55 protein-coding genes and 3 pseudogenes (1 of these 58 only partly in view) are annotated in these 56,118 nt (G+C 67.0%); 18 read left to right on the plus strand and 40 right to left on the minus strand.

Going from position 1 to position 56,118, the window contains the following annotated elements:
- The 5 genes from ACT3S6_RS09690 to ACT3S6_RS09710 form a co-directional block, all read right to left on the minus strand.
- Positions 1–825: aminotransferase class I/II-fold pyridoxal phosphate-dependent enzyme (locus ACT3S6_RS09690; protein WP_444554761.1), on the minus strand; the 825-nt coding region annotated here is incomplete at its 3' end.
- Entirely contained in the window at positions 822–1,661 is an 840-nt protein-coding gene (locus ACT3S6_RS09695; RefSeq protein WP_444554762.1) for an oxygenase MpaB family protein, read from the minus strand. The genes ACT3S6_RS09695 and ACT3S6_RS09690, both read right to left, overlap by 4 nt.
- A gap of 81 nt (positions 1,662–1,742) precedes the next feature.
- Entirely contained in the window at positions 1,743–3,005 is a 1,263-nt protein-coding gene (gene rlmN / locus ACT3S6_RS09700; RefSeq protein ID WP_444554763.1) for a 23S rRNA (adenine(2503)-C(2))-methyltransferase RlmN, read from the minus strand.
- A gap of 38 nt (positions 3,006–3,043) precedes the next feature.
- The gene (locus tag ACT3S6_RS09705; protein WP_444554764.1) at positions 3,044–3,742 is read right to left on the minus strand and encodes a DedA family protein; all 699 of its coding nucleotides are present in this window, start codon (positions 3,740–3,742) and stop codon (positions 3,044–3,046) included.
- 101 nt (positions 3,743–3,843) lie between these two features.
- Positions 3,844–4,368, minus strand: coding sequence for a universal stress protein (locus ACT3S6_RS09710; protein ID WP_444554765.1), 525 nt, complete (start codon positions 4,366–4,368; stop codon positions 3,844–3,846).
- Positions 4,369–4,492: 124 nt separating this feature from the next.
- Here ACT3S6_RS09710 and ACT3S6_RS09715 point away from each other — a divergent pair, with 124 nt between their 5' ends.
- The gene (locus tag ACT3S6_RS09715) at positions 4,493–4,921 is read left to right on the plus strand and encodes a pyrimidine dimer DNA glycosylase/endonuclease V (protein WP_444554766.1); all 429 of its coding nucleotides are present in this window, start codon (positions 4,493–4,495) and stop codon (positions 4,919–4,921) included.
- Positions 4,922–5,028: 107 nt separating this feature from the next.
- Here ACT3S6_RS09715 and ACT3S6_RS09720 read toward each other — a convergent pair whose 3' ends face one another.
- The 10 genes from ACT3S6_RS09720 to ACT3S6_RS09765 form a co-directional block, all read right to left on the minus strand.
- Positions 5,029–5,430, minus strand: coding sequence for an ectoine synthase (locus ACT3S6_RS09720; RefSeq protein ID WP_444554767.1), 402 nt, complete (start codon positions 5,428–5,430; stop codon positions 5,029–5,031).
- A 60-nt stretch (positions 5,431–5,490) separates the two neighbouring features.
- Complete coding sequence (ectB, locus tag ACT3S6_RS09725; protein WP_444554768.1) at positions 5,491–6,759, minus strand: diaminobutyrate--2-oxoglutarate transaminase; 1,269 nt, start codon at positions 6,757–6,759, stop codon at positions 5,491–5,493.
- Positions 6,760–6,849: 90 nt separating this feature from the next.
- The gene (gene ectA, locus ACT3S6_RS09730) at positions 6,850–7,398 is read right to left on the minus strand and encodes a diaminobutyrate acetyltransferase (RefSeq protein WP_444554769.1); all 549 of its coding nucleotides are present in this window, start codon (positions 7,396–7,398) and stop codon (positions 6,850–6,852) included.
- A gap of 169 nt (positions 7,399–7,567) precedes the next feature.
- Complete coding sequence (locus ACT3S6_RS09735) at positions 7,568–8,779, minus strand: hypothetical protein (protein WP_086996669.1); 1,212 nt, start codon at positions 8,777–8,779, stop codon at positions 7,568–7,570.
- 121 nt (positions 8,780–8,900) lie between these two features.
- Positions 8,901–9,293: a VOC family protein gene (locus ACT3S6_RS09740; RefSeq protein ID WP_086996672.1), complete on the minus strand. Its 393-nt coding sequence runs from the start codon at positions 9,291–9,293 to the stop codon at positions 8,901–8,903.
- Between the two features lie 305 nt (positions 9,294–9,598).
- Positions 9,599–10,003 carry a DUF779 domain-containing protein gene (locus tag ACT3S6_RS09745; protein WP_086996675.1) on the minus strand — a complete coding sequence of 135 codons (405 nt, stop codon included), beginning with the start codon at positions 10,001–10,003 and terminating at the stop codon, positions 9,599–9,601.
- Between the two features lie 101 nt (positions 10,004–10,104).
- Positions 10,105–11,139, minus strand: coding sequence for an alcohol dehydrogenase AdhP (adhP, locus tag ACT3S6_RS09750; RefSeq protein WP_086996678.1), 1,035 nt, complete (start codon positions 11,137–11,139; stop codon positions 10,105–10,107).
- Between the two features lie 88 nt (positions 11,140–11,227).
- Positions 11,228–12,751, minus strand: coding sequence for an acetaldehyde dehydrogenase ExaC (gene exaC / locus ACT3S6_RS09755; RefSeq protein ID WP_444554770.1), 1,524 nt, complete (start codon positions 12,749–12,751; stop codon positions 11,228–11,230).
- A gap of 141 nt (positions 12,752–12,892) precedes the next feature.
- Entirely contained in the window at positions 12,893–14,209 is a 1,317-nt protein-coding gene (locus ACT3S6_RS09760) for a GAF domain-containing protein (RefSeq protein ID WP_444554771.1), read from the minus strand.
- 145 nt (positions 14,210–14,354) lie between these two features.
- A complete protein-coding gene (locus ACT3S6_RS09765) occupies positions 14,355–14,837 on the minus strand; it encodes a MarR family winged helix-turn-helix transcriptional regulator (protein WP_444554772.1) in 483 nt (160 codons plus the stop codon).
- Positions 14,838–14,949: 112 nt separating this feature from the next.
- On the opposite strand from ACT3S6_RS09765, the gene ACT3S6_RS09770 reads away from it, so the two are divergent.
- The 3 genes and pseudogenes from ACT3S6_RS09770 (at position 14,950) to ACT3S6_RS09780 (ending at position 16,847) form a co-directional block, all read left to right on the plus strand.
- The gene (locus ACT3S6_RS09770; RefSeq protein ID WP_444554773.1) at positions 14,950–15,738 is read left to right on the plus strand and encodes an MFS transporter; all 789 of its coding nucleotides are present in this window, start codon (positions 14,950–14,952) and stop codon (positions 15,736–15,738) included.
- 4 nt (positions 15,739–15,742) lie between these two features.
- A pseudogene (locus tag ACT3S6_RS09775) lies at positions 15,743–16,558 on the plus strand (MFS transporter); the annotation flags it as partial.
- Complete coding sequence (locus ACT3S6_RS09780) at positions 16,548–16,847, plus strand: DUF4193 family protein (RefSeq protein ID WP_444554774.1); 300 nt, start codon at positions 16,548–16,550, stop codon at positions 16,845–16,847. The pseudogene ACT3S6_RS09775 and the gene ACT3S6_RS09780, both read left to right, overlap by 11 nt.
- Positions 16,848–16,908: 61 nt before the next feature.
- On the opposite strand, the gene ACT3S6_RS09785 is transcribed toward ACT3S6_RS09780, so the two are convergent.
- Positions 16,909–17,076 (minus strand): hypothetical protein, encoded by a 168-nt coding sequence (locus ACT3S6_RS09785; protein ID WP_444554775.1) that lies wholly within the window; start codon positions 17,074–17,076, stop codon positions 16,909–16,911.
- Between the two features lie 83 nt (positions 17,077–17,159).
- A complete protein-coding gene (locus tag ACT3S6_RS09790; protein WP_444554776.1) occupies positions 17,160–18,308 on the minus strand; it encodes a lipid II:glycine glycyltransferase FemX in 1,149 nt (382 codons plus the stop codon).
- 165 nt (positions 18,309–18,473) lie between these two features.
- Between ACT3S6_RS09790 and ACT3S6_RS09795 the strand changes: the two genes are divergently transcribed.
- The 8 genes from ACT3S6_RS09795 (at position 18,474) to ACT3S6_RS09830 (ending at position 27,166) form a co-directional block, all read left to right on the plus strand.
- Positions 18,474–18,815 carry a metal-sensitive transcriptional regulator gene (locus ACT3S6_RS09795; RefSeq protein WP_444554777.1) on the plus strand — a complete coding sequence of 114 codons (342 nt, stop codon included), beginning with the start codon at positions 18,474–18,476 and terminating at the stop codon, positions 18,813–18,815.
- A gap of 19 nt (positions 18,816–18,834) precedes the next feature.
- A complete protein-coding gene (locus ACT3S6_RS09800; RefSeq protein ID WP_444554778.1) occupies positions 18,835–19,056 on the plus strand; it encodes a heavy-metal-associated domain-containing protein in 222 nt (73 codons plus the stop codon).
- Positions 19,057–19,080: 24 nt separating this feature from the next.
- Positions 19,081–21,342 carry a heavy metal translocating P-type ATPase gene (locus ACT3S6_RS09805; RefSeq protein ID WP_444554779.1) on the plus strand — a complete coding sequence of 754 codons (2,262 nt, stop codon included), beginning with the start codon at positions 19,081–19,083 and terminating at the stop codon, positions 21,340–21,342.
- Between the two features lie 112 nt (positions 21,343–21,454).
- Entirely contained in the window at positions 21,455–21,961 is a 507-nt protein-coding gene (locus tag ACT3S6_RS09810; protein WP_444554780.1) for a MarR family winged helix-turn-helix transcriptional regulator, read from the plus strand.
- Positions 21,958–23,634: an MDR family MFS transporter gene (locus ACT3S6_RS09815; protein WP_444554781.1), complete on the plus strand. Its 1,677-nt coding sequence runs from the start codon at positions 21,958–21,960 to the stop codon at positions 23,632–23,634. Before ACT3S6_RS09810 ends, ACT3S6_RS09815 begins: the two co-directional genes overlap by 4 nt.
- Before the next feature lie 25 nt (positions 23,635–23,659).
- Positions 23,660–24,598 (plus strand): NADP-dependent oxidoreductase, encoded by a 939-nt coding sequence (locus ACT3S6_RS09820; RefSeq protein WP_444554782.1) that lies wholly within the window; start codon positions 23,660–23,662, stop codon positions 24,596–24,598.
- Positions 24,599–24,769: 171 nt separating this feature from the next.
- Positions 24,770–26,797 (plus strand): choline BCCT transporter BetT, encoded by a 2,028-nt coding sequence (gene betT, locus ACT3S6_RS09825; RefSeq protein WP_444554783.1) that lies wholly within the window; start codon positions 24,770–24,772, stop codon positions 26,795–26,797.
- Positions 26,798–26,980: 183 nt separating this feature from the next.
- Entirely contained in the window at positions 26,981–27,166 is a 186-nt protein-coding gene (locus tag ACT3S6_RS09830; protein ID WP_444554784.1) for a hypothetical protein, read from the plus strand.
- 12 nt (positions 27,167–27,178) lie between these two features.
- Here ACT3S6_RS09830 and ACT3S6_RS09835 read toward each other — a convergent pair whose 3' ends face one another.
- From ACT3S6_RS09835 to ACT3S6_RS09845, 3 genes are all read right to left on the minus strand, one after another.
- Positions 27,179–27,397, minus strand: a complete 219-nt coding sequence (locus ACT3S6_RS09835; RefSeq protein ID WP_444554785.1) for a hypothetical protein — start codon at positions 27,395–27,397, stop codon at positions 27,179–27,181.
- Positions 27,398–27,590: 193 nt separating this feature from the next.
- Positions 27,591–28,427 carry a phosphosulfolactate synthase gene (locus ACT3S6_RS09840; RefSeq protein ID WP_444554786.1) on the minus strand — a complete coding sequence of 279 codons (837 nt, stop codon included), beginning with the start codon at positions 28,425–28,427 and terminating at the stop codon, positions 27,591–27,593.
- The gene (locus tag ACT3S6_RS09845) at positions 28,424–29,845 is read right to left on the minus strand and encodes an MmgE/PrpD family protein (protein WP_444554787.1); all 1,422 of its coding nucleotides are present in this window, start codon (positions 29,843–29,845) and stop codon (positions 28,424–28,426) included. Before ACT3S6_RS09845 ends, ACT3S6_RS09840 begins: the two co-directional genes overlap by 4 nt.
- Before the next feature lie 337 nt (positions 29,846–30,182).
- On the opposite strand from ACT3S6_RS09845, the gene ilvA reads away from it, so the two are divergent.
- A complete protein-coding gene (ilvA, locus tag ACT3S6_RS09850) occupies positions 30,183–31,436 on the plus strand; it encodes a threonine ammonia-lyase (RefSeq protein WP_444554788.1) in 1,254 nt (417 codons plus the stop codon).
- Positions 31,437–31,441: 5 nt separating this feature from the next.
- On the opposite strand, the gene ACT3S6_RS09855 is transcribed toward ilvA, so the two are convergent.
- From ACT3S6_RS09855 to ACT3S6_RS09865, 3 genes are all read right to left on the minus strand, one after another.
- Positions 31,442–32,203 (minus strand): IclR family transcriptional regulator, encoded by a 762-nt coding sequence (locus ACT3S6_RS09855; RefSeq protein ID WP_444554789.1) that lies wholly within the window; start codon positions 32,201–32,203, stop codon positions 31,442–31,444.
- Positions 32,204–32,295: 92 nt separating this feature from the next.
- Positions 32,296–33,516: a glycine cleavage T C-terminal barrel domain-containing protein gene (locus tag ACT3S6_RS09860; RefSeq protein WP_444554790.1), complete on the minus strand. Its 1,221-nt coding sequence runs from the start codon at positions 33,514–33,516 to the stop codon at positions 32,296–32,298.
- A gap of 188 nt (positions 33,517–33,704) precedes the next feature.
- Positions 33,705–34,649 carry an EamA family transporter gene (locus tag ACT3S6_RS09865; protein ID WP_444554791.1) on the minus strand — a complete coding sequence of 315 codons (945 nt, stop codon included), beginning with the start codon at positions 34,647–34,649 and terminating at the stop codon, positions 33,705–33,707.
- A 131-nt stretch (positions 34,650–34,780) separates the two neighbouring features.
- On the opposite strand from ACT3S6_RS09865, the gene ACT3S6_RS09870 reads away from it, so the two are divergent.
- A complete protein-coding gene (locus ACT3S6_RS09870; protein WP_444554792.1) occupies positions 34,781–35,329 on the plus strand; it encodes a CGNR zinc finger domain-containing protein in 549 nt (182 codons plus the stop codon).
- A 52-nt stretch (positions 35,330–35,381) separates the two neighbouring features.
- Positions 35,382–35,714, plus strand: coding sequence for a hypothetical protein (locus ACT3S6_RS09875; RefSeq protein ID WP_444554793.1), 333 nt, complete (start codon positions 35,382–35,384; stop codon positions 35,712–35,714).
- A 10-nt stretch (positions 35,715–35,724) separates the two neighbouring features.
- Here the strand turns inward: ACT3S6_RS09875 and ACT3S6_RS09880 are convergent, their stop codons facing one another.
- The 16 genes from ACT3S6_RS09880 to ACT3S6_RS09955 all read right to left on the minus strand — a co-directional run bounded on the left by ACT3S6_RS09880 (position 35,725) and on the right by ACT3S6_RS09955 (position 52,665).
- Positions 35,725–36,030, minus strand: coding sequence for a hypothetical protein (locus ACT3S6_RS09880; RefSeq protein ID WP_444554794.1), 306 nt, complete (start codon positions 36,028–36,030; stop codon positions 35,725–35,727).
- A 37-nt stretch (positions 36,031–36,067) separates the two neighbouring features.
- Positions 36,068–36,634: a DUF308 domain-containing protein gene (locus ACT3S6_RS09885; protein WP_444554795.1), complete on the minus strand. Its 567-nt coding sequence runs from the start codon at positions 36,632–36,634 to the stop codon at positions 36,068–36,070.
- A gap of 81 nt (positions 36,635–36,715) precedes the next feature.
- Positions 36,716–38,098 carry an MATE family efflux transporter gene (locus tag ACT3S6_RS09890; RefSeq protein ID WP_444554796.1) on the minus strand — a complete coding sequence of 461 codons (1,383 nt, stop codon included), beginning with the start codon at positions 38,096–38,098 and terminating at the stop codon, positions 36,716–36,718.
- Positions 38,091–39,335, minus strand: coding sequence for an MFS transporter (locus ACT3S6_RS09895; RefSeq protein WP_444554797.1), 1,245 nt, complete (start codon positions 39,333–39,335; stop codon positions 38,091–38,093). The genes ACT3S6_RS09890 and ACT3S6_RS09895 overlap by 8 nt, the downstream gene beginning before the upstream one ends.
- On the minus strand, positions 39,332–40,111 hold the full coding sequence (locus ACT3S6_RS09900) for a lysostaphin resistance A-like protein (RefSeq protein ID WP_444554798.1): 780 nt from the start codon (positions 40,109–40,111) through the stop codon (positions 39,332–39,334). Before ACT3S6_RS09900 ends, ACT3S6_RS09895 begins: the two co-directional genes overlap by 4 nt.
- 46 nt (positions 40,112–40,157) lie before the next feature.
- Positions 40,158–40,949 carry a DeoR/GlpR family DNA-binding transcription regulator gene (locus tag ACT3S6_RS09905; RefSeq protein ID WP_444554799.1) on the minus strand — a complete coding sequence of 264 codons (792 nt, stop codon included), beginning with the start codon at positions 40,947–40,949 and terminating at the stop codon, positions 40,158–40,160.
- A 7-nt stretch (positions 40,950–40,956) separates the two neighbouring features.
- Entirely contained in the window at positions 40,957–41,814 is an 858-nt protein-coding gene (locus tag ACT3S6_RS09910; RefSeq protein WP_444554800.1) for a carbohydrate ABC transporter permease, read from the minus strand.
- 3 nt (positions 41,815–41,817) lie between these two features.
- A complete protein-coding gene (locus ACT3S6_RS09915) occupies positions 41,818–42,777 on the minus strand; it encodes a carbohydrate ABC transporter permease (RefSeq protein ID WP_444554801.1) in 960 nt (319 codons plus the stop codon).
- A 124-nt stretch (positions 42,778–42,901) separates the two neighbouring features.
- Positions 42,902–44,155, minus strand: a complete 1,254-nt coding sequence (locus tag ACT3S6_RS09920; protein ID WP_444554802.1) for an extracellular solute-binding protein — start codon at positions 44,153–44,155, stop codon at positions 42,902–42,904.
- Positions 44,156–44,348: 193 nt separating this feature from the next.
- A complete protein-coding gene (locus ACT3S6_RS09925) occupies positions 44,349–45,206 on the minus strand; it encodes a class II fructose-bisphosphate aldolase (protein ID WP_444554803.1) in 858 nt (285 codons plus the stop codon).
- Between the two features lie 49 nt (positions 45,207–45,255).
- A complete protein-coding gene (locus tag ACT3S6_RS09930) occupies positions 45,256–46,218 on the minus strand; it encodes a 1-phosphofructokinase family hexose kinase (RefSeq protein ID WP_444554804.1) in 963 nt (320 codons plus the stop codon).
- Positions 46,215–47,156 (minus strand): ROK family protein, encoded by a 942-nt coding sequence (locus ACT3S6_RS09935; protein WP_444554805.1) that lies wholly within the window; start codon positions 47,154–47,156, stop codon positions 46,215–46,217. The genes ACT3S6_RS09930 and ACT3S6_RS09935 overlap by 4 nt, the downstream gene beginning before the upstream one ends.
- 29 nt (positions 47,157–47,185) lie before the next feature.
- Positions 47,186–48,094, minus strand: coding sequence for an SIS domain-containing protein (locus tag ACT3S6_RS09940; RefSeq protein ID WP_444554806.1), 909 nt, complete (start codon positions 48,092–48,094; stop codon positions 47,186–47,188).
- 126 nt (positions 48,095–48,220) lie between these two features.
- Positions 48,221–48,886, minus strand: coding sequence for a pentapeptide repeat-containing protein (locus ACT3S6_RS09945; protein WP_444554807.1), 666 nt, complete (start codon positions 48,884–48,886; stop codon positions 48,221–48,223).
- A gap of 23 nt (positions 48,887–48,909) precedes the next feature.
- Positions 48,910–50,931, minus strand: coding sequence for an ABC transporter ATP-binding protein (locus ACT3S6_RS09950; RefSeq protein WP_444554808.1), 2,022 nt, complete (start codon positions 50,929–50,931; stop codon positions 48,910–48,912).
- Positions 50,932–52,665 carry an ABC transporter ATP-binding protein gene (locus ACT3S6_RS09955; protein ID WP_444554809.1) on the minus strand — a complete coding sequence of 578 codons (1,734 nt, stop codon included), beginning with the start codon at positions 52,663–52,665 and terminating at the stop codon, positions 50,932–50,934.
- A 221-nt stretch (positions 52,666–52,886) separates the two neighbouring features.
- Here ACT3S6_RS09955 and bcp point away from each other — a divergent pair.
- Positions 52,887–53,362: pseudogene (gene bcp / locus ACT3S6_RS09960) on the plus strand (thioredoxin-dependent thiol peroxidase).
- A gap of 248 nt (positions 53,363–53,610) precedes the next feature.
- A pseudogene (locus ACT3S6_RS09965) lies at positions 53,611–55,008 on the plus strand (IS1380 family transposase).
- 174 nt (positions 55,009–55,182) lie between these two features.
- Here the strand turns inward: ACT3S6_RS09965 and ACT3S6_RS09970 are convergent.
- Positions 55,183–55,761 carry an NADPH-dependent FMN reductase gene (locus ACT3S6_RS09970; protein ID WP_444554810.1) on the minus strand — a complete coding sequence of 193 codons (579 nt, stop codon included), beginning with the start codon at positions 55,759–55,761 and terminating at the stop codon, positions 55,183–55,185.
- A 157-nt stretch (positions 55,762–55,918) separates the two neighbouring features.
- Between ACT3S6_RS09970 and ACT3S6_RS09975 the strand changes: the two genes are divergently transcribed.
- Positions 55,919–56,118, plus strand: partial view of a hypothetical protein gene (locus tag ACT3S6_RS09975; RefSeq protein WP_444554811.1) — the 5' portion only. It continues 55 nt past the right edge of the window; the window shows 200 of its 255 coding nt (coding positions 1–200); its start codon is at positions 55,919–55,921; its stop codon lies beyond the right edge, outside the window.

Here is a 56,118-nt window from a genome sequence, read left to right on the forward strand (position 1 = left end):
GAGGGCCACGTTCCCGGCGAGTGCCTCGACCGCTGGCAGCAGGTCATCGGGCACCAACGCCCAGCCCAGGCGCCAGCCGGTCATGCCCCAGTATTTGGAGAAGCTGGAGATGACCACGCCGGTGCGCTCCAGTTCCCAGGCGCTCACACCCCGGACGTCGGGGTCGCCGGCGGCGGGGTAGGTGATCCCGTGGTAGATCTCGTCACTGACCAGCCGGGCCCCGTGGGCGGCACACCATTGCGTCAGTGCCGACAGTTCCTCCCGGGAGACCATGGTTCCGGTCGGGTTGGCCGGGGAGGCCAGCATCAGCCCCGAGAGCGGCCCGTGCTCGGCGACGGCCGCATCGAGCTGTTCGGGGGTGGGCTGGTACCGGGTCGCCGGACCGCAATCGAGTTCGACGACCTCGATGCCCAGGGTGCGCAGGATGTTCCGGTACGCCGGATACCCCGGCCGGGCCAGGGCGACCCGGTCCCCGGGGTTGAAGGCGGCCAGGAAGGTGAGCATGAACGCCCCGGAGGATCCGGTGGTCACCGCGACGTTGGCCGCCGGGACCTCGAGGCCGTACCAGCGCAGGTAGTGCCCGGCGATGGCCTGACGGAGTTCGGTGATGCCCAGGGCCGGGGTGTAGGTCAGCGGCATGGCCGAGGCGTGGATGGCCGCGGCCCGTGCCGAGACGTCCGATGGCGCCCCACCGCTGGGTTCACCGGCGCAGAGGGAGATGACGTCGCGCCCGGCGGCCCGCAGGTCGGCCACCCGGGAGAGGATGTCCATCACCTGGAAGGAGGGCACCTGGGCCCGGGAGGCAACGGTCAAGGGCTGGTTCATGGTGCTCCTTCGAGGTCGGGGGTGCCCGCGGCTGCTCCGTCGAGCCGGGTCAGGTAGTAGTGCATCGGGGCGTGGCGGATCCTGGCCGGAAGGCGGGGAAAGACCAGGGCGAGCCCTCGCATCAGGGCCCGGAAGACGGCGTCGTGCCCCGGCCCGTAGCGCAACCCGTAGGCGTGGCGCAGTTCGGGTGTCAGCAGGCCCGCGGTGAGGATCCTGGCCACGGGCATCGCCAGCCGGATCCAGGGCGGGGCGTTGTGGGCCTCCAGCAGGGCACGGCCCACCCGCATGGTGGTCCGATCCACCGTCAGCTCACCGGTCATGGCCTCCCAATAGGCGGCGAAATCGGCGCGGGTGGCCGGCCAGGCCCCTTCCGGGACGCGCAAGGCGGTGCCCAGCACCGAGTACCCGCGGTAGATCTTCTCGGCGGTATCGCCCGGTAACGGCCCGAAGACCGCCTCGTACACGATCATGGCCGAGTCGTAGAGGGTGGCGGCGACCCAGAGCTGGGAGTCCGGGTCATGGGCGTCGTAGGCTGGGTGGCTGCCGTCCGCGGCGGCCTCGGAATGCACGGGGGCGTGGACCCGCTCGACCCAGGTACGGGCGGCCTCGGCCTGGGCGTCGGTGCCGTTGGTGAGGGCGTAGATGTAGGTCAGGGTGCCGTGCAGCCGGGACAGGGGGTCCTGGACGAATCCCGAATGACGGGACACCCCGTGCCCGACCGGCGGGTAGGCCAGTTGCAGCAGGATGGCCCGGCCGGCCCCGGCCAGCATGACCGATTCGGGGGCCAGGTCCGCGATTGACTGTGGCCCGGTGGTGCCACGACTGAAGATCCCCATGACACCGATGCTAGTGCCATTTCACGGGCACGCGATGGCGGGGCCGCATTAGGCCACCGGTTCCTTCGTTCCGGCGCGGCCCTACTCCGAGGCGGCGAGCTGGCCGCAGGCGCCGTCGATCTCCTTGCCGCGGGTATCGCGCAACGTGGTGGGAATCCCGGCGTCGATCAGACGGTTGATGAACTCGTCGGTGATCTCCGGCTCCGAGGACGTCCAGACCGAACCCGGGGTGGGGTTCAGCGGGATCGGGTTCACGTGCACCCAACCGCGGCCGCGCTTATTGAGCTTCTTGGCCAGCAGATCCGCCCGCCAGGCGTGGTCGTTCATGTCCTTGATCAGCGCGTACTCGATCGACACCCGTCGCCCGGTGGCCTTGTAGTAGTTGTAGGCGGCGTCGATGGCCTCATCGGCCTTCCACCGCGAGTTCACCGGGATGAGCTCGTCACGCAGCTCGTCGTCGGGGGCGTGCAGGCTCAACGCGAAGGTGATCGGGATGTCCTCGGCGGCCAGCTTATTGATCGCCGGGACCAGCCCCACGGTGGAGATGGTGATGTTGCGTGCACTCATGCCCAGCCCCTCGGGGGCGTCGTTGATCATCCGGTGCACGGCGTTCATGACCCGCTTGTAGTTGGCCAGCGGCTCGCCCATGCCCATGAACACGATGTTGGTGACGCGTTCGGCGTCGTATCCTCCATCGCGGCGGCCGCCTCCGAGTCCGCCCTCGGCGATGACCCGGTTGGCCTGGACGATCTGGTCCAGGATCTCCGCGGCGGACATGTTCCGGGTCAGTCCGGCCTGGCCGGTGGCGCAGAAGGGGCAGTTCATGCCGCAACCGCATTGGCTGGAGACGCACAGGGTCACCCGGCCCGGATAGCGCATCAGCACGGATTCGACCAGGGAACCGTCGAAGAGCCGCCACAGGAACTTGACCGTGTCCCCGTTGTCGGTGGTCAAGCGCTTCACCTGGGTGAGCAGCGTCGGGAACATGGCGTCCACCAGTTCCTGGCGGCGTTCCTTGGGCAGATCGCTCATCTGCTCGGGGTCGGTGGTGTAGTGCTGGAAGTAGTGCACGGAGAGCTGCTTGGCCCGGAACTTCGGCAGACCGAGTTCGACGAGCTTGGCCTGGCGTTCGGCCAGCGTCAGATCGGCCAGGTGCACCGGCGGCTGGGAAACGCGCGCCTTGGACTTGAACTCCAGCTTCGGCCGGCCGTCGGGGGCCATGGCCTGGGTCCAGCCTTCTGCGGTGGGACGGACCTGGGCGCGGCCTTCCTGCCGGGCGCGGTTCTCCGACTGGCGGGAACGCTCGGTGGAATCGGGGGCTGCGGTCTCTTCAGGGGTACTCATTACACCCATTCTCCCATGCCCGTCCACCCGGCGCCCATTCAGGCCTCGGAGACCGGGTTTTCCGCGGGTGCTTCCTGCGCGGATGCGGCCCGTTTGACGGCACGACGACGGAGTTTCGATTTGCCCGCGACGGTGGGTGCGGGCAGGTTCCGGGTTTCCCACCAACTGATCACGTTGTTGATGGCCCGACCCAGGACCAGCGAGACGACGATGGCCAACAGCACGGCGACCTCGGTGGACAAACCGTCCCAGGCCCCGGACAGCAGGCCCACCCCGACGGAATACACCGACCAGAGGACCCCGGCAATGAGCGAATGCTGGAGGAAGACCCGCCAGGTGTGGGGAACCAAGGCGGAGCCGATGTTCATCGTCAACCGGCCCATGGGGATGAACCGCGAGGTCATCACCAGGGGAAGATCGTGGTCCTTGAGCCTATTGCGCGTCGCGGCCAGGGCCGCCTGCCAACGCCGTCCGGCCAGGATCCGCCAGTTCACGACGTCGAAGCGCACGGCCAACGCGTAGATCGCCGCGTCCCCGGCGATCGCGCCGACGAGCATGGAGGCGGCGAGCAGGAGCGGGTTCAGGGTGTCCGTTTGCGCGGCCAGGGCGCCCAACGCGACATACAGCGTCGTACTGGGCACCGGGGGGATCAGCGCGGACAGGGCCACCATCACCGCCCCGAAGAGATACACCCACGTCCCGTCGAGGGAACGCAGTCCCTCGCCTACTTCATTCACCGGTACTCCCTTGATTGCACGCCGTGGCTTCGCGGCCGAACAACGATCCTAGTGCAGTAGCCGTGGCGACCCGACCCCGCGGCGTCGCTCCGGGGCCCGGCTCAGGAAGCTTCCCACGGCAGCCGGGCGTCCGTGGCCACCGGGTGCAGTGGAACCACCAGGACCGGTCGATCCTGCCGGTGGGCCAGATGCACCGCCACGGATCCGCCCAGGAACTCACGAAAGCCCGAGCTGACGCCCGGCTCCCGCGTGCCGACGACGATCATCGCGGCCTCTTGTTCCGCGGCGAAGGCCGCCAGGGCCGTCGCCGTGTCCCCGACCAGGCAGCGCGTGGACCATTCCACGTCCAGCCCGCCCATGAGGCCTTCGATCCTGCGACGCACCTCGGGGTCGAAAGTGGGTTCGGCTGGTTCGTCGCTGTCCGGGTCGATCGGTGCGAACCACGTCGAGCCGTCGGCGCCGTTAACGGCATATCGGCTGGGATCCACGGTGGCAAACAGTGCCAACGCCCCATACTGCTGGGCGACCTCCGCCGCGGTCCGGATCAGTTCGTCCCGCGGCCGTGGAGGGACCCCGACGACGAGGCAGGCCCGGCGCGGGGACCCGGTGGATGGTGGCGTGCTCACGACGGTCCTCCAGTTCAGCGGATATGCTGCCCACTATCCCAGACCCGGGACAGCGCGTGAAGCGTTCCGGCCGCGTTGTGCGCCGGGAGGGCGGCCCCGGGGGGAATGTGGATACGATACCCCCATGCGCCTCTGGTCCCTGCACCCCCGGTATCTGGATTCCAAGGGTCTGGTGGCGTGCTGGCGTGAAACCCTGCTGGCGCAAAAGGTCCTTGGCGGCGACACCGTTGGCTATCGGAACCACCCCCAATTGACGCGGTTCCGTGCCGGTGGCGACCCGATCTCCTTGATCGGCGCCTACCTCGAGGGCCTGGCGGCCGAGGCCGATTCCCGCGGCTACCGGTTCAACCGTGCCCTTGTCCTGGTCCCGCACGTCCCGGCCGGGCCGCTGCTGACGGTGACCGCCGGCCAGCTGGAGCACGAGCGCGACCACCTGCTGGCCAAACTGGCCGTCCGCGCGGTCGAGCTCAGGGGTTCGGTCCCCACGCCACCCGAGACGCATCGCCTTTTCTCAACGATTCCCGGCCCGATCGAACCGTGGGAGGTTCCGTAGCCGGCCGACCGGGTATCGCAGCGAGCTGCCGTGGGGCCGGTCCCGGACACGCAAAAGCGCGGCACACACCGAAGTGTGTACCGCGCTTCGCGGAAATCCGTCGGGACCTAGCCCTCGGCGGGATCCTCGACGACCAGCGGGTAGACGCCGTTCTCGTCGTGGACTTCGCGGCCGGTCACCGGCGGGTTGAAGACGCAGGCCATGCGCAGCTCGGTGGTGGCACGCACGGTGTGCTTCTCGTGGCCATCCAGCAGGTACATGGTGCCGTCGGCCAGGTCGTGGACCTCGCCGGTCACTTCGTTGGTCAGCGTTCCCTCGCCCTGCACGCAGTACACGGCTTCGATGTGGTTGGCGTAGTGGAACGTCGAGGTGGTTCCGGCGTAGATCACGGTGTCGTGGAAGGAGAAGCCGACTCCTTCGCGGGCCAGCACCATGCGGCGGCTGCGCCAGGTCTCCGACTTGATGTCGCGCTCGGTTTCGTTCAGGTCATCGCGGTTGATTACCTTCATCTGGTGTCCTCCTGGGGAAGTTGGGGAAAAGTCGGGGTGGTTATCGGGGTGCTGCGGAGCCTAGGCCGAGGCCAGGGCCGGCTGTCCGGTCACGGTGCGCACGGCGTTGCCGAGCACGGTCAGCCCGCGCTGCAGCTCTTCGGCGGTGATGGTCAGCGGCGGCATGATCTTCAGGACCTCGTCCTCCGAGCCGGAGGTCTCCACGAGGAGGCCGTTGGCGAAGGATTCGGCGGCGACCTTCGTGGCGATGGAGTGGTCCGGGAAGACGACGCCGGAGAGCAGGCCACGGCCGCGCAGTTCCGCGCCGTCGACCAGGGCGACGATCTCGGCCAGGCCATCACGCAGTGCGGTGACGGTGCCGGCGAGCTCGTTCTGGAAGTCGCCGGTGGCCCAGTACTTCTTCAGTGCGGCGGTCGCGGTGACGAAGGCCGGGTTGTTGCCACGGAAGGTGCCGTTGTGCTCGCCCGGGCCCCAGATGTCGAGTTCGCGCTTGAACAAGGTCAGCGCCATGGGCATGCCGTAGCCGGAGATCGACTTGGAGATGCACACGATGTCCGGCTCGATGCCGGCTTCCTCGAAGCTGAAGAACGTGCCCGTACGGCCGCAACCGGCCTGGACGTCGTCGACGATCAGCAGGACGTCGTGGCGCTTGAGCAGCGCGGCGAGGCTGCGCAGCCATTCGGCGCGGGCGGCGCGCAGGCCACCTTCGCCCTGGACGGTCTCCACGATGACGGCGGCGGGCTTGTCGACGCCCGAGCTGCTGTCTTCGAGCAGGTGCTCGAGCCAGACGAAGTCGGCCTGTTCGCCTTCGAGGTAGCCGTCGAAGGGGATCCGCGAGCTGTTGGCCAGCGGGACGCCGGCCCCGGCGCGCTTCATCGAGTTGCCGGTCACCGACAGGGCGCCCAGCGTCATGCCGTGGAACGCGTTGGTGAAGGACAGGACGTTCTGCCGTCCGGTCACCTTGCGGGCCAGCTTCAGCGCGGCTTCGACGGTGTTGGTACCCGTCGGGCCGGGGAACATCACCTTGTAGTCGAGCTTGCGCGGCTCGAGGATGAGGTCCTGGAAGGTCTGCAGGAAGTCCCGTTTGGCCGGGGTCATCATGTCCAGCGAGTGCACGACGCCGCCGCTGGTCAGGTACTCCACGAGCGGCTGGGTCAGGGCGGGGTTGTTGTGCCCGTAGTTCAGGGCACCGGCCCCGGCGAAGAAGTCCAGGTATTCCGTGCCGTCTTCGGCGGTCTGCGTGGCGCCGGAAGCGGTCGCGAACACTGCCGGCCAGCTGCGGCTGTAGGTGCGAACCTCTGATTCGCGGATTTCAAAGATGTCAGTCATGGTCATTCCCTTTCATAGGTCGATGACAGGCTTCAGGAGGGCGCAGGGCATCACGGTGGAGCCCGGGGCGCCGGAAGTCGTGGTGGGGGATCAGCCCTTGGAGTTGCTGGACGCCAGGTTCAGCGTGCGCAGATCGGCATCGAGTCCCAGCGGGGCGATGCGGTACAGGTACTCGGTGTCATGGCCATCCGGGTACATGCCCGGGGTGAACAGCGGCTCACGCTCGCATTCGGCCTCATGGCGTTCGGCGAAGCGCTGGAACAGGTGGTTCGACGCGCCGTTATCGGCCGTGATCGTCGTTTCCAGACGATCGGCATGGGTGCGCTCGGCCAGCTCGTCGAGCATCTTGGCGGCCAGGCCGCGCTTCTGGAAGCCGGCGCCGACGGCGACCTGCCAGATCAGCAGGGTTCCGGGCTCGTCGGGGCGCATGTAGCCGATGACGAAGCCGGCTGGCTGGTCGTCGATGACGGCCATCAGCGAGCTCTGCGCGAAGTCACGGCACCAGAGCAGGTAGTAGTAGGAAGAGTTCAAGTCCAGCACTTCGGAATCCTTGGCCATGTTCCACATGGCTGCTCCGTCCTCGGTGGCTGGGTGGCGAAATGTAGCCTCGGACTGTGTGTTTGCGAGTTCATTTTCCATCCCTACAAACCTAACGCGCTCAGGATTTCGATCAAGCCGGGGTGTGGCGATTTGACACGGATTCTGCCCGAGAGGACACTTTCGCCGCACCGACCCCATTCGGAGGCATCCCAAAGCTGCCAAGGGATGCCGCCGAGCGCCCCGTGTTGTTTTGACCCGCTAGCTATCGTTACCTGTTCGTTATATGACCGGAGCCGTCGTTGCGGGGTTTTTCGTCCTCCAGGGGGCCTGCGGGCAGACCGGGGACCGCGGGCTCGACGCCGGCAGAGGCCACCACGGCGGTGGTATTGCGGATGAAAACCACGAGCCAGGCGAACACGATTCCGGCCGCTGCGAGCTCGAGAGCCGTGAGGTTGTAGTACTGCAGCGGACGCCACAGGGCCGCTGCCGCCACGAGCGCGCCGACCGCCAGATAGGTGAGCAGAAAGAAGGCCTTGGGGAACCCCGGTAGCCACAGCGGAACCCCGGCCAGCAACACCAGCAGGAACACCGCGAGGACCCGCACAAAGAATGTATGCACCGGCTCGAATGTATTGACGGGGAACAGTCCGATGCCGACCATGCACACCCCGCCGGCAACCAGGCAGGTACGCACCACCCCGGGGCGGGGGCGCATGAGCCGTTGAACGCCCAGGGTCCGGTGCCAGCGCCGGGCACCCGATTCGTCGTGGCGTTTGGCGGCGGCGACGACGTCGGCCCATTGCTTCAGGTCACGCGTGATGAACGCGGAGAGAGTGGTCAGGATGATCCCTGAGGTCGTGATGGTGGTGTTGAACGTCCAGAAGGACGTCAATCCGGCTTGCCCGGTGCCCAGCTCGCTGAACATGGAGTGCCACCACAGCGGGTTCTCCGCATACAGCATGCTCACCAGCATCCCGGAGGACATGAAGACCGCCAGCATCACCGACAGGGCGATGGCGGTGATACGCGCCCCGGAGATATATCCGAAGTAGCCAGCGACACCAGCTGAAACAGCCAACATCACCGTTCCGGCCACCGGATCCACGGTCAGGCCCGAGAATGCCTGCTGGAAGAGTCGGAAAAGCACCAAGGCGGACATCGTCGCGATCGAGGCGTGCACCACCAGCAGGGCTGCGACGTCGAGGATCTGCCGGATGACCGGACGCGCACCGAGCCACAGATGGACGGTACGGATGTTCTGGACGTATCCGGCCACGAATCCGGCACCGGCCATCACCCCGGAGACCACCGAGGCATAGATCGCCACCGACCCGTCCCCGGCCAAGGGTGGCCGGTATCCACGAAACGCGATGGCACCGACGATGACAGCCAGGATCCCCGCGACGACACCGGCCCAGATCGACCGGGATTCGATGTCCAGTTGGCGCCGGGCAGCGCCGGGCGTTCCCTGGTCCTTCATCGGTCGGGGGCCTCCTGACGGCTACCACGGGGCGGGGGGGTGTTCACCTCGATTCTGTCATGGTTGCCCCCGCGGGGAGGACGCGCCGGGTCGCCTCAGTGGCCGATGAGTTCGCTGCGGATCAGGAAGCGGGTGCGAAGAACTCGAGCGCGTTTCCGTCGGGATCCGCAAACGAAAGCCCCGAACCATAGTGGGCTTCGACGATTTCGCCGTGCTCGATTCCCCAGGTGTCCAGCTGATCCCGCCAGCGCACGAGTTCTTGATAGTCGGCGCATCCGAAACCGACATGGTCCATCCCCGCTCGTCGGGCGTCGAACCGGTCGTTGGAGTCCGTCACCGGGTGGAAGTGCAGCCCCAGCAGCATTCCGCCGTCCAACGGATAGACCTTGTGCCAGAAACCGCCAGCGTCCTCATCCAACACGGGCGAAACACCCAGGAGCCGTTCGTACCAGGCCGAGCTGCGGTCCAGGTCTGTCACGGTCAACGCGACGTGGGCGATGGGAGGGAAAGTCATGGGAACTCCTTAGTTTGTTGATGGCGGCAGCTTCGTATACCAGCCGTCGGATCCGGTCTGACGGTAAGTGAGGCAAGGAAATTGGTTCCAGCCCAGGCGACTGGAAGAGGTGAGAATACTGGCCGGGTTGTCTCAGCAGGAACACCAGCCTGACGAAACATCTCGCGATTGTGGCCTGCCGGCCACCCGCCGGGGACTTCCCTGTCCCGAGTGATCTGTCCTCGCCAAGGAGCGCGGGTACCGGGTGGCCGATGGTCCCAGGCTCCCTGCGCCACGGGTCGGCCACCGGCTTGCAAGGTCGGGCCTCAGCCGTCGATGAGTTCGCTGCGGATCAGGAAACGCTTGCCTTCCGGAGCCTCGAGAGAGAAGCCCCCGCCCCTTCCATCAACGACATCGACGGTGAGCAGGGTGTGTTTCCAGTATGCGAACTGTTCCTTCGACATCCAGAAATCAATATCACCCAGCGGGGTGCCGTCGTCGTCCTTCAGTCCGAAGACACCCAAGCGGATATCGGCGTCGCCGGTGATGAAGTCCCCTTCCGGGAAGCACATCGGCGATGAACCATCACAGCATCCACCCGACTGGTGGAACATCAGCGGCCCATGGCGGGCCCAGAGGCTGCGCAGCAGCACCTGGGCGTCGGCGGTGAGCCGGACGCGGGTGAAGTCCTCACCTTCTATGTCGGGGCGGGCGTCGAGCACGGTATCCACGGCGTTCTCCTTCTCCTCAGGGGCCGTGACCCCGGTCCGGAACCGCTGGATTGCGGCTCCGGACCGGGGGCATGACGGCAGTGTTCCTTCCCGGAAACCGTTTAGACGGTGGTCCCCGTGTAGTCGATGACCACTCGGCCATCGATCTTGGCGTGGCGCATTTCGTCGAAGACCGCGTTCACGTCCTCGAGCGGGCGAGTGTGGAAGGTGGGCTTGATCTTGCCCGCCGCATAGAACTCCAAGGCTTCTATCATGTCCTGACGGGTGCCAACGATGGACCCCCGGATGGTCAGGCCCTTGAGCACAATGTCGAAGATGGGGGCGGGGAAATCTCCCGGTGGCAGTCCGTTGAAGACGATCGTGCCGCCGCGCCGGGTCATGCCGATGGCTTGACCGAACGCGTCCGGATGCACGGCCGTGACCAGCACTCCGTGGGCACCACCGGTGGCTTCCTGGATGGCTTCGACCGGATCGGCGGCGAAGGCGTTGACCGTCACTTCGGCGCCATGGCTGCGCGCCAGGGCCAGCTTCTCCTCGGCGACGTCGACCGCGGCGACCCGCATGCCCATGGCAACCGCATACTGCACGGCGATATGCCCGAGACCGCCGATCCCTGAGATGACCACCCACTGACCGGGCTTGACCTCGGAGCGCTTGAGCCCCTTGTAGACCGTGACCCCCGCGCAGAGGACCGGGGCGATCTCGTGCGGATCGGAGCCTTCCGGGATATGGGTGGCGAACTTGGCCTCAACCAACATGTACTCGCCGAACGATCCGTCGACGGAGTATCCACCGTTGGTCTGGGATTCGCAGAGCGTCTCCCAGCCAGTGCGGCAGAACTCGCAGTTCCCGCAAGCGTTGGCGAGCCAGGCGTTGCCGACCATGTCGCCGACCTTCACCTCGGTGACGCCTTCGCCGATCTTCTCGACATAGCCGACACCCTCGTGTCCCGGGATGAGCGGAAGCTTGGGTTGGACCGGCCAGTCGCCACCGAGCGCGTGAAGGTCGGTGTGACAGACGCCGGAGGCGATCAGCTTCACCAATGCCTGGCCGGGGCCCGGCTCCGGGACCTCGGCGGTGGTGATGTCGATGTCGTTGCCGAACTCGTGGACGATGGCTGCATTCATGGTACTCATGGTGTTTCCTGCTCTTTCGGGGTTCGGGGTTCGCGGGTTCCGGCGTCGGTGCCGGAACCCGTGGACTGCGGTTGGGGCAATAAATGGTTTAGAAGAACCCCTGCTTTTCCTGCGCGTAGGAGACCAGCAGGTTCTTGGTCTGCTGGTAGTGGTCCAGCATCATCAGGTGGTTCTCGCGCCCGATGCCCGAGGACTTATAGCCACCGAACGCCGCGTGGGCCGGGTAGGCGTGGTAGTTGTTCACCCAGACCCGGCCGGCCTGGATCTCGCGCCCCGCACGGTAGCCGGTGGCTCCGTCGCGGGTCCACACCCCGGCACCGAGACCATAGAGGGTGTCGTTGGCGGTCTTCAGCGCATCGTCATAGCCACTAAAACGGGCCACGGAGACGACTGGCCCGAAGATCTCCTCCTGGAAGATCCGCATCGAGTTGTCCCCGGCGAAGATCGTCGGTTGGACGTAGTAGCCTCCGGAGAGTTCGCCTCCGAGGTCGGCACGGCCTCCACCGGTGAGGATCTGGGCGCCTTCCTGCTTGCCGATGTCGATGTAGGACAAGATCTTCTCCATCTGGTCGTTAGAGACCTGGGCGCCCATCATCGTGTCCGTATCCAGCGGGTGTCCCTGCTTGATGGCTTCTGTCCGTGCGGTGACGTCGCCCATGAACCGGTCGTAGATCGAGTCCTGCACCAGGGCGCGGGAGGGGCAGGTGCAGACCTCGCCCTGGTTCAGCGCGAACATGGTGAACCCTTCCTGTGCCTTGTCGTAGAACGCGTCGTTCTGCGCGGCAATGTCCTCGAAGAAGATATTCGGGCTCTTTCCCCCCAGCTCAAGGGTGACGGGAATGAGGTTCTGCGAGGCGTACTGCATGATCAGCCGGCCGGTGGTGGTCTCACCGGTGAACGCGATCTTGCGGATGCGCTTATTCGACGCCAGTGGCTTGCCGGCCTCGGTGCCGAATCCGTTGACCACATTGAGCACTCCCGGTGGAAGCAGGTCCCCGATCAGCTCCATCAACACCAGAATCGACACCGGGGTCTGCTCGGCGGGCTTGAGGACGACTGCGTTGCCCGCGGCCAACGCGGGTGCCAGTTTCCAGGTAGCCATCAGGATCGGGAAGTTCCAGGGAATGATCTGTCCGACCACGCCGAGCGGCTCGTTGAAGTGGTAGGCGACGGTGTTCTCGTCGATTTGCGAGAGCCGCCCCTCCTGCGCGCGGATGGCCCCAGCGTAGTAGCGGTAGTGGTCGGCTGCCAACGGCAGATCAGCATTAAGGCACTCGCGGATGGCCTTGCCGTTGTCCCAGGTCTCGGCGACGGCAAGCATCTCGAGGTTCTCCTCGATGCGGTCGGCGATCCGGTTCAGTACGCCCGCCCGCTCGGCGGCACTGGTCCTGCCCCAGGCCGGTGCCGCGCCTTCGGCGGCATCGATGGCCGCCTCGATGTCCTCGGACGTGCCGCGGCCGACCTCGCAGAAGACCTTGCCGGTGATGGGGGTGATGTTCTCGAAGTATTCGCCCTTCACGGGGGCCTTCCATTCACCGCCGATGTAGTGCTCGTAGCGCGGCTTGAAATCCAGTAGTGCCCCATCGGTTCCGGGGGTGGCGTAAACGGTCATGACAACTCCTTTGTTGGCCACCGCTGGCATTGCCGGGCCGAGCGGCCCGGAGCCGCGATGGCGGATTCCGCGTGATGTGGATCACGGTACGTGGTCAGGGGTTGCATCGACGTTGCATCGCCGACCGGCCACGGCCGAAGGTCAGGCCAGTTCCGCGTCCAGCCGCTGCAGCCGGGCCACCACGACCGATCGGTGCGGTGAGCGCGCGGGAAGGACCTGCAGGGCGGTGCGCAGGCCCTCGACGTCGGTGCCGGCCTCCGGCAATTCGAGGTAGTCGAGCAACGTGTCGGGATCGGCATCATTGAGCATCGACTCGCGCAGGGCGCCGGCCACCTCGCCGCGGATGTCGATGATCCCGGGCGCCTCGGAGCGGGGCAGGACCGGACCGGTGTAGGCCGCCAGGGCCTGCCGATGGCGCCCCGCCCCGAGATGGCGCAGGACGTCCCGGGCATCGACCGTGACGGCGGGGCCGATGCGGTAGGGACGCGACTCCAACCCGATCCGTCCCGCCTCGGGTCCCAACGCCTTGCGCAGTCGGGCCATTTCGGCCCGGACACTGACTAGTTGTCCGACGTCCCCGAACAGCAGGTCGGCGAGTTCGGAGGCACCCAGCCCACCGCGGTTCCAGCCCAGCAGGGTCAGGATTTCGGCGTGGCGACCGCCCAGCACCCTGGCTGGTGCCGCACCATCGAGGGTTCCGGCCGCGGAGCCCAGGACCTGCAGCCGGGTCGCGGGCGAGGAGGCCCGCGGGGACGGCAGCACGAGTTGATGACCGCGGGCGGCGGCCTGGAGGGCGTCGACGTGCAACTGCGCTTCGGCGGCGGCGACCGCCGCCCGCAGCAGCGTCAACGAGTGGCTGGCCACCGCGTCGTCGTGGCCCGTCAGATCGACCACGCCGAGCAGTCGGCCGGTCACCGGGCAATGGATGGGGACCGCGGAGCAGCTCCAGCGGTGCGCCTCCGGGCTGAAGTGCTCCGCCCCGCTGACCTGCACGCCGGTCCCGGTGACCAGGGCCGTGCCGGGGGCCGAGGTCCCGACGGAGCGTTCGGACCAATCGGCTCCGGGGACGAAGTCCATCCGTTCGGCGGCGTTGCGCACCGAGGTGTCGCCTTCGACCCAGAGGAGGTGCCCGGCGTCGTCCCCCACGGCGACGAGCAGTCCCGTGTCCTTCGCCGGCTGGACCAGCAGGCGGTCGAAGACGGGCATGAGCGAGACCAGCGGGTGGCTGCGTCGGACATCGGCGAGCTGAGGATCGCTCAACCCGTGGCGGGCGGCGGCCCCGGAGGGGTCGTCGTGGAAACCCAACGAACGGATCCATGAGTCATGGACGACCGGACGCAGCCGGGGGAACCCGGGGTCCTGCACCCCCGCGGGCAGGGGTTGCCCCGAGGACAACCGGGCGTGGGCGCGCTCCGCGGAGCGTTGCCATCCCGGCGATGCCGGTGACGTCCAGGCCATGAGGCAATACCACCCTGACTGTGAAGGTGCGCGGCGGTCCGCCCTCGCCACGGGCACCGGGGACCAGAACCACGGATGTGGCCCATGACACACAGTCTAGGTCACGTCCCCGACCTTGGATAGCGGCGCGGATGCCGAGGGGACCCTACGGCGTGGAACCCCCGTCGGGGTCCTCGGGCGCCTCGGGGTACACGTCGAGAAACCGACGCAAGGTCTGCAGGAAGGTGGCGGCATCGTCGGGTCCCAGCTGCTGCAGTGCTGTTTCGTAGGCGCCCAGGCTCGTGACCAGGTCCTCCTCGAAGGCCGCCACGCCCGCGGGGGCCGAGAAGAAGACGTAGGCGTTCCCTCCTTCCGGGCGTGAACGTCCCAGCAGTCCAGCGGCATGCGCCGCGTTGACCTGACGGTTCACGGTGGATTGCTCCAGCCGGAGGCTGTCGGCAATCTCACGCAGGGTCCGATGCCGGCCGTCGGAAAACAGCCACAGGATGCGCAATTCGGAGGTGCTCAAATGCAGCTGGGCCTCCAGGGCCCGGCGTTGCAGATCAAGGCTCGCGAGATAACTGGCCAGCAGTCGGGCCCGCGATACGCCGCCCGCCTCGGGCAGTGGCCACCGGTCACCCATTCTCATCTCCGCATCGTGTCGATTAGGTACACCTCTTCCAACATGTGTATTCTACATATCTTAGCTTATGTAACTTACACACCCAGGTGGGGTCGGGCCCACGCAACGAAAGAAGTACATGGAAGAATCAACGTCCACCGTCAACACCCCCCAGGAAGAATCCTCGGGCATGGCCCGGCATCCCCTGCTGGCGGTCGTCGTGCTCGGCTTCTCGAGCCTCTGTGCGGCCCTCACACAGTCGCTGGTCATCCCGATCCAGCCGGACCTGCCCGCCTTGCTGGACACCTCCGGGAGCAACGCCGCCTGGGTCGTCACCGCCACGCTCCTGGGCGGGGCCGTCGCCATGCCGGTGGCCGGCCGCCTGGCCGACATCAAGGGCAGGAAACCCGTTCTGGTGGTCTCCGCGCTCACCTTGCTGCTCGGCTCGCTCGTGGCCGCCGTTTCCAACGCCTTCATCCTCGTGGTCATCGGCCGGGTCCTGCAGGGACTGGCCATGGGATACATCCCGGTGGCCATCAGCTTCGCCCGCGAACTCTCGGCTCCCCGGATGAGGAATGCCGCGGTGGCCGGGATCAGCGCGACCCTGGGCGTCGGGGGCGCCCTCGGCCTGCCCCTAGCCGCGTGGATCTCGCAGGAATACAACTGGCACGCCCTCTTCTGGCTGACGGCCGGACTGGGCCTCGTGGTCACCGTGCTCTCCGCCACGGCGTTGCCCCACCGGGCCATCCAGCACCCCGCCACCTTCGACGCCATCGGCGCCCTGGGTCTGGCGGCAGGCATCGTCGGCATCCTGGTCGGCGTCTCGAAGGGCAACGACTGGGGCTGGCTCTCCATCGGAACCCTCGGCGCGATCGTCGGCGGCCTGCTGGTGCTGGCGTTGTGGGGGGGTCTACGAACTCCGGCATGACGAACCGCTGGTGGATCTACGCTCCACGGCCCGCCGCCCGGTCCTGCTCACGAACATCGCCGCGGTCCTGATGGGCTTCGGCATGATGGCCCAGTCCATCGTGATCCCGCAGCTGCTCGAGATGCCCTCCTCCACCGGCTTCGGCCTGGGCCAGAGCGTCCTGGAAGCGGGCCTCTGGATGGCACCGGGCGGACTGATGATGCTGCTGTTCTCACCGATCTCGGCCGGGTTGATGACGCGGTTCGGCGGGCGCACGACGCTGGCCCTGGGGGCCTTCGTCATGGCCGCCGGCTACGGCTTCGCGTTCCTGCTCACCGACGCCCCCTGGCAGCTCATGCTCGCCTCCTGCATCGCCTGCGCCGGCATCGGCATCGGTTACGCGGCGATGCCGATGCTCGTCATGGACAACCTGCCGGCCGCCGAGGCCGGATCCGGGGTGGGCGTCAATGCCCTGATGCGCTCCATCGGCACCACCAGCGCCGCCGCGGTGATGGCCATCGTCCTGACCAGCAATTCGGTCACGCTGTCCCCGGGGACCACCCCGGTCCCCACGCAGGACGCCTTCAGCCTGTGCTTCCTGATCGGCGCGCTGGCCGCCGTGGCCGCCGGTGCCGTCACCCTGACCATTCGTCGTCGCCCCCTGTTCGAGGCGACGCCCGAGGAGTCCGAAAAGGTCCCGGAACCGGCAGGACCCGGGGGGACCACCCACGTCCCCGCCGAGACCCCTGCCCATGAAACCCGGCTTGTGTCGGCCACTTCCCGTCGCCTACCATGTCGCTTTCGATCCGTTGAATGCTCAGGAGAAACACATGGCTGTTGAATACGATGAGGTCCGTCCCGACGTTGCCGAACGTGACGAGGAAACCCTCAAGCAGGTCAAGCAGATTGACGCGCCCAACAAGAAGACCGCGGTCGAGGAGCTGGACGAGGAAGAGCCCCTTGATGGCGACGAACTGCCCGGAGCCATCATCGACGAGGAGCTCGTCGTCCAGGTGCGTCCACAGGCCCAGGACGAGTTCACCTGTGGTGAGTGCTTCCTGGTTCGCTACCGGTCTCAGCTGTCCCGCGAGAAGGACGGCATGATGATCTGCAAGGAATGCGACGGCTGATCACCGCCGGAAGGAATTCCACCGTCCGCGAACGGTGGAGCCGCTGCCCGGAGCGGGTAGCTCAGGCGGTGCAGGCCTCGTTGGAGCACCCCGCATCCCTGCGGATCCAGTGCGCCTCGGCCGATCCGGTGTCCTCCCAGACGACATGTCGATGCTGGCCGCAGGAATCACAGGCCGGAGCCACGTAGGCGGCCTTCTCCGCATCGGTGTATGCACGGTAATCGCCCATTGCTGCCTCCAGGTCTCGGTCGCTATGGCGCCACCATATGCCCGAACTCCGGCGGGCGGTACCCCCTCGGCAGCGGCGGAGGCTCAGCCCCGGTCGCGCAGGCGCATATAAAGATTGAACGCCGCGGCCACTGCCTTGTTCAGCGGGTAGTCCCACTCCCCCAGCGTCTGCACCACATCACAGCCCAGGGTGGTCTTGAACTGCGTCAGGCCGGCCAGGTGGTGTTCGTTGTCCAGCGTCGCAGAGACCCCGCCGAGGTCCAGGAACGTGCATCCTTCCGCCAGCGAATCGGTGATCATGCGGTGGATCAGCGCCTTGGGGGCATAGAGTTTGCGCTCCGCGCTCGAGGAGGCCCCATAGGTGTACCAGGCACCCTGTCCGGTGCGGACCCGGATGGCCGCAGCCAGGTCCCGCCCCTCGTGGACGGCGAAGTAGACCGTGAAGGTGCCTGGCGCGTGGGCGTTCAGGGCCTTCATCATGGTGGTGAAGTAGCTCGCCGGACGCCCGGTGAAACCATCACGTTCGGCTGTTTCCTGGGACAACGCGTGGAACCGTTCGATGTCGGCGATCCCCCCGACCTGGATCTCCAGCGGACCGGCGGCCGCCTTGCGGGCCTGCCGCCGGGAGTTCTGGTTCATCTGGGCCAGCACCCCGTCGAGGTCCAGCGCCTGGCCGTCGGCTGAGATCAACGGGATCCGTCCCGAGAACTCGGGCTGTCCGGCGGTGAAGTCCTCGCTGACCTCCTGCTTGGTCCAGCCCAGTCCGCGCAACTGCTCGGCGAGCGCGGCGGCCCGGTCATCGACCTGCAGAGGTTCGAGCTCGGTCACCAATGAATATCCGCCGGCTGCGAGGGCCTTCCGGACGGCGGCCGTCCCCCAGCTCCGGGTGATCACCGGCGGGCCCATGCGGACCAGGAACACCCGGCTGGCCTTGAAATGGGCCAGCATCGGCGTGGTGATATCCGTCGGATCCAGTACGGACCAATCGGCAACGGGCCCCTCGGGCAGGTAGGCCAAGGTGTACTTCAGGACCGGGACCGGGCGGTGCAGCACCTGCACCGACGCCCGCAGGGCGCCCTGTGGATCAAACCAGCCGAGGTACTCGGCGCGCCATTCGCTCTTGACCCCGGCCCAGGCCGGGAGCTGCATGAAGCTGGTCTCTGGAAATGAAGCAAGGTGCGCGAGGTGGTCGGCTGCGGGAATCTGGCGGACCGAAAGCTGGGTGGATGTCACGCAGGTCAGCATAGCAATGCCTGGCGGCTCGTTTGCGGTCCCACTCCGCACGACGCGGCACCGCGATCCTGGACACCCCGGCGTCCATGCACCGCCGTCACCCCGGGTCCCCATACCCCTATGGGGTACTTGACCAGATACCCTAGGGGGGTATAACTTGGCGTCATGGACACCACCTTGCCGACCGCTGGCCAGCCAGCAGACGAACATCGCGAGCACGGCTACACCGCCGATAAACAGGCCCTGCTCAAGCGGCTGGGCCGCGTCGAAGGGCAGGTCCGCGGGATCGCACGGATGGTGGACGAAGAAAAGTACTGCATCGATATCCTCACCCAGATCTCGGCGATCAACGCGGCACTGCACAAGGTCAGCCTCGGCCTGGTCGAGGAGCACATCGGCCATTGCGTCGTCGGGGCCGCCCAGGATTCGCTGGAGACCGGTGACCCGGAAATCGTCAACGACAAGGTCCGCGAGGCCTCGGCCGCTATCGGCCGCCTCCTCCGCTGACCCCCGAACAGGAGCATAAGTGAGCACCACCATCAGCATCACGGGCATGACCTGCACCCACTGCGTCGCCTCCGTCACCGAGGAACTCTCGGAGATCGAGGGCATCACCGGCGTCGAGGTCGATCTCGTCGCCGGAGGAGTCTCCACCGCACGCATCGAGTCCACCGGGCCGCTCGGTGAAGCGAGCCTCCAGGAGGCCGTCACCGAGGCCGGCTACGCCCTCGTCCCCACGAACACCTAAGTCGTCCCCGCCAGGAGCATCACCATGGAACAGCACGTCGACCGCACCACCGCTGAAGCCCGGGTCCTGGACCTGGACATCCAGGGGATGAGTTGCGCCTCGTGCGTCTCACGGATCGAGCGCAAGCTGGGCAAGATCGAGGGCGTGGAAGCCAGCGTGAACCTGCCGCTGGAATCAGCGCGGGTCACCGCCCCGGCCTCGGTCAGCGACGCGGACCTGCTCACAGCGGTCGAGGCCGCCGGCTACGGCGCCTCGGTCAGGCAGGATCCACACCACCACCCCGGGGCCGCTGCGCAGGACCACCCGGGCGACCCCGGCGAAGCCGACGACCACCTGAACCACGGCGGAAGCGCCGAGGACCTGCGCCCGCGACTGATCGGCGGGGCGATCTTCACCATTCCGCTGTTCCTGATCTCCATGGTCCCCGCCCTGCAGTTCCCCCATTGGGGCTGGGTGGCCCTGGCCTTGGCGACCCCGGTGACCTGGTGGTCGGCCTGGCCGTTCCACCGGGCCGCGGCGGTCAGCGCCCGGCACTTCTCCTCCACCATGGACACCCTGGTCTCCATCGGCGTGCTGGCCGCCTATCTCTTCTCCCTGTGGCAGCTGCTCCTGGACCCGGCCATGACCGCCGAGACCGGGATGGGCATGTCCGACCACCAGCTCTACTTCGAAACGGCCGGCGTCGTGGCCACCTTCCTACTGCTGGGCCGGTGGCTCGAGGCCCGCGCCAAGACCACCGCGGGCGATGCCCTGCAGTCGCTGCTGAGCCTGGGCGCCAAGGACGCCACCGTGCTGCGCGACGGTGCCGAAGTGCGCATCCCCGCCTCGGATCTGGTCCCCGGCGATGAGATCGTCGTGCGCCCCGGGGAGAAGATCGCCACCGACGGCTACATCCTCGAGGGGGAATCGGCCATCGACACCTCGCTGATCACCGGTGAATCCGCCCCCACCGACGTCGGCCCCGAGGACACCGTCACCGGCGCCACCATCAACACCTCGGGCCGGCTGCTGGTCCGGGCCACCCGGGTCGGCGCGGAGACGACGCTGGCCCAGATGGGCCGGATGGTCTCCGATGCCCAGACCGGCAAGGCGCCGATCGCCCGGCTGGCCGACCGGATCTCGGCGGTATTCGTCCCGATCGTGCTGGCCATCGCCGTGGTCACGTTCATCCTGTGGTTCACCCTGTCCGTGGACCTCCAGTCGGCCTTCACCGCGGCGGTATCCGTCCTGGTCATCGCCTGCCCCTGCGCCCTGGGTCTGGCCACCCCCATCGGCCTGCTCGTGGGTACCGGACGGGGTGCACAGCTGGGCATCCTCATCCGCGGGCCCCAGGTCCTGGAGGACACCCGCCGGGTCGATACCGTCCTGCTGGACAAGACGGGAACCGTCACCGAAGGCCGGCTGGCCTTGGCCGACGTGATCGCCACCGCCGACGTCGACCGGGAAACCATCCTCGCCTTCGCCGGGGCCGCCGAATCCGGGTCCGAGCATCCGATCGCCCAGGCCATCACCGCGGCCGGCCGCGCCACCGGCACCATCTCCGCCTTCACCTCCTCCCCCGGAGGCGGGGTCCGCGCCACCGTGGGTTCCTCCGTCGTGGTCGTGGGTTCACCCGCCTGGCTGGAGGACAACGGGACCGCGCCCGACGCCGCCTCGCTCACCGCCCTGTCCTCGGCCCGGAAACAAGGCACGACGGCGGTGCTGGTGGCCGTGGACAGCTCCGCCATCGGAGTGATCGGGCTGCGCGACACCGTCCGCGAATCCTCCCCGGCAGCGATCAAACGCCTGCGCTTCCTCGGCTTGCGACCCATGCTCCTGACCGGGGACAACCAGGAGGTGGCCGCCCAGGTGGCCACCTCGGTCGGCATCGACCCGGCCGACGTCTTCGCCGGGGTCCTGCCGGCGGGCAAGGTCGACAAGGTGGCCGAAATGCAGGCCACCGGCGCCGTGGTGGCGATGGTCGGCGACGGCGTCAACGACGCCCCGGCCCTGGCCCGGGCGGACCTGGGACTGGCCATGGGCTCGGGAACCGACGTGGCCATCGAAGCGGCGGACATCACCGTGATGGGCAACGACCTGGCCCAGATCCCGCAGGCGATCGAGCTCTCCCGCAGAACGCTGGGCATCATCAGGACGAACCTGTTCTGGGCGTTCCTCTACAACACGATCGGCATCCCGGTCGCCGCCCTGGGGCTGCTCAACCCCATGATCGCCGGCGGTGCCATGGCGGCCAGCTCGGTGCTGGTGGTCCTGAACAGCCTGCGTCTGCGCGGCTTCGGGAAGTAGCCGGGGCCCTCCCTTCCAGGGCTTTGTGCCAGCATTTTCCGACGCGGCAACTTGTTTGCTTACCCTAAACAAGTAAGTTATCGTGGTCCGGTAGCAACGCAAGGAGCCAATAGTGATCAATGACCAAGAAGCCGGCAAGATCCTCTCGGAAATGGTGCAGACCAGTCGGACTTTCCGCCTGGCCGGCCAACGCAATAAGGACCAGAGCTTCACGGGGACCAGGTTCGGATTCCTGCAGCATCTGCGCCACCGTGACGCCCGTTTGGGTGAGCTGGCGTCCCAGCTTTTCGTCTCGGCACCCGTGGCCTCGCGGGCCGTGGACTGTCTGGAAGCCGACGGACTGGTCGGGCGCCGCCCCGATCCCGAGGACGCCCGGGCCCAGCTCATCTCCATCACCGACCACGGGCGAACGAAGCTCACCGACAGTGAAACGCACGCCGTACGCCGGTTCGCCGCCTCCCTGACCGACTGGTCCACGGAGGACGCCGAACAGGCCATCAACCTCCTGCAACGCCTGAACCTGCACCTGGAAGAAATCACCAGGGACCCCGAACTTCATGGACCCCACGGGGCCGACAAGCTAACCACCTCCGACACCGGAAGCGAGTTGATGGGATGACGTCCTCCACCTCCACCACCGCAGCAATCAACACCGAAGAACCACGGGAGTATTCGCATCGCGAAATCCTCCAGGTGATGACCGGTCTGCTCGCCGCACTTTTCACCGCGATGATCTCCACCACCATCGTGTCCACAGCACTGCCCACCATCATGGCCGATTTGGACGGCACCCAGCGTCAGTACACCTGGGTCATCACCGCCAGCCTGCTGGCGATGACAATCGCCACCCCGATCTGGGGCAAACTCTCGGACCTCTTCAACAAAAAGACCCTGGCGCAGATCGCGATCATCATGTTCGTGGCAGGCTCCATCGCCGCCGGACTCTCCACGACCATCACCTTGATGATGACCGCTCGCGCGGTCCAGGGCGTGGCCATGGGCGGGCTCATGGCGCTGGTGCAGTCGATCATGGCCTCCATCATTGCCCCTCGTGAACGTGGACGCTACGCCGGCTACATGGGTGCCGTCATGGCCGTGGCCACGGTGTCCGGGCCGCTGATCGGTGGGGTCATCACCGATTCCCTGAACTGGCGCTGGACCTTCTTCGTCAGCGTCCCCTTGGCCGTCGTCGCGTTGATCCTGCTTCAACTCAAGCTCCATCTGCCGACCATCAAGCGTGCCAACCTCAGCATCGACTACCTCGGCGCCATCCTGGTCTCCGTATCGGCCGCCATTCCGATGCTCTGGGTGACCTTCGCCGGGAGCGAGTATGACTGGATCTCCTGGGAGTCCGGCGTCTTCTTGGCCGCCTTCCTCATCGCCGCCGTCTTGGCGGTGATCGTCGAGTTGCGGGCCCCCGAGCCGATAATCCCCATCCGGGTGCTGCGCAACCCCACTGCTGCGTGGATGATCGTCGCCAGCGTCGGTGCCGGTGTCGGCATGTTCGGTTCCGGCGTGTTCCTGACCCAGTACTTCCAGCTCGGTGACGGGCGCACGCCCACAGCTGCTGGCCTGATGACCATTCCGATGATCCTCGGCCAGACGCTCTCAGCCATGATCGGCGGACTCATCGTCACGCGGATCGGACGGTGGAAGCCGGTGATGATGATCGGCAGCGTCATCATGCTCATCGGCCTCGTCGGTTTGGGCACCATCAACCACGACACCTCCTACCTCTACGTCGCGATCTTCATGGCCCTCATGGGTCTGGGCATCGGCACTCTGGTCCAGAACGTCGTGCTGGCCGTGCAGAACACGGTCGACGTCACCGAGGTCGGTGCGGCCTCAGCGGCCATCGCCTTCTTCCGCTCCTTGGGCGGGGCCATCGGCGTCTCCATCCTTGGCGCCGTGTTGACGAGCCGCGTCAGCACCAACATCTCCGAAGGCCTCGAAAAGCTAGGCATTCCCGCCGGCGCCATGTCAGCAGGAGGCGGGGACACCGAACTGGATATCAGCGGGTTGCCCGCACCGGTTCAGGAAGTGTTCCACAATGCCTACGCCGATGCGTTCGGCCCGATCTTCATGATCGCCGCCATGATCGCCGCCGTCTCTGTCATCGCCATCGCCATCGTGCGCGGCGCCCCGTTGCGCACCACGGTGGCCATGAACCCCTCGCCCAAGACCCCGGTGCCCGACAGGAGTCAGGACGAGGACGGAACCCTGGAGGGCGACGGCGCGACCCAGCCGGGGACATCGCCCACAACACCACCATCCTCGGGTCACCAAGACTGAGAACGAGGAGAAACAGGAGTCGAACATGCAGGACATCAACACGATGAAGGCCTTCGTCCTTCCACATCGTGATGCCCAGACCGTGGAACCGGCCCGCGTGCCGGTTCCACGGATCGGCTCCGACGAACTGCTGGTGCGTGTGCACGCCATTGGCGTCGGGATCCACGATTCCTATTTCCTGCCCGGGGACGCCCAGTACCCCTACCCCATCGGGATCGAGGCGGCCGGCGTCGTCGAGGAAGTCGGCAACGACGTCACAAGCCATGCCGTCGGCGACCGCGTGTCCTTCGTCAGCGCCATGCAGCCGGGCGGAGGCACGTGGGCCCAGTGGACCGCAGTGAAGGCGGAATCAATGATCCTGCCGATACCCCAGGGCATGAGTTTCGTTGCGGCAGCGGCTGTTCCGGTGGCCGGGAACACTGCGTTGAAGGCGCTGCACACCGTGGCCGATGTCCCGTCAGGTGGGTCACTCTTTATCGCCGGCGGATCCGGGGCCATCGGCACGTTCGCCATCCAACTGGCCCGTCAGCGGGGCTTGCGGGTCGCCGCCTCGGCATCGGCTGCCAACCACGGCTACCTTCAGTCGATCGGGGTTGAAAAGGCCGTCGACTACCACGACTCCCGATGGCGCGAAGAGGTGCTGGCCTGGATGCCCGGAGGGGTTTCGGCCGTGATGGCAGTCCAACCCGGCACGACGGCGGACAGTCTGCCAGTGCTCAGGGACGGCGGGACCCTGGTCTCGATTTCCGGTGACCCGCTGGTATCCGAGCGCGGGGCCCACCTGACCGGGCTCCCCTACCAGCTCGACGTCCGGACGGAGCTCGGTGAACTCATGACCCGGATCGCCTCCGGACGGGTCCACCTCGAACTCGAGCGGGTGTACCCGTTCGACGAGGCCCTGGAGGCCCTGGCAAAGGTGCAGACCCGTCGGGCTCGAGGAAAGGTCGTCCTGGAGCTGGTCTAGCCTCCGGCGGCCCCGGCAGGCATGGGCGTGTTTTGGACCGCTCGTATGCCGTTTTGTGGATATGTGACAAAGCCCCGTGTTAACGTGTCCTAAGCGTCGGCCCGGGCTATCTCCGGGCCATGGGGCGCGTGATCCATCGAATAACCCGACTTGAGGAGCGCCAAAAACGCGATGAGCGATCTACATCCGGCACCTGCAGACCAGGCCGACAGCGAATCCGGTGGTGAGCCGCCCAAGGGTTCGGCGCCGGTCAGGTGGCCGGTTTTCATCGCCTCGCTCGTCGGGGTCCTTGCCGTCGCGATCTGGACCCTGTCCGCGCCGGATCAAGCCGAGGCAGTCATCGGTGAACTGGTCGCCTTCGTCTCCACCAGTTTCGGCTGGTTCTACATCCTGCTGGCCACCGTCATCCTGGTCTTCGTGATCTACCTGGGGATGTCCCGGTTCGGGCACATCAGACTGGGACCCGACGATTCCCGCCCCGAGTATTCGACGTTCGCCTGGGCCGCGATGCTCTTCGCCGCAGGCATCGGCACCGACGTGATGTTCTTCTCCGTCTCCGAGCCGGTCTCGCAGTACCTGAACCCGCCGGTCGGCCAGGGCGAAACCATTGATGCCGCGCGGGAAGGAACCTTCTGGACCCTGTTCCACTACGGAATCACCGGTTGGGGCATGTACGCGTTGATGGGCATGGCCCTGGGGTACTTCGCCTACCGGTTGAATCTGCCGCTCGCCGTCCGTTCGGCCCTCTTCCCGCTCTTCGGGCGACGCATCAACGGCGTGCTCGGTCACGCCGTGGACACCGCCACCGTCCTCGGGACGATCTTCGGCGTCGCGACCAGCCTGGGCATCGGCGTGGTGCTGCTCAATGCCGGACTCAACATCATCTTCGGCATCGCCATCGGAACGGCGGCGCAAGTCGGACTGGTGGTCCTGGCCGTGATCATGGCAGCCATCTCGGCGACCACAGGTGTCGACAAGGGCATTCGCTTCCTTTCCCAACTCAACGTGATCCTGGCCATCGCGCTGGCCGGCTGGGTCCTGGTCACCGGAAACACCCGTTTCCTGCTTGATGCGATCGTGATGAACGTCGGAGACTTCATCAGCATGTTCCCGGGCATGACGTTGCAGACCTTCGCCTTCAACGACGTCGACGAATGGATGTCGCTGTGGACGTTGTTCTTCTGGGCCTGGTGGGTCGCCTGGGCTTCCTTCGTCGGCATGTTCCTGGCCCGCATTTCGCGCGGTCGGACGATCCGCCAGTTCGTCCTCGGCACCATGGTCATTCCCTTCAGCTACATCGTGATGTGGGTATCGATCTTCGGAAACGCCGCCCTGTCCCGCGTTCGTGGCGGGGATACGGAGTTCGCCGACACGGCAGCATCGGGCAGCGGCCTGGGCTTCTTCAACCTCCTGCAGCAGTACCCGCTCTCCGGGGTGGTCATTGCCGTCGCAGTCCTGGTCGGCCTGCTGTTCTATGTCACCTCCGCCGACTCCGGCGCCCTGGTCATGGGCAACCTGTCGTCGCGCCTGCGGAGCGTCCAGGAGGATTGTGCCCCCTGGTTGCGCATCACCTGGGCCGGGACCACCGGCCTGTTGACGATGGGCATGCTTCTGGTCGGCGGGATCACCGCGCTGCAATACGCCACGATCATCATGGGCCTGCCGTTCTCGATCGTCTTGATCCTGGTGATGATCAGTCTGTGGAAGGCGTTGCGGGTGGAGGGCCGCAGGGCCGATACGACCACCGGCACCCGGGCCCATATCCTGGCGGCACGGTTCGAAGGCCGCGAAACCTGGAAGACGCGACTGTCCAGGGTCACCAACTTCGTGAGCCCCGATGATGCTCGACGAGATCTCCGGGACCTGGTGCTCCCTGCCTTGCAGGAGGTCTCCAAAGAGCTCAACGAGCGCGGCGTGCCCGCCCGGGTATCGGTGGAAGAGGGCGAGAGGCCGGCAGTACAGCTGACCACCAACGCCTCGTCGGACCCGTTTGTCTACCGGGTGCAATTCGAGCTCGTTCCGGTGCCGGCCTACGGCGGCCGGATGGTCGGGAGCAGGGACCAATACGCCCGGCTGGAGGTCCACCTGTCCGCCGGCGGGCAGGACTACGACGTGATGGGCTTCTCCAACACCCAGCTGATCCACGACTGCCTCGACCACTACGAGGAACATGTGGAATTCCTGAGGACCGCGGACTAGACACCACGGGGCAGGCGCCCTCGCAGCCGCTGCTCAGCGGAGTCCGTTCCCTGCCGAACGGGCTCCGCTGCCCTTTTTAATTGCTGCCCCGCGGAGCATGAACGCCCCGGCCAGGGCAATCGTCACGCAGTAGGAGACCGCCGGGGGCTCCTGCGGCCGCAGGGAAAGAGGGGAGTCAACGCGGTGGCGACCGCCCGGGTCGATGCCGACTCATCCGCATGGGTGCGGGTCCTCTACGACGGCCTGTCCCTCGAGGACGCAGGGGTGCAGCTCGACGGTCGGCTCGAGGACGCCCGGACACTGATCGACCAATTCACCACCGCTGGCACAGCGAAGGCCGGGTCGCGAACTCCTCGCGGCCCGGCCTGAGACATCACGGCTCTAGCGCCAGGCGTTGCCCGACTTCTCCTCGTAGCCCGCGAAGGCCTTCTCCAAACCGGCCAGGACTTCGGCGGATGTTTCGAAGAGGGCCTTGAAGCGCGGTTCGTCGACCTTGTCGACGTCCTCGCGTAGATGCTCGGCCAGCTCCGTCAGCCGGGAACGAACCTGCATGGTGTGCCGGCGCGGATCGCTTTCGGGCAGGGACTTCGGGTCGGTCATGGCGTACCTCCATTTCATGGCTCCGGTCGGGAGGCCGGGGCCGAACGAACCATCGTCATCGATGGCCTACCCCCATGATCCCACCGCTCCGGCTCCCCGGACAGGGAACGTCTCGGAGATCACCCGGGGCAAAAAAGCACCGCCGACGCATGGCCTGGCCATGCGCGCGACGGTGTTGATTTCCTTCCGGGGCCTAGGGGGCCGGGTTGATGACACGCCCCCAGGTGGACTTGTTGCCCCAGATGTTCTGCCGCAGGCCCTCCAGCTGGAGGATCTGCGAGTGGTCCACGAACAGGTTCACTTCGTTCCCGTAGTTCTTGATGTACCACTCGAAGACCGGTCCGTCGGCAGCCTCGAACATCACGTTTTCCAGCCCCACCGAGTTGATGATGGATGCGGCGGCACCGGTGTTCCATTCATCGACGTTCTCGGTGATGCCCTCGGATTCGATCATGATGATCTCGGCCCCGGCCTCCAGGCACCGGGTGGCACGGTCCGTCAGGTCGCCGATGTCCTTCATCGACTCCGCCGCCAGTTCCGCCTCCCCGGAGTCCCCTCCGGAACCGACCTGGATGCCCAGCTCCGGTTTGGCCTTCAAACCCGCCTGGGTGACCTTTTCGACCAGACGCAGCAGCCCGGTGGTGTTGAGCATGATGAAGCCGGTGGAGATTTCGATGGTGTCGAACCCCACGTCCTTGGCCTCCTTCAGATACTGGTCCACGGCGTCGTTCCCGTAGCGCAGCACGGTCTCGATCCACCCCCCGGAGGAGACGTAGGATCCGTGGTCGTGGGCGATGTCGCTGAATTTCCTGACCTGTTCGGGTGGCACCAGGGCGAAGGAGCCGCCCGCCCATTTGATGCCGTCCACCCAGGGGCCCGCCACGTCGAAGACGTCCTGCAGATGGCGGGTGCCGAAGGTGGAGTAGTAGGGGGCGCGGATCTCGGTCAGTCCCGTGGTGCGCGGCTTCGCCGGACGGTACGCCCGGGGAACGAAGTTGAATGAAACGTCTTGGGCAATCTGGTTGGTCATGCTGTCTCCTGAGAAAACTCGCGCCGATTCGGGCTCGAGGGTGTACTGGACCGCCGGGTGCCGACCTGGGCCAGCAAGACGGTCAGATCCGAGACCTGGTGTTCGTCGATGGTGTGCACCGTCTCGGCGATGCTGTCGCGCAGCTCGTGGCTGGCGAAGGGTGCGGCGAGGGCATCGAACTTCTCTCGTGCCCCCTCCCAATCCAATGGGTCGTCGTGGAAGCCCTGGTAGGAATCCCGGGCCGAATGCAAGCGGGTTCCATCGGCCAGGATGACTTCCAGGTCCGCCGGCATGTGCTGCGGGAAACGCCGGGAGAATTCCGGGTCCTCGCTGATCTCCACCCGGCCCATCAGATCCTGGACGTCCCGGGCGACGATGCGCTCGGGGGTGTACTGCCCGGGGGTAGCCTCACCATCCAACAGGGCGACGGCGAGCATCCACGGCAGGGAATGGTCGGCTTCCTCCTTGGTGGTGATGTTGCGCTTATCGCCTTCCTCCCCACCCCCGATGATGTTCCAGGCGACATCGAAGGTCCGGAGACGGACCGAACCCACCTTGGCGGCGTCGAAGCCTTCCTGGCTGCGGATGTCCAGGGCGGCCTCCAGCGCGGACTGCGAATGGATTTCGGCATTGTGCTTCTTGATGATCGTGCGCAGCACGCTTTCCAGGTCCTCGACCGACCAGTCGATGCTGAAATCGCCGGCGATGGTTTCCTTGAAGCCCTTATTGCCTTCGAAGACCTGGGCCGGGCCGGTGATCCCGCGTGAAGCCAGCAGTGCCGACCAGGTCCCTTCCTTCGCGACGTGCGGGTAGGCCAGACCCTTCCAATGGCTGAGGTCCCCGGTCCGGGTCACCCGCAGGGCGTTGTTGGCGGTGCCGGCCATTGCGATGGCGTTGGCCGTCTGCTCCGCCGTAAGGCCCATCGCCTTGGCGGCGGATGCGGCGGCCGCGTAGGCCCCTTGGGTCGTGTGGTCGAAGCCCTTGTCCCGGACCGGGGCGACATCCGAGAGGCGGGTGTGGACCTGGTAGGCGACCGCCAGGGCGTCCAGGAAGGTCTTGCCGCTGGCCCCGGCCATTTCCGCCGCGGCGAGCGCCGCGCCCAGGTTGTCGGAAGGGTGGTTGGTCTCCTTGGGGGCCAGATACGAATCCATGAAGTCCAAATAGCGTGAAAGTGCCGAGTTGAAGAAGGCCACCCGTTCGGCAGTGGACTTCCCGCCTCCGATCATGGTGGCCTGCTCGGTGCCTCCCAGATCCTCCAACAGGCCCCGGATCGAGGAGATGGGTTCGGCGTCGAGGGCCCCGATCGCGACCCCGAGCGTATCCAGGACATGGATCTTCAGCTGCTCGCGCGCCGCGGCCGACATCCTGGCCGAGTCTGCTTGATGGACGAAGGCTGCTAGTTCCTGTACCTCAGTCATGTGCACTCCCCACTGTTGAAACGGAATCCTAATTATTTATTAGGTTTACCTTACTTAGTTTAGTCACGTCTTTATGCCCTATCAAGGGTGGGGGTGTGTGATGTTGAACGACCCACCGGGGACGCCGGCTGGCCGTCGGCGGGCCGGGGCTCTCGCGCACCCCAAATATTTGATTTATGGTGAAGGGGATTACTCCCGAACGAGGTGGGTGGATCCACGTCGGCCAGGGCGCGGGTGCCGAAGATCCGAGCATCCGACCTCCTGGTCCCCCGCTCCTGCGGACGAGTCGACCCCTGGCCTTCGGGAGTTCCGTTCTTCGAGGTGGAGGAGTTTCATCATGTGCGCATCGGGTCCGGTCAACGACGGCGTCTCGCCGATCGCCCTGTCCGACATCAAACAGGCCAGGGAACTGCTCAGCGGGGTGACAGCCTGCACGCCGATCGAAACCAGCTCCTCGGTCAGCGACCTCGCCGGGGTGCCGGTGTTCCTCAAATGCGAGAATCTGCAGCGGACCGGCTCCTTCAAACTGCGCGGGGCCTTCACCCGGCTCTCGGCGCTCGGCCAGGACGAACGCCGACGCGGGGTCATTGCCGCCAGCGCGGGCAACCATGCCCAGGGGGTGGCCCTGGCCGCCCGCGAGTTGGGGATTGATTGCCTGGTCTACATGCCCGTGGGGGCGGCCCTGCCCAAGGTGACGGCCACCCGCGCCTACGGTGCCGAGGTGCGCCTGGCCGGTGGCGACCTCGCCGAATCCATCGAGTTCGCCCAGGCGGAGGCCGCCACCAGTGGACGCGTCTTCATCCCCCCGTTCGACCACGTCGATATCGTGACCGGCCAGGCCACCCTGGGCCTCGAGGTGTTGGAGCAGGTCCCCGACGTCGGGACGATCATCGTCCCCACCGGGGGCGGGGGCCTGTTGGCCGGGGTCGCCACTGCCGTGCACCTCTCGGGATCCCGGGCCCGGGTCATCGGGGTGCAGGCCGAAGGGGCCGCCGCCTTCCCTGCGTCACTGCTTGAAGGAGCCCCGGTCCGCCTGGACAAGATGTCCACCATTGCCGACGGGATCGCGGTGCCTTCGCCCAGCGAACTCACCCTGGGCATCGTGCGCGATCATGTCGCCGAGATCCGTACGGTGACGGAGGAGCAGATCGGCGAGGCGATGCTGCTGCTGAGCGAGCGGGCCAAACTGGTCGTCGAGCCCTCGGGGGCGGCGGGCGTCGCCGCCGTGCTCGAAGGGGGCGGGGATCTGGAGGGGCCCGTCGTCGTCGTGCTCTCCGGCGGGAACGTCGACACGCTGGTGCTGAACCGGGTGCTGCAGCATGGCCTCGTGGCGGCGGGACGCTTCATGCAGATGATCGTCCGCGTCCCGGACCGGCCGGGGTCGCTGGTCGAACTGCTGACCGTGCTGGCGCGTACCGAATGCAATGTGGTGAACGTCGAACACGACCGCACCACCAGCGGGCTCGCGGCCACCGAGGTGCAGATCGGGGTGAAGGTCGAGACCAAGGGCCAGGACCATAAGGTGGAGATCGTTGCCGAACTCAAACGGCTCGGCTACGAGGTCTCCTACCCGGCCTTCGAAACCGCCTGAGGCCCCTAGACGGAGGCCCGGCGGCCGGCTTCCTGGACGAGGGCGATCGTCATCTCCAGCGCGTCCCCTCCCAACCGGTAGGAGGGGCCGGCGACACCGATCTGGGCTACCATGAGCCCGTCCGCCCCGAAGACCGGTGCCGCCACGGAGGTCAATCCCGCCTCGAACTCCTCCAGCGAGAGTGCATAGCCGCGCTGCGCCGTCGTTCTGATTTCCTCGGCCAGCACCGCACGGTCGGTGATCGTGGAGTCGGTAAAGCGTTTCAACGACCGGCGCAGCAGCCGCTCACGATCCGAGGCGGACTGGAAGCCCAGCGAGACCTTCCCCGGTGACGTGCAGTGCAGCGGGGTGCGGCGCCCCAGCCAGCTGCGCCCCACCACCGAGGACGCGGGAAGGATCTGGTCGATGGTCACCGATTCCCCCGCCTCCGTGACGTTCAACGTGACCGTTTCCAGGCATTCCGCGGCCAGCCAGATGCACGCCTGGTGCACCTGCGGGCTGAAGCTGGCGGTCGTCGGGACGGTTTGGGCCAGTCGGACCAGGCCGTGGCCCAGCTGGTACTCGGTGCTGTCGGAGCGCTGCTCGACCAGACCGTGCCCGGCCAGCGTGTTCAGGATCCTGAAGGCCGTGGACTTGTGCACCTCGAGTTCCTGGCCGACGGCGCTGACGGTGCTGGCCCCTTCGGTGGCAAGGAACTCCAGGATCAGGGCGGCCCGATCGACGGACTGGATGCTTCCCCTGGCGATGCGTTCACTCGGTGCCGTCATGGCGCTCACGCTACCAGCAGGGCTTGCCGCGATGGTGCCGGCGGCTTCTGCTGGTCCACGGCTCCTCCTGACGGTTCCGGGTCGGTGGCCCATCAGGCCTTCGGCGTCTCCTTGGTCGGGTCGATGAAGGGTTTGCGCACCACGGTCCCTTGCCGGGCGCCTTCGGGGGTGTGCACCACCATGGTGGTCCCCTCGGCGCTCAGGCCGATCGGGACCATGGCCAGTCCGATGTTCGCCTCCAGCCGCGGGGAGAAGCAGGCGCTGGTGACCCGGCCGAGTTCGTCGCCCCCGGCCTCGGACACCGGGAAGTGTTCGATCATGGAACCGTCGTTGTAGCTGCCCATGGGTGGACCGTCGATCCGCAGGCCGACCATCAGCCGCTTGGCGCCCGCCGCACGAATCCCGCGCAGGGCCTCCTTGCCCACGAAATCCGCCTGCTGGTCCAGGTTGATCATCCAGTTGTAGTCGTAGCCGACCTCCAACGGGTTGGTGTCCAGGGTGATGTCGCATCCATAGGCGAGCATGCCGGCCTCGATGCGGCGGATGTGGCAGGGGCCGATGACGCGTAGGTCGTGGGCCTGTCCGGCATCCCCGACCAGATCCCAGAGCTTGCCGCCGTCGCGGCTGGCGTTCTCCAGATAGATCTCATATCCGGTTTCCCCGGTGTAGCCGGTGCGGGAGACCACGACCGAGAGGTCTCCGAGCATCCTACGGGTCAGATAGTAGTATCCGAGGTCCAGGATGTCCTCGCCGAAGAGGTCGGCCATCAGGGCCTTGGCCTTGGGGCCCTGGATCTGGATCGGGGCCACGTCGACTTCCTTCACCGACACGTTCCATCCGCCGGCATGGGCCAGACCCATCGCCCAGAGGTGGACGTCGCTATCGGCCAGCGAGAGCCAGAACCTGTCCTCCTCGACCCGGAGCAGTATCGGATCGTTGATGATCCCGCCGTCGGCCGCGGTGATGAAGACGTATTTGCACTGCCCGACGGCGCATTGATGCAGATCGCGCGGGATCAGGTAGTTCGTGAAGGCGAACGCGTCGGGACCACTGATTTCCAGCTGTCGTTCGACCCCGACGTCCCAGAGCGTGACATCGGTCAGCAGCGACCAGTATTCGGAGACCGGATCCCCGTAGTGGCGGGGGTGGTACGTGTGGTTGTAGACGCTGTAGGCGGCCACCCCGTGTTCACGGGATTTCCAGAAGTACGGCGACTTGCGCAGCCGGGTATACAGGGTCACCGCGGGATGCGGATTGACGAGGGACCCCGTGGTGGATGAATGGAAGGCACCGGTATCAATGGTCTCGGACATGATCACTCCCTGATCTGGCCCCCCGGCGCCGACCTGCTGTCGATTGTTGCGCATGGTGCGCGACACTGCGCCATGTGCAACCAGTGTGAACCCGGATCGGGGCTGGGTCAAGGGTCCTTGGCCGCACCGGGCCGCGGCTCCGCCCGGCCGCGGGGAACAGTTTCCGGCGTGGGCCACAAAGGGCCCAGTCAGGGGGTTTTGAGCTCGTCGGCGCGTACCAGCAGGACCCCGGCCACAATGGCGGCGCCTCCCAGCAGTTGGACCGGTGCCGGCAGCTGCCCCAACAGCAGCCAGGCCCACAGCACGGCGAAGAGGACCTCGGTCAGCGAGATGAACGAGGCGACCTTCGAGCCCAGCGCCCGGGCGGCCATGATCCCCGAGACATAGGCCAGTACCGTGGACAGCAGGACCAGCCCGGCCAGTGCGACCCACCAGCTGGTTTCGAAACCGGCGAACCCGACCCGGCCGAAGGTCGCCGTGAACGGCAGCAGACCGCTCACCCCGAAGACCAGCATCAGCAGGGCCCCCACCAGCAGCCCCCCGGTGGCCAGCACCAGCGGCGGCAGCGACTCATTGGCCTTGGCCGTAACGAAGAAGTACACCGCCAGCCCGACCGCGGCGCCGAGCCCCCAGAGCACCCCGATGAAGTCGATCGTCTGCGCTCCGGCCAGATCCAGCACCAGCATCAGCCCACCCAGGGACAGCAGCGTCCCGATGATGGTCAGCGGTTTGGGCATGCGCCGGCTGTTGGCCCAGAGGACCAGGACGATGAGCACCGGCGCCATGAACTCCAGCAGCAGGGCCACCCCCACGCTCAGGCGGCCGACGGCCTGGAAGAAGGCGAATTGGCAGACGCCGACCCCGAAGACCCCGAAGAGCAGGATGGGCTTCCAGTTCGCGGGCACCGAACGCCACCGCCCGCGCAGGGTCAGCACGGCCGGGACCAGCAGGACCAGGAAGGCACCGAACATCCGGGCGGCCACGGCCGCCCCGCTGCTCCACCCCGCCTCGAGCAGCGAGCTGGCAAAGGAGCCGGAGATCCCGAAGACCGCCGAGGAGAACAGCGCGATCCACACCCCCGGGACCCCCGGGCGGGACACGGCGCCGGACCGGGTCCTGACCTGCTCGGTCATGCTGCTCCTCGGGGGTCGTTGCGGATGGGTTCGAAGCCCGGCCTCCGGGCTTCAGCGGCATCAGGAGTAAAACTCCGTATACTAGTGACATACTATACGCCGCCGGGTTCATGCGAGGTAAAAGGAGTCATATGAAGTTTGCCCCTGACACGGAAACGTCGTTGCAGACGGTCGTGAACCTCCTCAATACGGCGCTGCCCGAGATCGATGGGCTGCGCACCGGCGCCGACCTGGACGAGTTCGTGGCCCGGGAGGAATACACTGGTGCCAGGGCCCACGACGAGGCCGAGCTACGCAGCGTCAGGCATTTGCGCGGGACCCTGCGCGCCCTGTGGATCGCCGAGGAGGACGAGGCGGTGGTCATCGTGAACAACATCCTGCGCAATGCCCGCGCCTTGCCGCAGCTGGTCAAGCACGACCACTGGGACTACCATCTGCATGCCACCAGTCCGGCGGCGCCCCTGGCCGAACGGATGGCCGTCGAGGCGGCCATGGCCATCGTGGATGTGTTGCGCTCGGGGGAGAAGCAGCGTCTGCGCATCTGTGCCGGGACGGGCTGCGAGGCAGCGGTCCTGGACCTCTCGCGGAACCGGTCGAAGCGGTACTGCCAGACGGGGAACTGCGCCAATCGCGAGCATGTGCGCGCCTACCGGCAGCGCCGGGCGGCCCTGCGGCCCTAGACTGGTGGCAAGCGGCCTCGTCGCAGGCACCGGCGTCGGAAAGGAAGAGATTGTGAACACCTCTGAACAACCCCAGGAACACCATGCCTCGGAGAACTACGAGGTGGATCTCGAGCATGCCTCGGACGGCACGTTCAAGGCGGCCGGACGGTGGTTCGTCGGGCTGGCGGATGCGGTCCTGGGCGGCGACGGCTCCGATGTCATGGGGGCCACCGCCGTAGTGCGCCGCCTCGACAACGATGCCGAGATCCTGCGGGTGACCGGGAACAACATCGACGAGGCCGAAGGTCTGGCGGCGTTGCTGCGCAAGGACCTGGCGGAGATGACGCGCGAACAGTTCCTGGAGGAATGGAACGGCAAGGACGGCGTGGAGACCACCGACTGAGCCCGGGAGGCTACTCCTGGCCGGGCTGCTTCTGCGTCGGTCGATCCGAGGCCCGGTTCACTCCCGAGCCTTCGCTGAGTTCACTCGGGTTCTCCTTGCTGGCCATGGCCAGCACGGAGATGACCACCAGGCTGGCGACGAATGCCACACCGAAGGCGATCAGTCCGATGTCCACGCGCAGGGGGTTGTCCCCACCGCCGGTGGCCGAGATGGACGCGACCGCTGCGGCGATGATGCCTGCAACCAGCGCGAAGATCAACGGCGATTTGATGCTCTGCTGCCATGTGGTCTTCGGCCGAGACGGGTTGGAACCCACGGGGATGCCTCCTGAAAGAATTTGGAACGACTCCAGTCTACCGCTCCGTGGCTCCCTCGCGTGCATCGTGCCGGTAGCCGAATGCAGCGATGAGCAGGAAGACCGCGACGATGATGGAACCGCCCCCGGCGATCCCGAGGACCCCATGCTGGTCCAGGCCCGGCCAGGCCAGCAGCAGCACGCCGGTGACCAGCGAAACGGCACCGGTGAGCAGGAATTCCCGCACGGGGACCAGGTCCCCCCGATGGCGGAAGTAGGTGGTCAGTTCCAGCAGGCCGGCCACCGCCAGGCCGAGTCCCCCGGCGATCACGGCGGCGGTGGTGCTGGCGAACACGAGCAGGAAGACCGCGCTGAACGCCCCGGCGATCGCGGCGCCTCCGAGCAGCCCGCGGACCGCGAAGGGCACGATGCGGGCCACCGCGAAGTCCCATACGGATTTCGCGCTGAGCACCAGGAAGGCGGCAAAGAGGTAGGCCACCACCGCTTCGCTGGGATCCTGCCAGAAGACCGACAGAGCTCCGAAGGCCGTGGCCACCACGGCGCGGAACATGACTGGTTTCCAGACGGCGGAGGCTTCTTCAGGGGGGGTGGGGATGGCAGGCACCCTACGATCCTAATGGGAATCGGCGCTGGCCTGCTCCACCTCCCCGGGGGCTTCCCGGCTTCTGGTCGGGACGGCGCGGGATCAGGCCGGTGCGCCCAGGGCCATCCAGCGGTCATTGCGGATCCGCCACAGCAGGGTCGCGCCCCGCAGGGCCATGTACCCGAGGCCGAAGGCACACCACAACCACAGGATCGGCAGATCCGGCAGCAGGGGCAGCCAGGCGGCACCGGCCAGCAGGGGAAGGTAGAGCACCAGGGCGATGACCCCGGCCAGGGCCAGATAGCGGGCGTCGCCGGCACCGATGAGGACCCCGTCGAGCACGAAGACCAGTCCCGCCAACGGCTGCGAGGCCGCCAAAACCCACAACCCGATGGCCGCCGCCCGCTGCACGTCGGGATCGGAGGTGAAGACGGCACCCAACACCGGGGCCACCAACGCCAGGACCACCCCGGTGCCCACCCCGAAGATCAGGCCCCACCGGGTCATCAGCCGGGTCAGTGCCGAGGCGGTGGCCCGGTCCCCCGCCCCGAGTTCCTTGCCGATGAGCGCCTGGGCGGCGATGGCCAGGGCGTCCAACGCGAAGGCCATCAACGTGAAGATGGTGAACACCAGTTGATGGGCCGCCAACGTCAACGCCCCGTCGGAGGTGGCGACCCAGACCGTGGCCAGGATGCCGGCCCGCAGGCTCAGCGTGCGCAGCATCAGCCAGCTGCCGACCTTGCCGGTACCCACGACCCCGCCGGGATGCGGGCGCAACGGAACCCCTTCGGCCCGCAGCCGCGGGACCAGCATCGCCAGATACACCACTGCCATCCCCCATTGGGCGATGGAGGTGCCGATGGCCGAACCGGCCACCGATAGCCCGGCCCCGTAGACCAGGGAGAAGTTCAGCACGATGTTCACCCCGAACCCGGCCCCGGCGACGATCAGCGGGGTCCTGGTGTCCTGCAGCCCGCGCAGGACCCCGGTGGCGGCCAGCACCAGCAGCATGGCCGGCAACCCGGGCATGGACCAGCGCAGGTAGTCCAGCGCGAAGCCCAACACCTGGCCCTCGGCGCCCAGGGCGCCCAGCAGTGCGGGCCCGGCGAACCAGCCCGCCACGGCCAGCACGAGCCCCAGGACCACGGCCAGCCAGATCCCGTCCCGGCCCGCGGCCAGGGCGAGGTCCAGACGCCTGGCCCCGAGCCAGCGGGCGACGGCGGGGGTGGTGGAGTAGGCCAGAAAGACCATGAGTCCGACGGCGGTCTGCAACACCGTGGTTCCCAGTCCGGCGCCCGCGAGTTCATTGATCCCCAGATGCCCGACGATGGCGGTGTCGGCCATCAGGAACAGGGGCTCGGCGATCAGGGCGCCCAGGGCAGGAACGGCCAGGGCCAGGATCGTGCGACCGAGCCGGGCCGGGATGCGGGCCGGGCCCTCGGCGGTGGTGCCGGTATCCGGCGTCGTGTCTCGGTCTTCAGTCATGGACCGTCGCTCCCGTCATGGGTCGGCGGGCCCCGGAGGCCCGAAGGAAGATGGCTGCCACCCCGACGGCGACCCCCTGCAGCAGGAGCACGAACAGGACCGCGCCGGCCCAGCCATGGGGGGCGAAAGCCAGTCCCACGGCCCAGCCGAACAGGGAGGAGCCGGTGTAGTAGGCGAGGTTGTAGAGGCTGGCGGATTGGGCCCGGCCCGTGCGTCCGATCAGCGGGACCCAGCCACTGGCGATGGCATGGGCCGAGAAGAAGCCTGCCGTGAAGATCACCAGGCCCACCAGCACGACGGCGATATGCGGCACCAGGGTCACCAGCAGGCCGACCGCCATCACGGCGATGGACCCCAGCAGGGAGGGCAGCCGGCCGAATTTCCCGACCAGGCGCCCGGCCTGCCGGGAGGACCAGGTCCCCGAGAGGTAGGCGAGGAACACCAGTGAGGTCAGCGAGGCGGGGATCAGGAAGGGCGCGGCCTCGAGCCGGAAGCCCAGGAAGTTGTAGACGGCCACGAAGCCGCCCATCAGCAGCAGCCCCTGCGCGTAGAGGGCGAGCAGCCGGACGTTGGCCAGGTTCGTCCATAGTTTCCGCCCCAGTCCGGGGGTGCCCGGGGAGCGGCGCGGGACGGGGGCGAATCCCTGGGGTTTCGGGGCCAACGCGATGAAGACCGCCGCGGCCACGGCAGCCAGCAGGGACACGGCCAGGGTCCCGACCCGCCAGGAGACCAGTTCACTCAGCGGCCCGGCGACCAGCCGTCCCGAGAGCCCGCCCAGCGTGGTGCCCGAGATGTAGGTGCCGGCGGCGATGGCCGAATGCAGCGGATGGATTTCCTCGCTGAGGTAGGCCAGGGCGACGGCGGGGATCCCTCCCAGCGCCACGCCTTCCAGGAAGCGCAGTCCCAGCAGGGCCTGGAAGCCCGGGGAGGCCGGGACCAGCAGGCCCAGGATGACCGCGGCCACCACGGCGCCTTGCATCGCCTTGAGCCGTCCGACCCGGTCCGCGACGGCGGACCAGCCGATGACCGAGACCGCCAGGCCCAGGGTGGCGGCCGAGACCCCCAGTGCCGCCCGGGCTTCGGAGATCCCTTCGGAGCGGGCCAGGGCCGGGAGCACCCCCTGGACCGAATACAGCTGGGAGAACGTGGCGACCCCCGCGGCGAAGAGCGCCAGGATCATGCGTCGATAGCCGGCCGAGCCGCGCTGGTGCCCCGGGAACTGGCCGGTTTCGCTCATGCCCCGGGCACCAGGGGAAGCAGGTAGTAGGCCACCGTCAGGGCGATCAGGTTGTTCAGCAGGTGGATGAGGTAGGAGTAGGCCAGCGAACGGCCGGTCAGCACGTAGGCGACGCTGATCACCGCCCCCAGGCTCAGATAGGGCACCGCTGCCATCGGCTCGAAGGAGCCCGTGCCCAGGAAATGCATGCCGGCGAACAGGATGATCGAGATGGCCACGCATACCCAGACGTTGAGTTTGCGGCTCAGCTTGCCGATCAGCAGGTGCCGGAAGATGTATTCCTCCACGAACGGCCCCATGACCACCGCCATCACCAGCATGGTCGGGAAGGGGACCGTGGTGGTCATCCCCTCGATGGCCAGCTGGTTCTCGCTCTTCACTCCCCCGCCCAGGGACATGATGATGATGGTGGTGACCACCAGGTTCGCCACCCAGGCCCCGGGGATCATGAACACCTTGGCCCAGGGGTTGGATCCGAAGGTGCCGAAGGAGTGTTTCAGCGTGGGGAAGGCCATGATCATGGCCCCGCTGAACAGCACGGCGTAGACGATGAAGTTCATGGCCGCGGAGGCCGTCTCCGCGGTGCTGAAGGTGTCCGTGAAGCCCGGGATGAGCCTCAGCAGCGAGGCGGCCCCGGCGACGAAGAGCACCACGTAGGCCAGGACCATGACCGCATCCCCCACCCGGAAGGCCCCCGGGAGGAACCGTGCGTTCCTGCCGGGCCGCGGCACACGGGGGGAGGGTCCCGGCGCGGCCGGCTGCGTGGTGGGATGCATGGTTCCACCCTAGCGACTGTTGCCGACAGCGACCGTCTCGACCGGCTCAGGTTTCGGGGGCGATGAGGACCTTGTATCCGCTCTCTTCCAACTGCTGCCGCTGCTGCGCGGTGATCCCCGGGTCGGTGATGACGTGGCGCAGATCATCCCCGTCCACCGAGGCGAAGGAGCGCACCCCGATCTTGGAGGAGTCGACCACCAGATAGCTGCGCAGGGCCCGGACGCCCATGAGTTCGTTCACGGCGGCCTCCCCTTCGTCGGCCACGGTGGCCCCGGCCTGCGCATGCAGGCCGCCGACCCCGATGAAGGCCAGATCCAGGGTGACCCGGCCCAGCGTCTGTTCGGCGAAGGGTCCCACGAGTTCGTAGGAGCGCGGGTTGAGCACCCCGCCGGTGACCATGACCTTCACATGGTTGCGCACCGCCAGCGTCGAGGCGATGTTCACCGCATTCGTCACCACGGTCAGGGTCGGCCGGGCCGGCTCCTGCTGCAGGTCGGCCCTCAGCCCCAGGGCGGTGGCGATCGCCGAACTGGTCGTGCCCCCGGAGAGCCCGATGCTCATATCTGCTTCGACCAGCGAGGCCGCGTAGGCCCCGATCCAGCGTTTGCGGGTGGCCGCCGGGTCCCTGTTGTATTTTCCGGGCAGATCGTAGGCCAGGGCATTGGTCGTGGCCCCGCCATGGGTGCGGGTCAGCAACCGCTGGGAATCCAGCGAATCCAGGTCCCGGCGGGCCGTGGCCGGGGAGACCCCGAGCTTGTCCACGATCTCGTCGACCTCCACCTGTCCGTCCTGGGACAGCAGGGCGAGGATGGAGCTGAGCCGCTCGTTGCGTGTCATCCCGGCGCTACTTCGTCGCCCCGGCGGCCAGGCCGCCGATGAGACGCTTCTCGATGAGCATGAACAAGATGATCACCGGCAGGATCGCGACGATCGAGACCCCGAACACGTACTGCCATGCGGTGGAGTACTGTCCCACGAAGCGGGTCAACGCGACCGACAGCGGCTGGTTCTCCGCCGTGGACAGGATGACCAGCGAGGCGGCGAATTCGTTCCAGCAGGCGACGAAGGTGAAGATCAGCGCGGTGACGATCCCCGGCCACACCAGCGGCAGGTTGACCGTGAACAGCACCCGGAGCTTTCCGGCGCCGTCGAGCTGGGCCGCTTCGTCGACCTCCTTGGGGACCCCCGCGAAGAAGGTGTGCATGATCCACACGGCGAAGGCCAGGTTGAAGGCGGCGTTGATCAGGATCATCGCCAACCAGGTGTCGTAGAGGTTGAAGACCAGCATTTCCTTGAACAGCCCGACCGTGAGGATCGCCGGCTGCAGCATCTGGGTCACGATGACCAGGAACATGAAGGCCATTTTTCCGCGGTACTTGAACCGGGCGCTGTAGTAGGCGGCAGGCATGGCCACCAGCAACACCAGCAGGGTCGCCGCGACGGCGATCACCACGGTGGAGATCAGGTTGTAGGCCACCGGGGTCTCGGGGGTGTCCCACATGGTCAGGTAGTTCGACCACTGGGCTCCATCGCGCGGCAGGTAGTCCGGGGGCACGGAGAGGATCTCCGAGCGGGTCTTCAGGGACCCGATGAACATGACGGCATAGGGGATCAGGAAGATGGCGGCCACGATCAGCCCGACCGTCATCCGGCCCACGACGACCCGTCGGCTCGCGTGGTCTTCGGTGGTGAGAAGTGCCACGGTCTAGACCTCCTTCATGGGTTTCACGGCCCAGACGTAGATGGCCACGATGACGACGACGATGCCGAAGTTGACCACCGACAAGGCACTGGCGATGTCGATCTGGCGATCGAACTGCAGGACCTTGAAGATGTAGGTCATCAGGGTGTCGGCGTCGTAGCCGGGGATCGACCCGGTCATGACCTTCAGGATCGGCAGGTTGTTGAAGACGTTGATGATGTTGATCAGTACCGAGACCGCCAGCGCGCCGCGCAACTGCGGCAGCACGACCAGGAAGTACGTCCGCCAGCGTCCGGCGCCGTCGACCTTGGCCGCCTCCAGCGTGTCACCGGGAATGGCCTGGATGCCGGCCAGGATCGTGTAGGTGGTGAAGGGGATGGACACGAAGACGGCCACCGCCATGGCCACCATCAACGCCGATGAGGCGTGCTGGGTGAAGCCGTAGGAACTGTCCAGCAGCCCGGTATCGGTGAGGAACTTGTTGAAGATCCCGTAGTTGGGGTCCATCGAGTAGTAGAACAGCGTGGTGGTCATCACGACGCTGGCCGCCCAGGGGACGATCACTGCCATGCGCACCAGGGTGCGGCCGGGGAACGGCTTGGACAGGAACTGGGCCAGGCCCAGGGAGATCAGCACGGTGAAGAACACCACGACCACGACCCACAGGACCGAGTTCAGCATGATCCTGGGGATGTTCGGGTCGCTGAAGACCTGGCTGAAGTTCGCCAGCCCCACCGAGCCCAGATCGGTGCCGATCTGGCTGATCTTGCGCGTGGAGTTGTAGATCATGTACCCGGCGGGGAACACCACGATCACCAGGATCAGGACCAGCGCCGGGGAGATCCAGGGCAGGGCGGATCTGAAGGAGGAGCCCTCGGCCGACGTGCGCCGTTTGGAGCGCCGGGGTTTCGGGGGCCCGGGGGGATCGGCCACCCCGGTCCTGGCCGGTGCGGTGGTGCTCATACTGGTCTCCTGACCTGGTCTTCGTCTGTTCCGGGCCCCACGAGGCTCCGCGGCCCGCCGGCTATGCCAGCGGGCCGCGGAGTCGGTGGGCCCTTCCGCCGTGGTCGGCGGGTCCGGCCGCGGGCTACTTGGCCGCGTCGGCCTTCTTCTGGATCTCGGCGAGCACGTCGGATGCGGACTTGCCGGTGGCGATCTGGCCCATGAGCGACTTGAAGGCGCCATCGGTGGCGTTCCAGGCCGGGTTCGTCGTCGGGTAGAAGACGGCGTTGGGCAGCAGTTCCAGGAACGGCTTCAGCGTCTCGTCGGAGGACATCTCCTCGGAGACCGAGGTGGTGGTGGGCAGGAAGCCCTCGGTCTGCACCCAGTTGCTGTACACGTCGTCGCTAAAGAAGTAGTCCATGAACTTCTTCACGGATTCGGACTTGCTGCCGTCGTTCTTGAAGGAGAGCATGCGGTCCGCGACGCCCAGCGTTGCCGGGTCACCGGTGTTGGTGGCGACGGGGGCGATCCCGTACTTCAGGTCCGGGTTCTCCTCCTCGATCTGCCCGACGGTCTGCGGCAGCACGTAGGCGAAGCCTAGCTTGCCCTGGATGAAGGTGTTCAGCATCGGGGTGCGCTGCGTGGAGCCGGGGTTCTTCTGCGTGGCGCCTTCCTTGACCATCTTCTGCATGAACTCGGCGGCCTCGACGTTCTTCGGGGTGTCGACCTCGATGGACTTCTCGTCACCGAAGTCCCCACCGTTGCCGGCGAACCAGATCAGCGATTCACCCTGGGCCTCCTCGGACCCCAGCGGCATGCCGTAGCCGTCGGCCTTGGTGTCCTTGCTGATGGCCTTGGAGGCGGTCAACAACTCGTCCCAGGTCGTGGGGACCTCGTCGACGCCGGCTTCCTTCATGAGGTCTTCGTTATAGGCCAGTGCGCGGGCCGAGGCGATCAGCGGCAGACCGTACTGGGTGCCGTCGAACTTCTCGTTGTCGGCGAAGGAGGTCTGGAAGTTCTCCAGCGTATCGGCGGAGGCGATGTCCTCGGCCGGGGCCAACAGGTCCTCTTCGGCGAAGCCGGCGAAGGCGCCGCCGCCGTAGATGTCCGGGGCCTTGTCGCCCTGCAACTTGGTCTTCAGGACGCTTTCGATGTTCTCCCAGGACTGGATCTCCAGATCCACCTTGACCTCGGGGTTCTCCTTCTCGAAGCCGTCGATGACGTCTTGCCACAGCGCCTTGGTGCCATCGGAGTAGCTGGGCACCAGCATGCTCAGCGTGGTGGTGTCCCCGGAGGCGTCCCCGCCCTCGTCGCCGCCGCCGAAGCCGCAGCCGGTCAGGACCAGCGAACCGGCAGCCACGCCGGCCAGCAGGGTTGCGCGTAGTGAACGTTTCTGCATGATTCCCCATCTCGAAGGTGTGCGTCGGCGAGTGATCCGAAGCCAATTCATAATTGAAAATGCTCTAATCGACCTTAAGTCGATCAATAAAGAACATGATTATGACAGTAATGTGACTGGGGTCTCGTCGTCAAGTCCCCTTGTCAACTGCTTTGGCACGACGTTCCGACCCCCTCGAAGCGGCGGGAACGGGCTAGGCCGGTGCGCTTCCGTCGTCCTGCAGGGCAAACAGCCCGAGCATGCGGCCGGCTTCCTTCGCCATGCGGGCCCGACCGGCTCCGACGTATTTGCGGGAGTCGACCACGGTCTCGTCGGCTGCCAGGTACTCGCGGATCCCGGCGGTGAAGAATCCGTTGAGATGGGTGGAGACGTTGATCTTGCGCATGCCTGCACGGATGGCGGCCACGATGTTCTCGTCGGAGACCCCCGAGGAGCCGTGCAGCACCAGGGGAACGTCCACGGCATCCGCCAGCCGGGAGATCAGCTCCACATCCAGTTCGGCGGATCTGCTGGTCATGGCATGGGAGGATCCGACGGCGACCGCCAGGGCGTCGACCCCGGTGGCCGCGACGAAGGCGGCGGCCTCGGCCGGATCGGTGCGCACGCCCGGCGCGTGGGCCCCGCCCTTGCCCCCGACCTTGCCCAGCTCGGCCTCGATGTAGACCCCCCGGTCATGCGCGTAACGGGCCACCCGGGCCGTGGCGGCAACATTGTCGTCATAATCCAGATGGGCGCCGTCGTACATGACCGAGCCGAAGCCCAGCTCCACGGCCTGGAGGGCCAGCTCCTCGCTTTCGGCATGATCCAGGTGCACGGAGACCGGCACGGACGCGCCGCGGGCGATCGCCAGGCAGGCCAGGCCGATCGGCTCCAGGGCACCGTGGTAGGCCACGCAGTTCTCGGAGATCTGCAGGATCACCGGCAGACCCGCTTCCTCGGCCCCGGCGACGAGGGCCTCGGCCGTTTCCAGGTGGATCACGTTGAAGGCGCCCTGCCCCCGCCCGGCGTCGGCGGCGGCGGTCATCAGTTCACGGGTGGTGCTCAAGGCCATGGAGGGTCCGGCTTTCGGTTGAAGGGGTGGTTCTGGGTGGCTGCGGTTTCTAGTGCCGGGTGACCACGAGCCGGCGGGCCAGCTCCGGATGGCTGGGGTGCAGTTCCCCGGCGGCCGGCATGAGTACCGCCGAGGCGGACCAGGCGGCCGCGCGGCGGACCAGGGCCTCGGCATCGAGCCCCTCGGCCACCCCGGAAGCCAGGGCGGCCACGCAGGCGTCGCCGGCCCCCGTGGGGTTGCCGTGAAGGGGTTCGGGTAGCCGGGCCGATATCGACCGTCCGGGGGTTGCGGCCTCGAAGAGGCTCAGCCCGTCTTCACCGGCGCTGACGACCACGCGCCGTGCCCCCAGTTCCAGCAGGAGCCCGGCGCCCCGGGCGATCTCCGATTCCCCGGTGGCCTCGAGGAGTTCGTGATGGTTGGGTTTGAGCACATCGGCCCCGGCCCTGGCCGCGGCCAGCAGTCCGGCCCCCGAGGTGTCGATGAGGCAGGGGACCCCTCCGGCGCGGGCGGCCCGGACCAGCCAGGGGTAGAAACCGGAGCCGTATCCGGCCTCCTGATCGGCTTCGGCCTCCCCGGGCCCGGCGGCCCCACCGGGGAGCGAGCCCGATCCCACGACGACGTCGGCCCCGGGGATCGAGTCCAGGACGGCACGCTGGACGGCGTCCCATTCGGCGGCCTCGAGGCCTCCGCCGTGTTCGTTGAAGATCGTGGTCATCCCGGTCCCGCGGTCGACCAAGGCGAAGCTGCGTCGGGTGCCGGGGGCCACGGGGACCAGCGTGTTCCCGATGCCGGAGGCGTCCAGTTCGGTGGCGAAGGTCTCCCCGGCCCCGCCACCTCGGGTGGCGATGGCGTGGACGGAACTGCCCTGGCGGTGCAGGATGCGGGCGACATTCAGCCCCTTGCCTCCGGCGCGGACGCCCGGGGCGGGGACCCGGTTGGTCCCACCCACGGCGAGATGATCGACATCGTAGGTTTCGTCCAGGGCCGGATTGGGGGTGATGGTCAGGATCACGGGGTCTCCTTGGTTGCGGCCGACCGGGCGGCCTCGGCCCGCAGATACGCCCCACGCAATCCGGCGTCCTGGCCCAGTTCGGCGGTGATGATCCGTGGTGTGCGGTGGAAGGACAGCCGGGCGTCCACGGCGGCGCGCAACGGAACCAGCAGGTCGTCCCCGGCCTGGGCGAGCCCGCCGCCGACGATGACGGCCTCGGGGCCCACGGAGGCACAGAGCTGGGCGATGGAGAAGGACAGGGCCTCGACGGCCGCGTCCCAGCAGTGCGCCGCGTCGGTGTCCCCGGTACGCCGGCGTTCGAGGACTTCGCGGGCACCATCGACTTCCGTTCCGGTGGCCCGCGTGTAGTTCCGGGCAATGGCGGCGGCGGATCCCACGGTTTCGAGGCAGCCGTGGGCGCCGCAGGGGCAGTCCAGGCCCCCCGGGACGGCGGCGTGGCCGATCTCCCCGGCAAAACCTCCGGCTTCGAGCCGGCGGCCGTCGACGAAGAGCGCCCCGGCGATGCCGGTGCCGATGACCAGGACGGCCGTGTTGGCCGCCTGCCGACCCAACACCCGGCCGGCGCCCAGGGCTAGTTCGGCCTCCCCGGCGGTTCCGACGTCGTGGCCGAATCCGGTGGGGATCCCGAAGCGTTCGGTGCACAGCCGACGGAAGGGCACGTTGCGCCATCCCAGGTTCGAGGAGAAGACCCCGGTGCCGGCCTGCTCATCGACGGTTCCGCACACCACGACCCCGGCGGCCACCGGGGTCAGCGACGGGGATCCGGCCAGCAACCGGCCGCGCAGCACGTCGAGCTCGGCCAGGACCGCGGCGGCCTCCGGGTCCCCGGCCTGCGGGGTCGGGGACCTCAGGACCGTATGCAGGGTGCCGTCGGGGGTCGCCAGGGCGGCCTTGATGTCGGTGCCGCCGATGTCGAAGAGCAGGTAAGCCGGTTCCATGGGTGTGGTGCGCCAGACCGGGGCGGACCCTAGGCCTGCTCCTCGAGGATCACCGAACGCGAGAGGTTGCGCGGGGCGTCCGGGTCCAGGCCGCGGTGGCGGGCCCGGTCCAGGGTGACGCGGTGCAGGCGGGCCAGCTCGGCCAACGGGTGGCGCGAGGATTCGACATAGAGGGCCCCGGTGCGTTCCACGTCCGCGGCCAGTCCCTCGGGAGCCGGCCCGAAGGACCAGGTGACCCGGCCGGGGGCGGCGATGGCGATGGGTCCGTGGCGGTAGTCCATGGCCGGGTAGGCCTCGGTCCAGCCCTGGACTGCTTCACGCATCTTCAGGGCGGCCTCATGGGCGAGCCCGACGCTCCATCCCTGTCCGAGGAAGGTGAACTGCTCGGCCTCGAGCAGATCGGTGCCGGTTTCCTGGTCGACGGCGGTGCGGGCCTGTTCGATGGCCTCGCCCAGGTCCATGCCGACACTGCTCAACAGATAGGCCAGCGCGGTGGTGGCGAAGCGCGTCTGCACCACCGACTGCTCGTCGGCGTAGGGCAGTTCCACGACCCGGTCGACCATTTCCACGATCGGCGAGGAGGTGTCCCCGACCAGGGCGATCGTGGTGATGCCCGGTTCGAGTTCCTTGAGCAGCGTCAGGACCTCGGAGGTGGTGCCCGAACGGGTGATGGCCACGACCGCGTCGTAGCCGCGGCCGGCGATGCGGGCCTCGGAGGCGGCGAAGGCGTCGGTCACGCCGTGGCCGGCGGTCTCCCGGGCCGCGGCGTAGGACTCCGCCATGAACCAGGAGGTGCCGCAGCCGACGACGGCGACGCGGGCCCCGGAGGCGGGCAGCAGGTTCTCGGAACCGGCCTGGGTGACGGCGCGCTGCCAGACGTCGGGCTGGCTGCGCAGCTCCTCGTCCATGTGCTGGCCAAGTGATGCGTTCGTGGTCATCGATACTCTCCTGGGGTGGTTCCGCCTGGCGGGATTCGGCATTGATCTCCCCCTATGATCGCTTATGAGCGTTCGCTATGTCTAGTAATCATAGTTGCTCACATTCTGGACGGCCGGTCAGCACGTTTACAGCACCCGCAAACCCGCCTCGGCGGCGAGGAGCGGGGCCAGGTCCTGCAGCTGCAGTTCGCCGACGGTCGCACCCCGCAAACCGCCGACCCCGGACAGTCCCGCCAGCGCGGCCCCGCGCAGGTCCACATCCTTGAGCTTCGCCCCATGCAGGGACAACATGCCGATCCGGCAATCCTGGAACGCCACCCTCTCGGCCTGGACCGCCCCGAGATCGAGCTCGTCGATGATCATCGAGCGGACGAGCACGTCCTTGAGCTTCGCCCCGCGCAGGTTCACCAGATCGAGTTTGCCGCCGTCGAAGAGCACCGAACGCAGGCCGGCCCCATGCAGTTCGGCGGAACCGATGCGGGTGCGGGCCAGGCTGGTGTTCCACCAGCCGCTGTCCGGGGCCCGCAACGAGGCGGCCCCCAGATCGGTGAACTCGCAGTTCCCGAAACTCGCCCGGTTCAGTTCCGCCCCCATGAGCGAGACCCGCCGGAAGGTGCACTCGGTGAAGACGGTGTCTTCGAGGTCCTGCCCGTCGGCGTCGTCGGAGTCGAACAGCAGGCCGTCGCTGCGTCCGTCCAGGTCCAAGCCCGTCAGGTCCCCCGGCGGACGGTTCCCCGGGGCGTTGAAGGAGGGAATCCTGGGCGGTCGGGGTTCAGCGGGCATCCGGTTCATGGGCCGAGACTACCGGGGCCCGCTCAGAGGTCCGAAACCGGCACGGCTCCGGCCCCGTCCCCGGCGTCGGGGTCGATATCTGGGTCCTCGGCAGGTCCGGCGAACTGGGACATGTACAGCCGGTAGTAGGCCCCGCGGGCCGCCAACAGCACCTCGTGGCTGCCTTGTTCGACGATCCTGCCCGCTTCCATCACCAGGATGGTGTCGGCGTCGCGGATGGTCGACAGCCGGTGGGCGATCACGAAGCTGGTCCGGTCGGTGCGCAGCGCGGCCATGGCATGTTGGACCAGCACTTCGGTGCGGGTATCCACCGAGGACGTCGCCTCGTCCAGGATGAGCAGCGACGGGTTGGCCAGGAAGGCCCGGGCGATGGTGATCAGCTGCTTCTCACCGGCGGAGACGTTGGTGCCCTCGTCGTCGATGATGGTGTCGTAGCCCTCGGGCAGCGCCTTCACGAAGCGGTCGACGTAGGTGGCGGTGGCGGCCTCGTGGACTTCCTCGTCGGTGGCATCGAGCCGACCGTACCTGATGTTCTCGATGATCGTCCCGTTGAACAACCAGGCGTCCTGGAGCACCATGCCGACCTTGGAGCGCAGTTCGGCCCGGGACAGTGCCGTGATGTCGATCCCGTCCAGGGTGATGGCCCCGCCGTCGAGCTCGTAGAAACGCATCACCAGGTTCACCAGCGTGGTCTTCCCGGCCCCCGTGGGGCCGACGATCGCCACCGTATGGCCCGGATGCGCCTCGAAGGACAGGTCCTCGATCAGCGGCCTGGCCGGATCGTAGGAGAAGGTGACGTCGGTGAACTGGACGTGGCCTTCGGTGCGGGCCGCCAGCCGGGCGGTGGGGGTTTCCGCCTCCTGCTCCTGGGCGTCCAGCAGCTCGAAGGTCCGTTCGGCGGAGGCGACCCCCGACTGGACCTGGTTGGCCATTCCGGCGATCTGTCCCAGCGGCTGGGTGAATTCGCGGGAGTACTGGATGAATGCGGTGGCATCGCCCAGGCTCATCTGCCCCGAGGCCACCCGCAGGCCGCCGACGACGGCGATGCCCACGTAGGCCAGGTAGGAGATGAACTGCATGACCGGGAAGATGGTGCCCGAGACGAATTGGGCGCCGAAGGAGGCCTTGAACAATTCCTCGTTGCGCTCGTCGAAGCGGGCCACCGATTCCTCCTCGCGGCCGAAGACCTTCATGAGGTCGTGGCCGGAGAAGGACTCCTCGATCTGCCCGTTCAGCGTCCCGGTGGACTTCCACTGCTCGGCGAACAGGCCCTGGGCCCTGGTCCCGATCAGCGCCGCGGCCACCGCCGAAAGCGGCAGGGCGACCAAGGCGATCAGTGCCAGCTGCCAGGAGACGATGAACATCATGATCACGATGCCCACCACGGTCAGGATCGATTCGAGCAGCTGCGAGAAGGCCTGCTGCAGGGCGGTCTGGATGTTGTCCACGTCGTTGGTGACCCGCGAGAGCAGGTCCCCGCGCTGACGGGTGTCGAAGTAGTTCAGCGGCAGTTTGTTGAGCTTGTCCTCCACGTCCTTGCGCAGCCGGTAGACCACGCGCATGACCAGTTTATTCAGCAGGTAGCCCTGGGCCCACATGAAGACGTTCGCCACGAAGTACATCATCAACACGAAGGAGATGATGACGCCGAGCTGGTGGAAGTCGATGCCTGTCCCGGGAACCAGGTCCATCCGCTCGAGCATGTCGGCCAGATTGGTCTTGCCTTGGGCCCGCAGCCCGGAAACGGCCTCCGCCTTCGAGGTGCCCGGAGCCATTTGTGAACCGATGACGCCCGAGAAGATGACGTCCATGGCCCTGCCCAGGATCTTGGGGGCGATGACGGTCAGCACCACGCCGACGGCGACAAATAAGAGTACGACGGCGATGCCGGCCTTTTCGGGGGCCATGAGCCCCACGAGGCGTTTGGTCGCGGGCCAGAACGCCTTGGCCTTGCGCACCGGCCGCTGGTCCCCGAATCCGTCATCGGCGGATACGGCGAAATCCTCGAGATCCTCGACCTGTGCGGCCGGTTTCTTCTCGGCCATCTAGGACACCTCCTCCGCACTGATCTGGGATTCGACGATCTCCAGGTAGGTCGCCGAGCTTTCCAACAGTTCCTCATGGGTGCCGCGCCCGACGATTTCGCCGTCGTCCAGCACCAGGATCTGGTCGGCGTCGATGATCGTGGACACGCGTTGGGCGACGACGATCACCGTGGCCTCACCGGTGGTCTCCTTCAACGCCGCCCGCAGCCGGGAGTCGGTGGTGACGTCCAGTGCCGAGAACGAATCGTCGAAGAGGTAGACCTTGGGCCTGGCGGCCAGGGCGCGGGCGATGCACAGGCGCTGGCGTTGTCCGCCGGAGACGTTCGTCCCGCCCTGGGCGATTCCCGACTCCAGTCCACCCTCCTTCCCGGAGACGAAATCCCGGGCCTGGGCGATCCGCAGGGCCTCCCAGAGTTCGGGATCCGTCGCCTCCCGGTTGCCGTAGCGCAGGTTGGAGGCGACGGTTCCGGAAAAGAGGTAGGGCCGTTGCGGGACGGCGGCCACCCGTTCGGAGAGTTGTTCGCGGGTCAACGCCGACACGGGGGTCCCGTCGATGAGCACCTGCCCGGCATCGGCGTCGTACAGGCGCGGGATGAGGTTCAGGAGCGTGGATTTACCGGACCCGGTGGATCCGATGATCGCGGTCATCCGACCGGGTTCGGCGGTGAACTGGAGATCCTTGAGCACCGGTTCCTCGGCGCCGGGATAGCCGAAGGAGACCCGGCGGAATTCCACGGTGCCATGCGCCGGGGCGTCCACCGTGGTGACCTCGGGGTCGCGGAGCGAGGGTTCGGCCTGCAGGACCTCGTCGATCCGTTCCGCGCAGACGGCGGCGCGCGGGATCATCATGGCCATGAACGTACCCATCATCACGGCCATGAGGATCTGCAGCAGGTACTGCAGGAAGGCGGTCAACGAGCCGACCTCCATGTTCCCGTCGGCCACGCGGTGTCCACCGAACCACAGCACCGCGGCGGTGGCCAGGTGCAGGATCATCCCGATCAACGGGAACATCAGCACGAACAGTTGTCCGACCCGGACCCCCACCTCGGTCAGGCGTTCGTTGGCGGCCCGGAAACGCTCGGTCTCGTAGGGTTCCCGCACGAAGGCCCGCACCACGCGGATGCCGATGATCTGCTCGCGCAGCACCCCGTTGATGGAGTCGATGCGTTCCTGCATCAGGCGGAACAGCGGCATCAGCAACCGGATGAGGAAGCCGACGATCACCACCAGCAGCGGGACCGACACCCATACCAGCCAGGACAGCCCGGCATCCTCACGCAGGGCCATGATGATCCCGCCCACGCACATGATCGGGGCGGAAACCATGAAGTTCAGGCCCATCAGCACCAGCATCTGGACCTGCTGGACGTCGTTGGTGCCGCGGGTGATCAGGGTCGGGGCGCCGAATTCGTTGACCTCCCGGGCCGAGAACCCGGCGACCGAGTGGAAGACGCCACGGCGGATGTCCCGGCCCACGGCCATCGAGGTCTTCGCCCCGAAGTAGACGGCGGCGATCGCGGTGAGGACCTGGATGAAGGCCACCATCAGCATCATCGCGCCGGTGCGCCAGATGAAATCGGTATCGCCCTGCGTCACTCCCTCGTCGATGATCCGCGCGTTCAGGCTCGGCAGGAACAACGTGGCCATGGTCGTTCCGAGCTGGAAGACCAGCACCGCGATGATCCACGGTCGATAGGGTTTCGCGTGCTTGAGGATCAGGCGCAGGAGCATGCAGGGGTGACTTTCTGGACTAACCACACCGGGGGCTGGGTCGCGTCGGCGGGTGATGGCCCGGGCGGCTGTGGCCGTTCGGGGCACTGGCAACTGTACTCGGCGCGTCGGGCCTTTCAATCCCTCCGCCGAAGGATTTGCCCCCCGGGCCCTATCGCGACACCCAAACACCCTTATAATGGTAATGGAATACCACCATGCGAAAATCTAAGGAGAATCACATGTCAGAGGCCCCCACCCAGCTTCAGGCCGGCGATCGCGCACCGGACTTCACCCTCACCGACGCCGACGGCGCCACCATCAGCCTGTCCAACTACACCGGCCGTTCGGTCGTGGTCTACTTCTACCCCAAGGCCGCAACCCCGGGCTGCACCACCGAGGCCTGCGATTTCCGGGACAACCTGAGCTCGCTGGCCGGCGCCGGCTACGACGTCCTGGGCATCTCCTCCGACGGGGAGGACGACCTGCAGGCCTTCGCCGATGACCAGTCACTGACGTTCCCGCTGCTGTCGGACCCGGACCACCGGACCGCCAAGGCCTACGGCGCCTACGGGGACAAGGACCTCGGCGGAAAGACCGTCACCGGACCCTGCGCTCCACGATCGTCGTCAACCCCGACGGGACCGTGAAGTCCGCCGAGTACAACGTCGCCGCGGAGGGCCACGTCTCCCGCCTGCGCGAGCAGCTCGGGGTCTAGGACCCGCGACCGCGGCGCCGCACGACGGCGCAGGCACCGCCCACGCAGAATGCCCATGGGGACTTCGGTCCCCATGGGCATTGTGCGTGGTGGCGCCGACCGGACCGTTCGACGTCCGGGTCTCTAGCCTCGGCATTTCATGAGGTCGTCGCCCCGGAGGCGTGTTTAAGCCCGTAAAGGTGCTCCTGACCTGCGAAAATAGTAGTTACGACACAACTGCTTTCGACAGGAAAAGGAGCACCCTTACGGTGAAGAAGTCTACCCGTTTCTACCCGGACCTCGACGTCGACGACGCAGGGACCGGGATCGTGTCCCAAGCAGGCGCCGTATTGCTGGCCGAGACCGCGAAGGCCGTTGCCCTGCCAGCAGCGTTGAGCACCGCCATGAAACCGTGGCGCAAGCCCTACGCCATCCACGACCCGGGCAAGATCCTGCTCGATGAGGTCCTGTCCCTGGCAATGGGCGGGGACGCGTTCTCCGACGTCGACCGGCTGCGCACCCAGCCCTGGGTGTTCGGCCCCGTCGCCTCCGATCCCACCGTTTCCCGCCTACTCAAGGCCCTCGCCGACGACGCCCCGGCAGTGCTGGAGGCGATCAACACCGCCCGCGCCCAGACACGTGCCCGGGCCTGGGACGCTGCCGGGCACGATTCACCGGTCCACGCCGCCAGCGATGAAAACCCGCTGGTCGTGGACCTGGACGCAACCCTGGTGACCTCCCACAGCGAGAACAAGGAACAAGCGGCCCCGACCTACAAGCGCGGCTTCGGGTTCCACCCTTTGGCCTCGTTCGCCGACCACGGCGCGAAGGGCACCGGGGAGCCGTTGGCGATGCTGCTGCGCCCGGGCAACGCCGGGTCAAACACGGTGGCGGACCACATCACCGTGACCGACGCCTCCCTGGCCCAGCTCCCACCCGGACACCGTACGGGCCGGGCGATACTGGTGCGCACCGATACCGCCGGTGGCACCCACGGATTCCTGGATTGGCTCACCGACCCGGTGCGGGACCTGGCCTATTCCGTGGGCTTCGGATTCTTCCCGGCCATGGAAAAAGCCCTGGGAAGCATCGACAACAACTCCTGAGTGAAGGCCCTGAACAGCGACGGGATCGAACGCGAAGGGGCCTGGGTAACCGAGCTGACCGGCGACCTGTACTTGTCCTCGTGGCCGGCCGGGATGCGGGTGATCGTGCGCAAGGAGGAACCCCACGTCGGGGCGCAACTGCGCATTACCGACATCGACGGGATGCGCTACACCGCGTTCGCGACGAATCAGGCCGGGGACGATCTGGCCCGGTTGGAAGTCGCACACCGTTTGCGGGCCCGCTGCGAGGACCGGATCCGCAATGGCAAGGACACCGGATTGGAGAACCTCCCGTTGAAGGCCTTTGCCGGCAATGAGATCTGGGTCCACCTGGTGATGCTCGCCCTCGAGCTCACCGCATGGACGCAGATGCTTGCCCTGACCGGGACCGAGGCACGGCGGTACGAACCCAAGCGCCTGCGAACGCGGATCTTCGAAACGGCCGGCAAAATCATCACCACCGGCAGGCGCAAGATCCTGCACCTTGCGGCAACGGCTCCGGAAACACCATTGATCCTCAAAGCCCTGGAGCGACTTCGGAGCCTCCCGGCACCTGGCTGACCAGCCCCCGGACCATCCCGACGAAGCAAGAAGCACATACAGCGGAACCAGTGGAGATTCCGGCCCGATCCGAGGCTATCGGGCAATCCGTCACACCCTCATGCCAGAATCAGTACCGCTAGGCAGAAGGTAAGTCCTGGCCCGCAACCAGCACAGCCCGATGAAAGATCGAGGCTAGGGCCTGGGGCGCGGCCGTGTGGCCACCAACTCGGCAAAGCGGCTGATGTAGTCCTGCAGGAACCCGACCGTGGACTCCTGGCTGATTCCGCCCTCCTCGTCGATCAGCCCCGGGGACCGGGACAGGAACACCTCGGGCTGGCCCGGGGTGGGCATGTCGAAATAGGACAGCGCCAGCCGCAGGTTCTTCTGTGAGCTGTACCCGCCCATGCGGCCCACCGAGTGGCTGATGATCCCCGCCGGGAGGTTCTTCCATGCGACGTCGGCATTGGGCTTGGAGCCGATGTCCACCGCGTTCTTGAGGCAGGCCGGGATGGTGCGGTTGTTCTCCGGGGTGACGAACAGGACGCCGTCGGAGGCCTTGATCGTTTCGCGGAAGCCGGTGTATTCCCCGGGCAGGGGTTTATCGGCGACCTCGGGGGTGTCGTAGTCGAAATCATAGAGCGGCAGGTCGCGGATCTCGACGATGCGGGCCTGGTAGCCAGCGGGGAAGAGGTCGATGGCGTTCAGTGCGATCTTGCGCGCATAGGAGGCACGGCGCAGGCTGCCGACGATGACGGAGATGTTCCTGGTCATGGAAATGGGGTTCCTTTCGGGACGGTGGGCAGGCCGGGCGGGCGTCGGGACGCACCCGTGGTGCCTGCGACTCCCACCCTGGCCTACGAAGAACCGTACTTGAAAGTTCGATAGACCCAACATTAGGCTGGCCCCACGACATGAAAGGAGGTGCCGCATGCACCGGGACGGCATATGGCTCGAGGCGATCACCCTGTTCCAGGCCATCCGCGAGGGCAATCAGCCTGCGGCCAAACGACTACTGGACTCCTCCGCCCATCGGGACGAGGTCTTCGAGGGGCTGCTGAGCATGCTCGGGATCTTCCTGCGCGGACAGCAGGCCACCGAACTGGACCATTTCATTTCCGCGGCCCACCG

Origin of the sequence: Arthrobacter sp. AOP36-C1-22 (assembly GCF_052377515.1) — a bacterium.
Taxonomy (GTDB): Bacteria; Actinomycetota; Actinomycetes; order Actinomycetales; family Micrococcaceae; genus Arthrobacter_H.

Bases quoted from the DNA above. Each gene is read 5' to 3' on its own strand.
- ACT3S6_RS09695 (WP_444554762.1), bottom strand. From the start codon at position 1,661: ATGGGGATCTTCAGTCGTGGCACCACCGGGCCACAGTCAATCGCGGAC.
- rlmN (WP_444554763.1), bottom strand. From the start codon at position 3,005: ATGAGTACCCCTGAAGAGACCGCAGCCCCCGATTCCACCGAGCGTTCC.
- ACT3S6_RS09715 (WP_444554766.1), top strand. From the start codon at position 4,493: ATGCGCCTCTGGTCCCTGCACCCCCGGTATCTGGATTCCAAGGGTCTG.
- ACT3S6_RS09720 (WP_444554767.1), bottom strand. From the start codon at position 5,430: ATGAAGGTAATCAACCGCGATGACCTGAACGAAACCGAGCGCGACATC.
- ectB (WP_444554768.1), bottom strand. From the start codon at position 6,759: ATGACTGACATCTTTGAAATCCGCGAATCAGAGGTTCGCACCTACAGC.
- ectA (WP_444554769.1), bottom strand. From the start codon at position 7,398: ATGGAAAATGAACTCGCAAACACACAGTCCGAGGCTACATTTCGCCAC.
- ACT3S6_RS09735 (WP_086996669.1), bottom strand. From the start codon at position 8,779: ATGAAGGACCAGGGAACGCCCGGCGCTGCCCGGCGCCAACTGGACATC.
- ACT3S6_RS09740 (WP_086996672.1), bottom strand. From the start codon at position 9,293: ATGACTTTCCCTCCCATCGCCCACGTCGCGTTGACCGTGACAGACCTG.
- adhP (WP_086996678.1), bottom strand. From the start codon at position 11,139: ATGAGTACCATGAATGCAGCCATCGTCCACGAGTTCGGCAACGACATC.
- exaC (WP_444554770.1), bottom strand. From the start codon at position 12,751: ATGACCGTTTACGCCACCCCCGGAACCGATGGGGCACTACTGGATTTC.
- ACT3S6_RS09760 (WP_444554771.1), bottom strand. From the start codon at position 14,209: ATGGCCTGGACGTCACCGGCATCGCCGGGATGGCAACGCTCCGCGGAG.
- ACT3S6_RS09765 (WP_444554772.1), bottom strand. From the start codon at position 14,837: ATGAGAATGGGTGACCGGTGGCCACTGCCCGAGGCGGGCGGCGTATCG.
- ACT3S6_RS09770 (WP_444554773.1), top strand. From the start codon at position 14,950: ATGGAAGAATCAACGTCCACCGTCAACACCCCCCAGGAAGAATCCTCG.
- ACT3S6_RS09780 (WP_444554774.1), top strand. From the start codon at position 16,548: ATGGCTGTTGAATACGATGAGGTCCGTCCCGACGTTGCCGAACGTGAC.
- ACT3S6_RS09785 (WP_444554775.1), bottom strand. From the start codon at position 17,076: ATGGGCGATTACCGTGCATACACCGATGCGGAGAAGGCCGCCTACGTG.
- ACT3S6_RS09795 (WP_444554777.1), top strand. From the start codon at position 18,474: ATGGACACCACCTTGCCGACCGCTGGCCAGCCAGCAGACGAACATCGC.
- ACT3S6_RS09805 (WP_444554779.1), top strand. From the start codon at position 19,081: ATGGAACAGCACGTCGACCGCACCACCGCTGAAGCCCGGGTCCTGGAC.
- ACT3S6_RS09815 (WP_444554781.1), top strand. From the start codon at position 21,958: ATGACGTCCTCCACCTCCACCACCGCAGCAATCAACACCGAAGAACCA.
- ACT3S6_RS09820 (WP_444554782.1), top strand. From the start codon at position 23,660: ATGCAGGACATCAACACGATGAAGGCCTTCGTCCTTCCACATCGTGAT.
- betT (WP_444554783.1), top strand. From the start codon at position 24,770: ATGAGCGATCTACATCCGGCACCTGCAGACCAGGCCGACAGCGAATCC.
- ACT3S6_RS09835 (WP_444554785.1), bottom strand. From the start codon at position 27,397: ATGACCGACCCGAAGTCCCTGCCCGAAAGCGATCCGCGCCGGCACACC.
- ACT3S6_RS09840 (WP_444554786.1), bottom strand. From the start codon at position 28,427: ATGACCAACCAGATTGCCCAAGACGTTTCATTCAACTTCGTTCCCCGG.
- ACT3S6_RS09845 (WP_444554787.1), bottom strand. From the start codon at position 29,845: ATGACTGAGGTACAGGAACTAGCAGCCTTCGTCCATCAAGCAGACTCG.
- ilvA (WP_444554788.1), top strand. From the start codon at position 30,183: ATGTGCGCATCGGGTCCGGTCAACGACGGCGTCTCGCCGATCGCCCTG.
- ACT3S6_RS09855 (WP_444554789.1), bottom strand. From the start codon at position 32,203: ATGACGGCACCGAGTGAACGCATCGCCAGGGGAAGCATCCAGTCCGTC.
- ACT3S6_RS09860 (WP_444554790.1), bottom strand. From the start codon at position 33,516: ATGTCCGAGACCATTGATACCGGTGCCTTCCATTCATCCACCACGGGG.
- ACT3S6_RS09865 (WP_444554791.1), bottom strand. From the start codon at position 34,649: ATGACCGAGCAGGTCAGGACCCGGTCCGGCGCCGTGTCCCGCCCGGGG.
- ACT3S6_RS09870 (WP_444554792.1), top strand. From the start codon at position 34,781: ATGAAGTTTGCCCCTGACACGGAAACGTCGTTGCAGACGGTCGTGAAC.
- ACT3S6_RS09890 (WP_444554796.1), bottom strand. From the start codon at position 38,098: ATGACTGAAGACCGAGACACGACGCCGGATACCGGCACCACCGCCGAG.
- ACT3S6_RS09895 (WP_444554797.1), bottom strand. From the start codon at position 39,335: ATGAGCGAAACCGGCCAGTTCCCGGGGCACCAGCGCGGCTCGGCCGGC.
- ACT3S6_RS09900 (WP_444554798.1), bottom strand. From the start codon at position 40,111: ATGCATCCCACCACGCAGCCGGCCGCGCCGGGACCCTCCCCCCGTGTG.
- ACT3S6_RS09905 (WP_444554799.1), bottom strand. From the start codon at position 40,949: ATGACACGCAACGAGCGGCTCAGCTCCATCCTCGCCCTGCTGTCCCAG.
- ACT3S6_RS09915 (WP_444554801.1), bottom strand. From the start codon at position 42,777: ATGAGCACCACCGCACCGGCCAGGACCGGGGTGGCCGATCCCCCCGGG.
- ACT3S6_RS09920 (WP_444554802.1), bottom strand. From the start codon at position 44,155: ATGCAGAAACGTTCACTACGCGCAACCCTGCTGGCCGGCGTGGCTGCC.
- ACT3S6_RS09925 (WP_444554803.1), bottom strand. From the start codon at position 45,206: ATGGCCTTGAGCACCACCCGTGAACTGATGACCGCCGCCGCCGACGCC.
- ACT3S6_RS09935 (WP_444554805.1), bottom strand. From the start codon at position 47,156: ATGGAACCGGCTTACCTGCTCTTCGACATCGGCGGCACCGACATCAAG.
- ACT3S6_RS09940 (WP_444554806.1), bottom strand. From the start codon at position 48,094: ATGACCACGAACGCATCACTTGGCCAGCACATGGACGAGGAGCTGCGC.
- ACT3S6_RS09945 (WP_444554807.1), bottom strand. From the start codon at position 48,886: ATGAACCGGATGCCCGCTGAACCCCGACCGCCCAGGATTCCCTCCTTC.
- ACT3S6_RS09950 (WP_444554808.1), bottom strand. From the start codon at position 50,931: ATGGCCGAGAAGAAACCGGCCGCACAGGTCGAGGATCTCGAGGATTTC.
- ACT3S6_RS09955 (WP_444554809.1), bottom strand. From the start codon at position 52,665: ATGCTCCTGCGCCTGATCCTCAAGCACGCGAAACCCTATCGACCGTGG.
- ACT3S6_RS09970 (WP_444554810.1), bottom strand. From the start codon at position 55,761: ATGACCAGGAACATCTCCGTCATCGTCGGCAGCCTGCGCCGTGCCTCC.